The organism is Amycolatopsis sp. NPDC088138, from assembly GCF_044741685.1.
In the GTDB taxonomy this organism is placed as follows: domain Bacteria; phylum Actinomycetota; class Actinomycetes; order Mycobacteriales; family Pseudonocardiaceae; genus Amycolatopsis.
On record NZ_JBIUTB010000003.1, the window covers coordinates 1 to 57,124 of the forward strand.

47 protein-coding genes and 1 other RNA gene (1 of these 48 cut by a window edge) are annotated in these 57,124 nt (G+C 71.4%); 16 read left to right on the top strand and 32 right to left on the bottom strand.

The annotated features are described in order from the left end of the window. Positions 1-410: 410 nt before the first annotated feature. The 3 genes from ACIOD2_RS14915 to ACIOD2_RS14925 form a co-directional block, all read right to left on the bottom strand. Positions 411-1,970 carry an amidase gene (locus ACIOD2_RS14915; RefSeq protein ID WP_400538073.1) on the bottom strand — a complete coding sequence of 520 codons (1,560 nt, stop codon included), beginning with the start codon at positions 1,968-1,970 and terminating at the stop codon, positions 411-413. Then, the gene (glnA, locus tag ACIOD2_RS14920; protein ID WP_323334309.1) at positions 1,970-3,313 is read right to left on the bottom strand and encodes a type I glutamate--ammonia ligase; all 1,344 of its coding nucleotides are present in this window, start codon (positions 3,311-3,313) and stop codon (positions 1,970-1,972) included. Before glnA ends, ACIOD2_RS14915 begins: the two co-directional genes overlap by 1 nt. A 62-nt stretch (positions 3,314-3,375) precedes the next feature. Next, the gene (locus tag ACIOD2_RS14925) at positions 3,376-4,656 is read right to left on the bottom strand and encodes an MFS transporter (protein WP_400538076.1); all 1,281 of its coding nucleotides are present in this window, start codon (positions 4,654-4,656) and stop codon (positions 3,376-3,378) included. Positions 4,657-4,743: 87 nt separating this feature from the next. Between ACIOD2_RS14925 and ACIOD2_RS14930 the strand changes: the two genes are divergently transcribed. Beyond that, a complete protein-coding gene (locus ACIOD2_RS14930) occupies positions 4,744-5,373 on the top strand; it encodes an LppX_LprAFG lipoprotein (RefSeq protein ID WP_400538078.1) in 630 nt (209 codons plus the stop codon). Here the strand turns inward: ACIOD2_RS14930 and ACIOD2_RS14935 are convergent, their stop codons facing one another. Further along, positions 5,374-6,852 (bottom strand): alpha/beta hydrolase, encoded by a 1,479-nt coding sequence (locus ACIOD2_RS14935; RefSeq protein ID WP_400538080.1) that lies wholly within the window; start codon positions 6,850-6,852, stop codon positions 5,374-5,376. A gap of 11 nt (positions 6,853-6,863) precedes the next feature. Then, entirely contained in the window at positions 6,864-8,438 is a 1,575-nt protein-coding gene (locus tag ACIOD2_RS14940; protein ID WP_400540335.1) for an alpha/beta hydrolase, read from the bottom strand. Between the two features lie 143 nt (positions 8,439-8,581). Here ACIOD2_RS14940 and secA2 point away from each other — a divergent pair, with 143 nt between their 5' ends. From secA2 to ACIOD2_RS14955, 3 genes are all read left to right on the top strand, one after another. Further along, the gene (gene secA2 / locus ACIOD2_RS14945) at positions 8,582-10,924 is read left to right on the top strand and encodes an accessory Sec system translocase SecA2 (RefSeq protein WP_400538082.1); all 2,343 of its coding nucleotides are present in this window, start codon (positions 8,582-8,584) and stop codon (positions 10,922-10,924) included. 78 nt (positions 10,925-11,002) lie between these two features. Then, positions 11,003-11,554 (top strand): DUF5565 family protein, encoded by a 552-nt coding sequence (locus ACIOD2_RS14950; protein ID WP_400538084.1) that lies wholly within the window; start codon positions 11,003-11,005, stop codon positions 11,552-11,554. A gap of 59 nt (positions 11,555-11,613) precedes the next feature. Beyond that, positions 11,614-13,335 (top strand): NAD+ synthase, encoded by a 1,722-nt coding sequence (locus ACIOD2_RS14955; RefSeq protein ID WP_400538086.1) that lies wholly within the window; start codon positions 11,614-11,616, stop codon positions 13,333-13,335. On the opposite strand, the gene ACIOD2_RS14960 is transcribed toward ACIOD2_RS14955, so the two are convergent. Next, complete coding sequence (locus tag ACIOD2_RS14960) at positions 13,332-13,946, bottom strand: VOC family protein (RefSeq protein WP_400538088.1); 615 nt, start codon at positions 13,944-13,946, stop codon at positions 13,332-13,334. The two genes, ACIOD2_RS14955 and ACIOD2_RS14960, sit on opposite strands and share 4 nt — an antisense overlap. A gap of 62 nt (positions 13,947-14,008) precedes the next feature. Here ACIOD2_RS14960 and ACIOD2_RS14965 point away from each other — a divergent pair, with 62 nt between their 5' ends. After that, positions 14,009-14,542 (top strand): methylated-DNA--[protein]-cysteine S-methyltransferase, encoded by a 534-nt coding sequence (locus ACIOD2_RS14965; protein ID WP_400538090.1) that lies wholly within the window; start codon positions 14,009-14,011, stop codon positions 14,540-14,542. Positions 14,543-14,946: 404 nt separating this feature from the next. On the opposite strand, the gene ACIOD2_RS14970 is transcribed toward ACIOD2_RS14965, so the two are convergent. From ACIOD2_RS14970 to lysX, 3 genes are all read right to left on the bottom strand, one after another. Continuing rightward, positions 14,947-15,537: a DinB family protein gene (locus tag ACIOD2_RS14970; RefSeq protein ID WP_400538092.1), complete on the bottom strand. Its 591-nt coding sequence runs from the start codon at positions 15,535-15,537 to the stop codon at positions 14,947-14,949. A gap of 66 nt (positions 15,538-15,603) precedes the next feature. Continuing rightward, complete coding sequence (locus ACIOD2_RS14975; protein WP_400538094.1) at positions 15,604-16,173, bottom strand: hypothetical protein; 570 nt, start codon at positions 16,171-16,173, stop codon at positions 15,604-15,606. Between the two features lie 64 nt (positions 16,174-16,237). After that, positions 16,238-19,555 (bottom strand): bifunctional lysylphosphatidylglycerol synthetase/lysine--tRNA ligase LysX, encoded by a 3,318-nt coding sequence (lysX, locus tag ACIOD2_RS14980; RefSeq protein ID WP_400540337.1) that lies wholly within the window; start codon positions 19,553-19,555, stop codon positions 16,238-16,240. Positions 19,556-19,820: 265 nt separating this feature from the next. Here lysX and panB point away from each other — a divergent pair, with 265 nt between their 5' ends. Beyond that, positions 19,821-20,705 (top strand): 3-methyl-2-oxobutanoate hydroxymethyltransferase, encoded by an 885-nt coding sequence (panB, locus tag ACIOD2_RS14985; protein WP_400538096.1) that lies wholly within the window; start codon positions 19,821-19,823, stop codon positions 20,703-20,705. Here panB and ACIOD2_RS14990 read toward each other — a convergent pair. Next, positions 20,702-21,571 (bottom strand): cytochrome c oxidase assembly protein, encoded by an 870-nt coding sequence (locus ACIOD2_RS14990; protein WP_400538098.1) that lies wholly within the window; start codon positions 21,569-21,571, stop codon positions 20,702-20,704. The two genes, panB and ACIOD2_RS14990, sit on opposite strands and share 4 nt — an antisense overlap. Position 21,572: 1 nt before the next feature. Beyond that, positions 21,573-22,499, bottom strand: a complete 927-nt coding sequence (locus ACIOD2_RS14995; protein WP_400538100.1) for an undecaprenyl-diphosphate phosphatase — start codon at positions 22,497-22,499, stop codon at positions 21,573-21,575. Between the two features lie 433 nt (positions 22,500-22,932). On the opposite strand from ACIOD2_RS14995, the gene pip reads away from it, so the two are divergent. Next, entirely contained in the window at positions 22,933-23,871 is a 939-nt protein-coding gene (gene pip / locus ACIOD2_RS15000) for a prolyl aminopeptidase (RefSeq protein ID WP_400538102.1), read from the top strand. Between the two features lie 43 nt (positions 23,872-23,914). Beyond that, positions 23,915-24,445 (top strand): hypothetical protein, encoded by a 531-nt coding sequence (locus ACIOD2_RS15005; protein WP_400538104.1) that lies wholly within the window; start codon positions 23,915-23,917, stop codon positions 24,443-24,445. On the opposite strand, the gene ACIOD2_RS15010 is transcribed toward ACIOD2_RS15005, so the two are convergent. The 5 genes from ACIOD2_RS15010 to ACIOD2_RS15030 are packed head-to-tail and all read right to left on the bottom strand — an operon-like array spanning position 24,428 to position 29,813. Further along, positions 24,428-25,225: an ABC transporter permease gene (locus tag ACIOD2_RS15010; protein WP_400538106.1), complete on the bottom strand. Its 798-nt coding sequence runs from the start codon at positions 25,223-25,225 to the stop codon at positions 24,428-24,430. The two genes, ACIOD2_RS15005 and ACIOD2_RS15010, sit on opposite strands and share 18 nt — an antisense overlap. A gap of 8 nt (positions 25,226-25,233) precedes the next feature. Continuing rightward, entirely contained in the window at positions 25,234-26,073 is an 840-nt protein-coding gene (locus ACIOD2_RS15015) for an ABC transporter permease (protein WP_400538108.1), read from the bottom strand. 1 nt (position 26,074) lies between these two features. After that, positions 26,075-27,277 (bottom strand): ABC transporter substrate-binding protein, encoded by a 1,203-nt coding sequence (locus ACIOD2_RS15020; protein WP_400538110.1) that lies wholly within the window; start codon positions 27,275-27,277, stop codon positions 26,075-26,077. Further along, a complete protein-coding gene (locus tag ACIOD2_RS15025) occupies positions 27,274-28,356 on the bottom strand; it encodes an ABC transporter ATP-binding protein (protein ID WP_400538112.1) in 1,083 nt (360 codons plus the stop codon). Before ACIOD2_RS15025 ends, ACIOD2_RS15020 begins: the two co-directional genes overlap by 4 nt. Positions 28,357-28,364: 8 nt before the next feature. Beyond that, on the bottom strand, positions 28,365-29,813 hold the full coding sequence (locus ACIOD2_RS15030; protein WP_400538113.1) for a gamma-aminobutyraldehyde dehydrogenase: 1,449 nt from the start codon (positions 29,811-29,813) through the stop codon (positions 28,365-28,367). 111 nt (positions 29,814-29,924) lie between these two features. Here ACIOD2_RS15030 and ACIOD2_RS15035 point away from each other — a divergent pair, with 111 nt between their 5' ends. Further along, positions 29,925-30,653 (top strand): FadR/GntR family transcriptional regulator, encoded by a 729-nt coding sequence (locus tag ACIOD2_RS15035; RefSeq protein ID WP_400538114.1) that lies wholly within the window; start codon positions 29,925-29,927, stop codon positions 30,651-30,653. Positions 30,654-30,687: 34 nt separating this feature from the next. After that, on the top strand, positions 30,688-31,389 hold the full coding sequence (locus tag ACIOD2_RS15040; protein ID WP_400538116.1) for a cache domain-containing protein: 702 nt from the start codon (positions 30,688-30,690) through the stop codon (positions 31,387-31,389). 3 nt (positions 31,390-31,392) lie between these two features. On the opposite strand, the gene ACIOD2_RS15045 is transcribed toward ACIOD2_RS15040, so the two are convergent. Together ACIOD2_RS15045 and ACIOD2_RS15050 are read right to left on the bottom strand one after the other, a co-directional pair. Further along, positions 31,393-31,767 carry a hypothetical protein gene (locus tag ACIOD2_RS15045; RefSeq protein ID WP_400538118.1) on the bottom strand — a complete coding sequence of 125 codons (375 nt, stop codon included), beginning with the start codon at positions 31,765-31,767 and terminating at the stop codon, positions 31,393-31,395. Between the two features lie 58 nt (positions 31,768-31,825). Next, positions 31,826-33,286: a PucR family transcriptional regulator gene (locus ACIOD2_RS15050; RefSeq protein ID WP_400538120.1), complete on the bottom strand. Its 1,461-nt coding sequence runs from the start codon at positions 33,284-33,286 to the stop codon at positions 31,826-31,828. 103 nt (positions 33,287-33,389) lie between these two features. Between ACIOD2_RS15050 and gabT the strand changes: the two genes are divergently transcribed. After that, entirely contained in the window at positions 33,390-34,745 is a 1,356-nt protein-coding gene (gene gabT / locus ACIOD2_RS15055; RefSeq protein ID WP_400538122.1) for a 4-aminobutyrate--2-oxoglutarate transaminase, read from the top strand. Continuing rightward, positions 34,742-36,169, top strand: coding sequence for an aldehyde dehydrogenase family protein (locus tag ACIOD2_RS15060; RefSeq protein WP_400538124.1), 1,428 nt, complete (start codon positions 34,742-34,744; stop codon positions 36,167-36,169). The genes gabT and ACIOD2_RS15060 overlap by 4 nt, the downstream gene beginning before the upstream one ends. A gap of 53 nt (positions 36,170-36,222) precedes the next feature. On the opposite strand, the gene ACIOD2_RS15065 is transcribed toward ACIOD2_RS15060, so the two are convergent. Further along, positions 36,223-36,996, bottom strand: a complete 774-nt coding sequence (locus ACIOD2_RS15065) for a helical backbone metal receptor (RefSeq protein WP_400538126.1) — start codon at positions 36,994-36,996, stop codon at positions 36,223-36,225. After that, positions 36,993-38,399: an RNB domain-containing ribonuclease gene (locus tag ACIOD2_RS15070; protein ID WP_400538128.1), complete on the bottom strand. Its 1,407-nt coding sequence runs from the start codon at positions 38,397-38,399 to the stop codon at positions 36,993-36,995. Before ACIOD2_RS15070 ends, ACIOD2_RS15065 begins: the two co-directional genes overlap by 4 nt. Before the next feature lie 141 nt (positions 38,400-38,540). Here ACIOD2_RS15070 and ACIOD2_RS15075 point away from each other — a divergent pair, with 141 nt between their 5' ends. Then, on the top strand, positions 38,541-39,485 hold the full coding sequence (locus ACIOD2_RS15075; RefSeq protein ID WP_400538130.1) for an AAA family ATPase: 945 nt from the start codon (positions 38,541-38,543) through the stop codon (positions 39,483-39,485). On the opposite strand, the gene ACIOD2_RS15080 is transcribed toward ACIOD2_RS15075, so the two are convergent. The 12 genes from ACIOD2_RS15080 to ACIOD2_RS15135 all read right to left on the bottom strand — a co-directional run bounded on the left by ACIOD2_RS15080 (position 39,482) and on the right by ACIOD2_RS15135 (position 55,421). Then, entirely contained in the window at positions 39,482-39,664 is a 183-nt protein-coding gene (locus tag ACIOD2_RS15080) for a hypothetical protein (protein ID WP_400538132.1), read from the bottom strand. The two genes, ACIOD2_RS15075 and ACIOD2_RS15080, sit on opposite strands and share 4 nt — an antisense overlap. Positions 39,665-43,312: 3,648 nt before the next feature. After that, on the bottom strand, positions 43,313-44,314 hold the full coding sequence (locus tag ACIOD2_RS15085) for a C40 family peptidase (RefSeq protein ID WP_400538134.1): 1,002 nt from the start codon (positions 44,312-44,314) through the stop codon (positions 43,313-43,315). A gap of 2 nt (positions 44,315-44,316) precedes the next feature. Then, complete coding sequence (locus tag ACIOD2_RS15090) at positions 44,317-44,922, bottom strand: hypothetical protein (RefSeq protein ID WP_400538136.1); 606 nt, start codon at positions 44,920-44,922, stop codon at positions 44,317-44,319. Positions 44,923-44,925: 3 nt separating this feature from the next. Then, positions 44,926-47,010: a magnesium transporter gene (locus ACIOD2_RS15095; RefSeq protein ID WP_400538138.1), complete on the bottom strand. Its 2,085-nt coding sequence runs from the start codon at positions 47,008-47,010 to the stop codon at positions 44,926-44,928. Positions 47,011-47,095: 85 nt separating this feature from the next. Next, on the bottom strand, positions 47,096-50,086 hold the full coding sequence (locus ACIOD2_RS15100) for an ATP-binding protein (protein WP_400538140.1): 2,991 nt from the start codon (positions 50,084-50,086) through the stop codon (positions 47,096-47,098). A gap of 3 nt (positions 50,087-50,089) precedes the next feature. Next, complete coding sequence (locus ACIOD2_RS15105) at positions 50,090-50,566, bottom strand: hypothetical protein (protein WP_400538142.1); 477 nt, start codon at positions 50,564-50,566, stop codon at positions 50,090-50,092. Between the two features lie 12 nt (positions 50,567-50,578). Continuing rightward, positions 50,579-50,845, bottom strand: a complete 267-nt coding sequence (locus ACIOD2_RS15110) for a hypothetical protein (RefSeq protein ID WP_004562703.1) — start codon at positions 50,843-50,845, stop codon at positions 50,579-50,581. A gap of 455 nt (positions 50,846-51,300) precedes the next feature. Continuing rightward, positions 51,301-52,158, bottom strand: coding sequence for a hypothetical protein (locus ACIOD2_RS15115; RefSeq protein ID WP_400538145.1), 858 nt, complete (start codon positions 52,156-52,158; stop codon positions 51,301-51,303). A gap of 68 nt (positions 52,159-52,226) precedes the next feature. Beyond that, an RNA gene (rnpB, locus tag ACIOD2_RS15120) (RNase P RNA component class A) lies at positions 52,227-52,630 on the bottom strand. 30 nt (positions 52,631-52,660) lie between these two features. Further along, entirely contained in the window at positions 52,661-53,920 is a 1,260-nt protein-coding gene (locus ACIOD2_RS15125; RefSeq protein ID WP_400538147.1) for an NAD(P)/FAD-dependent oxidoreductase, read from the bottom strand. Then, positions 53,917-54,741 (bottom strand): 4Fe-4S domain-containing protein, encoded by an 825-nt coding sequence (locus ACIOD2_RS15130; RefSeq protein ID WP_400538149.1) that lies wholly within the window; start codon positions 54,739-54,741, stop codon positions 53,917-53,919. Before ACIOD2_RS15130 ends, ACIOD2_RS15125 begins: the two co-directional genes overlap by 4 nt. Before the next feature lie 8 nt (positions 54,742-54,749). After that, a complete protein-coding gene (locus ACIOD2_RS15135) occupies positions 54,750-55,421 on the bottom strand; it encodes a DUF4142 domain-containing protein (protein ID WP_400538151.1) in 672 nt (223 codons plus the stop codon). A gap of 247 nt (positions 55,422-55,668) precedes the next feature. On the opposite strand from ACIOD2_RS15135, the gene ACIOD2_RS15140 reads away from it, so the two are divergent. The 3 genes in view from ACIOD2_RS15140 to ACIOD2_RS15150 are tightly spaced (at most 31 nt apart) and all read left to right on the top strand, a layout consistent with a single transcriptional unit that may run on beyond the window. Then, positions 55,669-56,247 carry a sigma-70 family RNA polymerase sigma factor gene (locus ACIOD2_RS15140; protein WP_400538153.1) on the top strand — a complete coding sequence of 193 codons (579 nt, stop codon included), beginning with the start codon at positions 55,669-55,671 and terminating at the stop codon, positions 56,245-56,247. Beyond that, positions 56,244-56,663: a hypothetical protein gene (locus ACIOD2_RS15145; protein ID WP_323334374.1), complete on the top strand. Its 420-nt coding sequence runs from the start codon at positions 56,244-56,246 to the stop codon at positions 56,661-56,663. Before ACIOD2_RS15140 ends, ACIOD2_RS15145 begins: the two co-directional genes overlap by 4 nt. Positions 56,664-56,694: 31 nt before the next feature. Further along, a protein-coding gene (locus tag ACIOD2_RS15150) for an AAA family ATPase (protein ID WP_400538155.1) crosses the window boundary here: on the top strand, positions 56,695-57,124 show its beginning. It continues 2,423 nt past the right edge of the window; 430 of the gene's 2,853 nt are visible here — the first part of the coding sequence; it begins with the start codon at positions 56,695-56,697; its stop codon lies beyond the right edge, outside the window.

The following is a 57,124-nucleotide window of genomic DNA, read 5'->3' on the forward strand; positions in this document are numbered from 1 at the left end:
TTTAATGCTCTCAAAGGAACCTCATACGAGGTTTCAATACATAAGCTCTACTGGCTTAGTTCACTAGCACACTGTTGAGTTCTCAAGCAACACACTCTGGAATCACCCGCGTTATCGGCGGGCTCAACCTCGGCAGTTGTTCCAAGCGATATTCACAAACTTTTGGTCGAGCATGCCTCAGCCTACGAAGTTAGTCGTAGGGATTCGGCGGCCGCTCGTGGGCCGACGCTGAACATTACCCGGTCCGATTCGCGGTGTCAACCCGCTCGTCCCGCCCTGGTCTCTGGGGCTTGCGGCCCCGGTGTGACCCGGTGTTCCTGGCGACTTGGAGAACTTTACATGCCCCGAAACCGGTCCCGACAGGGGGGTCACTTAACGGTATCTCCGCAGGTCAGGGTGCTTACGGAGGGCTACGACGGCCAAGTCGGCAGATAGCGCGGCGGGACACGGGCCGGCGCGGCCCGCTCGAAGTCCGCCGCGAGCGCCAGCATCCGGCCGTCGGACCACCGCGCACCCATAAACGAGATACCCACCGGGAGCGGTCCGGTAAACCCCGCGGGCACGGTCACGTCCGGGTAGCCCGCGACGGCGGCCGGGGTCGAGGACGGGATCACGTCGTCGTCCCCCGTCGCGCAGTCGGTCTTCCACGCCGGCGGGTTGGTCGGCGAGGCGATCGCGTCCAGGTGGTACTTCGCCAGCGTCTCGTCCAGCGACCGGCGCGCGAGGTCCGACAGCTCGGCGCGCCCGGCGAGGTATCCCGGGTCGGTCGGCGGCGGCGCGGCCAGCGCCTGCTCGAACAGCTCCTGGCCGGCGAAGCAGGTCTGCTCCAGCGGGTCGGCGCGGTTGTAGGCGATCAGCTCGGCCAGGTTCCGCGGCCCCTTCGGGCGGGTCGCGAGGTAGGCGTCGATGTCGCGGTGGAACTCGGTGAGCAGCGCCGGGAACTCCAGCTCGCCGAGCCGGTCCTGGTACGGCGGAGTCACCTCGACGACCGTCGCACCGGCCTTGACCAGGGAATTCTTCGCGGACGTCATGACCGCGTCCGTCGAAGGGCCGAGCACCGGCAGCCGCCACAGGCCGATCCGGGCGCCGCGCAGCACGCCCGGCCGGAGCAGCTTCGCGTAGTCCGTGGGCTGGGTGCGCGGGTACTCCGCGGTCGCCGGGTCCGACGGGTCGCGCCCCTGGAGGGCCGACAGCGTGAGCGCGACGTCGACGACGTTGCGGGCGATCGGGCCGGCGGTGTCCTGCTCGGCGGAGATCGGCACCACGCCGGTGCGGCTGACCAGGCCGAGGCTCGGTTTGTGGCCGACCGTCGCCGTCATCCCGGCCGGGCAGACGATCGAGCCGTCGGTCTCGCTGCCGATCGCGACCTGGGCCAGCGACGCGGCGACGCCGGCGGCGGACCCGGCGGACGACCCGCACGGGTTGCGGTCCAGCACGTACGGGTTGTTCGTCTGGCCGCCGACGCCCGACCAGCCCGACGTCGGCTTCGCGGCGCGGAAGTTCGCCCACTCGGACAGGTTCGCCTTGCCGAGGATCACCGCGCCCGCGTTCCGCAGCCGGGTGATCAGCGTGGCGTCCTTCGCCGGGTAGCTGCGCAGGGCCCGCGACCCGGCCGTCGTGTGCTGGTCGCGCGTGTCGACGTTGTCCTTGACCAGCACCGGGATGCCGTCGAGCGGCCCGCGCAGGTGGTGCGCGCGGCGCCGGGCGTCACTCTCGAGGGCCTGCCCGAGCGCCCCGGGGTTCAGCGCGAGCACGGCGTTGACCTTGCCGTCGACCTGGTGGATCCGGTCGAGGTAGAGCCGGGTCAGGCCCGCCGCGCTGAGCCGGCCGGACGCCATCCGCGCCTGCAGCGCCGGGATGTCGGCCGAGTCCAGGTCGAACCTCGAAGAGGACGCCGAAGCGGCGGGTGCGGCGGGGACGAGGACGAGTGCGGCGGCCAGGATCGCGAGGAACACCGGCCGCCGCCCCATCAGAGCACCGGCAGCAGGGTGCGGAGTTCGTACGGGGTGACGGCGCTCCGGTAGTTGTCCCACTCGGAGCGCTTGTTCCGGAGGAAGAAGTCGTAGACGTGCTCGCCGAGTGCTTCCGGCAGGAGCTCGGACTTCTCCATCTCGGCCAGGGCTTCCCCCAGGTTCTGGGGCAACTGCGCGTAACCGGCGGCGCGCCGCTCGGAGTCCGACAGCTGCCAGATGTTGTCCTCGGCAGGTGGCGGCAGCTCGTACCCCTTCTCGATCCCCTTGAGCCCGGCGGCCAGGATGACCGAGTACGCGAGGTACGGGTTGCACGCGGAGTCCAGCGTACGGATTTCCACCCGTCGGGATGACGCCTTTCCGGGTGAATACATCGGCACCCGGACGAGCGCCGAGCGGTTCGCCCGGCCCCACGAAACCGTCGTCGGCGCCTCGCTTCCGCTGATCAGGCGCTTGTAGGAGTTCACCCACTGGTTCGTGACGGCGGAGATCTCCTTGGCGTGGTGCAGCAGCCCGGCGACGAACGCCTTGCCCGTCTCCGACAGCTCGTGCGGATCCTCGGCGTCGTAGAAGGCGTTGCGATCACCCTCGAAGAGGCTGATGTGGGTGTGCATCCCGGAGCCGGGCTGGTCCGTGAACGGCTTCGGCATGAACGTCGCGCGCACGCCCTGGGTCAGCGCGACCTCCTTGACGACGTAACGGAACGTCATCACGTTGTCGGCCATGGTCAGGGCGTCGGCGTAGCGGAGGTCGATCTCCTGCTGGCCGGGCGCGCCCTCGTGGTGGCTGAACTCGACCGAGATGCCCATCGCCTCGAGGGTCTCGATGGCGTGGCGCCGGAAGTGCGTCGCCGTGGCGTGGCTGGCCTGGTCGAAGTAGCCGCCGTTGTCCGCGGGCTCCGGCTCGCTGCCGTCGTCCGGCAGGTTCGCGAGGAGGAAGAACTCGATCTCCGGGTGCACGTAGCAGGTGAAACCCGCCTCGGCGGCCTTCGAGAGCTGGCGGCGCAGCACGTGGCGCGGGTCGGCCCACGACGGCGAGCCGTCCGGCATCGCGATGTCGCAGAACATCCGGGCCGAGTACGGGCTGCCGTCCGGGGTCTCCCAGGGCAGCACCTGGAAGGTGGCCGGGTCCGGCTTGGCGACCATGTCGGATTCGTAGACGCGCGCGAACCCTTCGATGGCCGAGCCGTCGAAGCCGATCCCCTCGGTGAAAGCGCCCTCGAGCTCGGCCGGCGCGACCGCGACGGACTTGAGGAACCCCAGCACATCGGTGAACCAGAGACGGACGAAACGGATGTCGCGCTCCTCGAGCGTGCGGAGCACGAATTCCTGCTGGCGATCCATGGCCGCACCCTAACGACAGCGTGTTAACGGGATGTTTCACGACGCGCCGAGGGTGACGAAGGTCAGTTCACCGGCACCGGAACGGGCTTCTTCGCGCGCTTGATGGCCACCGAAGCGACGGACGCGATCACCGCGAGCACGGCCGCGGAATACCAGGCCAGGGTGTAGTTCCCGAGCTGGTCGCGGACCAGGCCGGCGGCCGACGCGGCGAACGCGGCCCCCAGCTGGTGGCAGGCGAAAACCCAGCCGAACACGATCGGGCCGGCCTCCCCGAAGGCGCGGACACACAGCGCGACGGTCGGCGGGACCGTGGCCACCCAGTCGAGGCCGTAGAACAGGATGAACGCCCACATGCTCGGCTGCACGGAGTCGGTGAACAGCTGCGGCAGCATGGCGAGCGAGAGCCCGCGCAGCGCGTAGTAGACGCCGAGCAGGATCCGCGGGTCGACGCGGTCGGTGAGCCAGCCGGAGAAGATCGTGCCGACGACGTCGAAGACGCCGACCAGGGCCAGCAGGCCGGCCGCGGTCGTCTGCGGCATGCCGTGGTCGTGGGCGGCCGGGACGAAGTGGGTGCCGACCAGGCCGTTCGTCGTCGCGCCGCAGATCGCGAAGCCGATCGCGAGCAGCCAGAACGTCCGGGTGCGGGCCGCCGTCTTGAGGACGGACAGGGCGCGGCGGGCGGAGCCGGTCTTCGGGGCGGGGCGGGCGATCTCGGCGTCGGCGGGCGCGCCGAAGGCCGTGGTGCCGACGTCGGCGGGGTGGTCGCGGATGAGCAGCAGGACCACCGGGACGACGGCGAGCGCCGCGATCGCGATCACCAGTGACGCCGTGCGCCAGCCGGAGCCGACCGCCAGGTTGGCGATCAGCGGCAGGAAGATCAGCTGGCCGGTGGCGCCGGCCGCGGTCAGCACGCCGGTGACGACACCCCGGCTGCGGACGAACCACCGGGCCGCGACGGTCGCGGCGAAGCTCATCGCCATCGAGCCGGTGCCCGCGCCGATCAGCACGCCCCAGCAGAGGATCAGCTGCCAGCTCGCGGTCATGAAGACCGTGCCGGCCGCGCCGACGGCGATGACGAACAACGCCGTGGCCGAGACCCGGCGGATGCCGAACCGCTCCATCAGGGCGGCCGCGAAGGGCGCGAAGAGGCCGTAGAGCACGAGGTTGACCGAGACGGCCGAGCTGATCGTGGCCGTCGACCAGCCGAACTCCTGGTGCAGCGGGTCGATGAGGACACCGGGGGCCGACCGGAAGCCGGCGGAGGCGAGCAGCGCGACGAACGCGGCACCGGCGATCAGCCAGGCACGGTGCAGCTTCGGGGCAGGGCGGGTCTCGACAGTCACCCCAGCAGTCTCATCGCGCGCGCCTGGTCGCGGAAGTGGCCTGAAGGACATCCTCCGCAAGGATCAGGCCACCGCTAGGCTTGGTGAATGTCCCGCATCACCCTGCTGCTGGTGGTCCTCCTGACGGCCGGGTGCGCCGGTTCGCCCGACACACGAGGGCCGTTTCCCGCGGGCGCCGACCTGGTCCGCGACGCGGCGACGTCGTTCGCGTCGGTGCGCACCGTGCACTTCGCGGCCGGGGTCAACGGCGTGCTGCCGGACTTCCCGCTCCGGCAGATCGAAGGCGACGCGACCCTCGACGACGGCGGGTCCGCGACCGGCACGGCCGACATCCAGGAGGGTGACGGGCACGCCAAGGCCCCCTTCGACGTGCGGGGCGACCAGATCACGGGGCAGGGTGCGCTGCCCGAGGCGTACACGGTCGGCGCGTTACTCGGGCCGACATCCGGGCTCAAGCGGCTGCTCGACGGCGTCACCGACGCGAAGACCGAGGGCCAGGAGAACGTCGACGGCGTGGCCGCGCTGCGCGTCGGCGGCCGGGTGCCGGCGGCGATCGCGCACAGCGTGCTGCCGCAGGTCGCCGCCGACGTCATCGTCAAGGTGTGGGTCTCGGCCGACGGTCCCCGGCGGTTCGTCCGGCTGTGGACGCAGATCCCGCCGGCCGGCGACCACCTCAGCCCGGTGATGATCGAGCTGTCGCTGACGCCCCAGTCCTGATCACTGCCCCGTGCAGCGGGTGCCCTCCGCCGGGACCGTGCCGTCCACCAGGTACGCGACACCCGCGCGGTCGACGCAGGCGTTGCCGTCGAGGAACACCGTGTGCTGCACGCCTTCGTGGGTCAGCAGGACGCCGTCGAGGTCCTTCGCGAGGTCGACGCCCTGCTGGTACGGCGTCGCCGGGTCGTGGGTGGTCGAGACGACCAGCGTCTTCGGCAGGCCTTCGGGACGCGGCGCGTGCTCGGCCGAGGTCGGCGGGACCGGCCAGGTCGAGCAGATGTCCAGCTCGCTCGTGTCGGGCGTGCCGCCGGCGAGGAACGGCGCACCGGCGACCATCCGCTCGTGTGCGCGGGTGATTTCGGCTCGGTCGGTCAGCCGGGTGTGGTCGACGCAGCGGACGGCGAAGTACGCGTCGATCGCGCCGCTGTAACGGCCGTCGCGATCGCGCTGGTAGTAGTCGTCGGCGAAGGCCAGCAGCGTGCGGCCGTCGCGGGCGGCCAGCCGGGCGAGGGCGGCGTTGAGCGCGTCCCAGTCGCTGCGGGCGTACAGGCCGCCGAAAGTGCCGGTGACGGCGTCTTCGAACGACAGGGGACGGTTCCCGGCCGGCGCGGGCCGGGTGATCAGCGGACGCGCCAGCTTCTGGAAGGCCTCGGTCGTCCGGGCGGGGTCGCGGCCGAGCGCGCAGTCACTCCGGGCCGCGCACCACTTCCCGAACTCCGTCAGGGCGTCCTGGAAGCCCGCGGCCTGCTCGACCAGCGATTCCACCAGGCCCTGCGCGGGGTCGACCGCGCCGTCGAGCAGCAGCGCGCGGACGTTGCGCGGGTACGCCTCGGCGTAGGCCGCGCCGATCTGCGTCCCGTACGAGTAGCCGAGGTAGGTCAGCTTCTCGTCGCCGAGAGCCGCGCGAAGGACGTCGAGGTCGCGTACGACGTCTCGAGTGCCGACGTTCGCGAGGAACTCTTTGCCGTACTTCGTCGCTTCGACGCACTTCGCGCCGTACGCGGTCGTCTCGGCGAGCTGCTGCTTCACCCCTTCAGGCGACATGTCGCTTTCGACGTCGGACGCCCGGTCGGCGTCCTGCTCGGCGCCCGTGCGGCAGGTGATCCGCGGCTCGCTGGTGCCAACCCCACGCGGGTCGAAGCCGACCAGGTCGAACCGGTCGAGCAGGGGCGCGGCGGCGGGCGTCTTCACCAGCGACGCGGCCGTGGCCGTACCCCAGGCGCCGGGCCCGCCGGGGTCGACGACCAGCGACCCGATCCGCTGCTTCGCCGCCTTGTGGCGCAGGAGGCCGACGGTGACGGTCTTCCCGTCCGGCGCCGCGTAGTCCAGCGGCACGGTGAGGTGCGCGCAGTCCAGTGCCTCGCCGCACGCGCTCCACGCGAGCTGCTGAGTGGTGAACTTCCGCAGGTCGGGCGGCAGAGGAGCCGGCGACGGCGCGGGTGCCGGAGCACTCGTGCACGCCGCCAGCAGCACGGCCACGGCGGCCAGGCCTACTGCCCGGTGCAGCGGGTGCCCTCCGCCGGGACCGTGCCGTCCACCAGGTAGGCCGTGCCCGCCTGGTCCACGCAGGAAATGCCCTGCAGGAAGACCGTGTGCTGGGTGCCCTCGAAGGTGAGCAGCGCGCCCTTCAGGCCCTTCGCGAGGTTGACGCCGGCCTGGTACGGCGTGGCCGGGTCGTTCGTCGTCGAGATGACCAGCGTCTTCGCCAGGCCTTCGACGTTCGGCACGTGCGGCTGCGAGGTGTTCGGCACCGGCCAGAACGCGCAGGCGTCACGGGCCGCGCTCGCCGGGCGGCCGTCGTCGAGGAACGGCGCGACCTGCACGTACTCCTCCTGCGCCTTGAGGATGACGGCCGGGTCGGTGACGCGCGGGTCGTCGACGCAGCGGATCGCGGTGAAGGCGTCCTGCGTGGTGCCGTACTTGCCGCTGGAGTCGCGCTCGTTGTAGATGTCGGCGAGCTTCTCGAGCGTCGCGCCGCGCTGCTGCTTCAGCTCGTTGAGGCCGGTGTTCAGCGCGTCCCAGAGACTCTCCTGGTAGAGCGCCTGGATGACGCCGGTGGTTGCGTCCTCGTAGGAGAGCTTGCGGCCGTCGCCGACCGGGACCGGGAAGTCGATCAGCGGCCGGACGAGGTCCTGGAACACCTTGACCGCGGCGGCGGGGTCCTGGCCGAGGGCGCAGTCCTGCTGAGCGGTGCACGACTTGGCGAACTGCGTGAACGCACCGCCGAAGCCCTGGCCCTGGGCGACCAGCGACTCGACGGCGTCCTGCTCCGGGTCGACCGCGCCGTCGAGGATCATCGCGCGGACGTTCTTCGGGAACGCCTCGGCGTAGGTCGACCCGATCCGGGTGCCGTAGGAGTAGCCGAGGTAGGTCAGCTTCTCGTCGCCCAGGACCGAGCGCAGGACGTCGAGGTCCTTCACGACGTCGCGGGTGCCGACGTTGGCGAGCAGCCCGGTGCCGTCGTCGGTGCGCTGGGCGCACTTCGCGGCGAAGTCCTTTTCCTGCGCTTCCTGCTTGAGCACGCCCTGCGCCGAGCCGTCGGTCTCGCTGTCGTCGGCGCGGTCGGCGTCGCGCTCGGAGTCGGTCAGGCAGCGGATGATCGGCTGGCTCGCGCCGATCCCCCGCGGGTCGAAGCCGACCAGGTCGAAGCGCTTGCCGAGGTCCGTGTTCGCCGTCGGCTTGATCAGCCCGGCGGCGGCGACCATGCCCGAGGCGCCCGGTCCGCCCGGGTTGACCACCAGCGACCCGATCCGGTCACCGCCGTCGGTCGCCTTGTGCCGCAGCAGGCCGAGCGTGATGGTCGTTCCGTCCGGTTTGGTGTAGTCCAGTGGCACGGTCAGCCGCGCACACTGGATGTCCTTCGCCTGGAACGCCGACCTCGCGTCCTCCGACGTCGCGTAAGGTGCGCACTCGGCCCAGGTCAGGCTCTGGCCGTAGAACCGCTCCAGCCCCGCGGGCACCGGCCCGGACGGCGGGTGCGACTCGGTCGTCGGGGACGGCGGCGTGGTCTTGCCGGTGGACGTGCAGGCGGTCAGCGAGGCCGCGAGCAGCGCGGAAGCCGCGATCGCGGTGATCGTGCGACCACAGGACCTGGCGCTGGGATGAAGGAACACGGTTGGATCGTCCCATCCGGCCGCGGAACTCGAACGCACCACCGCCACGTTGGGTGGGGCAGGCCGGTCGAGCGAGAGAGAACGGGAGACCAGGGGTGGCAGCACTGATCAGCCGGGTGGGCAAACGGCTCCGCCGGATCATCCAGCGGCCGGGCAGCGTCGAGCTGACCCGCTACGAAGCACTGCTGCCCGCAGTCGAGAAGCTCGAACCCGAGCTCGAGAAGCTCTCCGACGAGGAGCTGACCGAGCGGGCCGGGAAGCTTCGCGAGACGCTGAAGGACACCGCGTTCGGCGACAATCACCTGATCGAGGTGTGCGCGCTCGGTCGTGAGGCCGCTCGGCGGGCACTGGGCGAGCGCGCGTTCGACGTCCAGATCCTCGGCACGATGGGCCTGCTCAGCAAGCACGTCGTGCAGATGGAGACCGGTGAGGGCAAGACGCTCGCCGGCGCCCTGGCCGCGGCCGGGTACGCGCTGCGCGGCAAGCGCGCGCACGTCGTCACGGTCAACGACTACCTGGCCCGGCGCGACGCCGAGTGGATGGGCCCGGTGTACGCGCTGCTCGGCGTGTCGGTCGGCTGGGTCGAACCGTCGCACTCCCAGGCGGAGCGCAAGGAGGCCTACGCCAAGGACGTCACGTACGGCGCCGTCGCCGAAATCGGCTTCGACGTGCTGCGCGACCGCCTGGTCACGAACGTCGACGACCTGGTCCAGCCGCCCCCCGAGGTCGCGATCGTCGACGAGGCGGACTCCGTGCTGGTCGACGAAGCCCGCGTCCCGCTGGTGATGGCCGGCTCGATCGACCACACCGACGCCGACGAAGAGGTCGCGAAGGTCGTCCGGCGGCTGCGGCTCAACCTGCACTACGAAACCGACAGCGAAGGCCGCAACGCCTGGCTGACCGACGCCGGCGCGTCCGTCGTCGCGAAGTCGCTCGGCCTGGAGGTCGACGACCTCTACGGCGAGACGGCTTCGGACCGGCTCCCCGCGGTGAACGTCGCGCTGCACGCGCACGCGCTGCTCACCCGGGACGTCGACTACCTGGTCCGCGACGGCAAGGTCCAGCTGATCAACGCCGCCCGCGGCCGCGTCGCCGAGCTGCAGCGCTGGCCGGACGGCCTCCAGGCCGCCGTCGAGGCGAAGGAGCAGGTCACCGCGACCGACCGCGGCGAGATCCTGGACTCGATCACCGTCCAGGCGCTGCTGGCGCGCTACCCCGAGGTCGCGGGCATGACCGGTACCGCGGTCGCGGTCGCCGAGCAGCTGCGCGAGTTCTACGAGCTCGAGGTCGCGGTCATCCCGCCGAACACCCCGAACGTCCGCGAGGACCAGGAGGACCGGGTCTTCGCGTCGCCGTCGCAGAAACTGCGGGCGATCGAGGAGGAGATCCGCACGGTCCACGAGACCGGGCGGCCGATCCTCGTCGGCACCCAGGACGTCGCCGAGTCGGAGGAGCTGGCCGAGAAGCTGGCGAAGGTCGACCTCGAGTGCGTCGTGCTCAACGCGCGCAACGACGCCGAAGAGGCGTCGATCATCGCCGAGGCCGGCAAGAAGGGCGCGGTCACCGTGTCCACGCAGATGGCCGGGCGCGGTACCGACATCCGGCTGGGCGGCACCGACGGCGCGACCCGCGAAGAGGTCGTCGAGCTGGGCGGGCTGCACGTGATCGGCACCGCGCGGTACCCGTCGAGCCGGCTCGACGGCCAGCTGCGCGGCCGCTCCGGCCGGCAGGGCGACCCGGGCAGCGCGATCTTCTTCGCGAGCTTGAACGACGAGCTCGTGCTGTCGAACGCGCCGGACGTGCCCGAGGGCATCACCGACGACGAAGAGACCGGCGAGATCACCGACAACGCGGCGCTGCGGCAGCTCAACCACGCCCAGCGCGTCGCCGAGGGCGTCGACCTGGAGATCCACCGCAACACCTGGCGCTACACGCGGCTGATCGAGCGGCAGCGGCGTGACCTGCTGACCCACCGCGACAAGGTGCTTCGCGAGGCGTACGCGGCGGAGAAGCTGGAGAAGGCGCACCCGGAGAAGTTCGCCGAGCTGAAGGAGAAACTGGGCGACGACCAGGAGAAGCTGGAGCAGCTGTGCCGCGAGGTGCTGCTGTTCCACGTCGACCAGCTCTGGTCGGACCACCTCGCGTACCTGACCGACGTCCGCGAGAGCATCCACCTGCGGGCGCTGGCGCGCGAAACGCCGCTCGACGAGTTCCACCGCGCGGCGATCCCGGAGTTCCACAAGATCATCGCCGAGGCGGACTCGCGCGCGGCGAAGACGCTCGAAGAGGCGGAGCTGACCGACGACGGCATCGACCTCGGCGACGCGGGCGTCCGGCGCGCGAACACGACGTGGACCTACCTGGTGCACGACAACCCGTTCGACTCCGACTTCGAGCAGACCATCAAGAAGGTCCGGAGCATGATCAAGCGGAAGTAGCCTTCTTCCCGGAAAACCCCCGCCCGGTTCGTCCGAGCGGGGGTTTTTTCGGTTGCCGTAAGCGGCAGAATCGGCGCCATGCGCAAGATCCCGACGCTGTTCCGGCGCGATCCCGAAGACCTTCGCCGTGTCACCCGCGAAGTGCACCCCGCGTGCCAGTGGGTGCTCGACGGCGAGGGCGTGCCCACCCGCAAGTACGACGGCACCTGCGTCCGGCTCGACGAGTCCGGCGCGTGGTGGGCGCGGCGCGAGGTGAAGGCGGGCAAGAGCGCGCCGGCCGGGTTCGAGGCCGTGCAGACCGACCCCGAGACGGGGAAGACCGTCGGCTGGGAACCGGTCGAGCAGTCGTCGTTCGCGACGTTCTTCGAGGAAGCGCACGAACGGCTTTTCGGTGCGGCGCCCGGCACCTACGAGCTGTGCGGCCCGAAGATCAACGGCGACCCGGAGAAGCTCGGCACGCACCGGCTGGTCCCGCACGCGACCGCGCAGGAGTTCGCCGGCGTCCCGCGCGACTTCGACGGGCTGATGGCGTGGCTGCTCGCGCACCCGGAGTTCGAGGGCGTCGTGTGGCACCGCCGGGACGGGCGGATGGCGAAGCTCAAGCACCGGGACGCCGTCGCGTCGACCTAGGGTGGCTTTTCGCCCACATTCGCTCGGCTGGGCGGGTGGCGGTGCGTCAGAATGGCGGTATGCCGCAACTGCGCATCGCGCTCGCCCAGGTCAACCCCACCGTCGGTGACCTCGACGGCAACGCCGACCTGCACGTCGCCTGGACCCGCCGGGCCGCCGAAGCCGGCGCCCACGTCGTCGTCTTCCCCGAGATGTCCCTGACCGGCTACCCGGTCGAGGACCTCTCCCTGCGCCGCACCTTCGCCGAGGCATCGCGGCTGGGCGTCGAGGCGCTGGCGCGCCGGCTGGACGACGCCGGCTGCGGCGAAGTGCTGACCTACATCGGGTACCTCGACCTCGACGAGGCCGGCCCGCGGGACGCGGCGGCGGCGCTCTACCGCGGCGAGGTCGTCGCGCGGCAGTTCAAGCACCACCTCCCGAACTACGGCGTGTTCGACGAGCACCGCTGGTTCAAGCCGGGCACCTCGCTCGACGTCGTCCGGTTCCACGGGCTCGACATCGGCATGGTCATCTGCGAGGACATCTGGCAGGACGGCGGGCCGATCTCGGCGCTGGGCCGCGCCGGGGTCGATCTCGTGGTGGCGCCGAACGCGTCGCCGTACGAGCGGTCCAAGGACGAGCAGCGGCTGCCGCTCGTCGCCCGCCGCGCCGCCGAAGCCGGCGCGCCGCTGGTCTACACCAACCAGGTCGGCGGCCAGGACGACCTCGTCTTCGACGGCGACTCGCTCGTCGTCGGCGCGGACGGCGCGGTGGTGGCGCGTGCGCCGCAGTTCGTCGAGCACCTGCTCGTGCTCGACATGGACCTCACCGCGGGCGGGCACGCCGGCGACGGTGACCTCGAAGGCCTGCACGTCCGGCGGCGGGTGCTGAGTTCCGAACCGCTGCCTTCCTACGAGCCGACGGCGTCACCGGTGATCAGTGAACCGCTCGCGGACGAGGCCGAGGTGTGGTCGGCGCTGGTCGTCGGGCTGCGGGACTACGTGCACAAGAACGGCTTCACGTCGGTGACGTTCGGTTTCTCCGGCGGCATCGACTCGGCGGTGTGCGCGTCGCTGGCGGCAGACGCGCTCGGCGGCGACAACGTCTACGGCGTCTCGATGCCGTCGAAGTACTCCTCGGGCCACTCGAAGGACGACGCCGAGGACCTCGCGCAGCGGATCGGTGCCCACTACCGGGTCGAGCCGGTCGAGGACATGGTCCGCGTCTACGTCGACCAGCTCTCCTTGACGGGCCTGGCCGAGGAGAACATCCAGGCGCGCACCCGCGGCATGCTCCTCATGGCACTGTCCAACTTGGACGGTCACTTGGTCCTCGCCACCGGCAACAAGACCGAGCTGGCCGTCGGGTACTCCACGATCTACGGCGACGCGGTCGGCGCGTTCGCCCCGATCAAGGACGTCTTCAAGACGCACGTCTGGCAGCTGGCGCGGTGGCGCAACGCGGAAGCCTTGAGGCGGGGCGAAACGCCGCCGATCCCGGAGAACTCGATCTCCAAGCCGCCGTCGGCCGAGCTGCGGCCGGGGCAGATGGACTCCGACTCGCTGCCGGACTACGCGCTGCTCGACGACATCCTCGACGACTACGTCGAGGGCGACCGCGGGTACGCCGACCTCGTCGAGGCCGGCTTCGCGCCGGAGACGATCGACCGCGTGGTGCGGATGGTCGACAAGGCCGAGTACAAGCGGCGCCAATACCCGCCGGGCACGAAGATCACGCTCAAGGCGTTCGGCCGCGACCGGCGGCTGCCGATGACCAACGCGTGGCGTGAGGGCAAGGCCTAACTCAACGCCACCTGCCGTCCTTCCGGCGTGCGGACAGCGGCGGTCAAGCCCGCGCGGTCGGCGCGCCGGATCAGGAGCTCCAGGCCCAGCGCGTCCGTCACCGCGAGGACCGAGTCCGGGTCGGGGTGGGTGCCCGTCACCATGAGCAGGGGCAGGGACGGCAGGCCGCGGGTCGTCGGGTGCGGGGTGCTGCCCCAGTCGATGAGGAACGGCGTGAGGGTGCCCGGGACGCTCGTCGGGGTCAGCCGCCAGCGCAGCAGCTCGCCTTGGGCGGTCTCGCGGGACATCTCGACGGCGTCACCCGGGTCGAAACCGTGGGCGCGGGCGTTCTTGATCGTGGCGTCGATGTCCGTGGTGCGCACCGCCCAGGCCACCAGGGCCGGCTCGGTCAGGTCGTCGATGCCGAACGGCCTCCGCTGCGCGGGCTCCGGCTGGGCCGGGTCCGGGCCGATCACCTCCAGGTAGGCACCGGCGCCGAGGTCGGCGAGGTGGTTGGCCGTGCCCACGCCGACGTGGCTGCCGCCGGGCGCGGGGGTGACCCCGGTGAGTTCCTTGACGCGCGCGACGGCCTCGGCGAGGTCCGGTCCGGCGTAGACGAGGTGGTCCAGCACCGGCCCATCATCCCGTGGCCGAGCCCGGGCCGACAGCCTCCCTTCGGTCGTAGGCTGGCCGCATGACACTGGGGTTCACGGTCTTCGACACGGCGATCGGGGCGTGCGGGCTCGCGTGGCGGGACGACGTCGTGATCGGGACGTCGCTGCCGGAGGGCAGTACGCCGCGCACCCGCGCGTGGCTGGCTCAGCGGTTCCCGGACGCCGTCGAAGGTCCGCCGCCCGCTTCAGTGCGGGAGGCGGTCGACGGGATCGTCGCGCTGCTGTCCGGCGAGCGCCGCGACCTGGCCGGGATCGAGCTGGACCTGGCCGCGGTACCCGACTTTAACCGGCGCGCGTACGAGATCGCGCGCACCATCCCGCCGGGCAAGACCCTGACCTACGGCGACATCGCGCACCGGCTCGGGATGCCCGGGTCGGCGCAGGCGGTCGGGCAGGCCATGGGGCACAACCCGTTCCCGATCGTGGTGCCGTGCCACCGGGTCCTGGCGGCCGGTGGTCGCGACGGCGGCTTCTCGGCGCGCGGCGGGGTCGCGACGAAACGACGGATGCTCGTGATCGAAGGCGCTCTGGCGGACGAGCCGACGTTGTTCTGACGCCTGCCCGCCGCGCCGCCGGTACGTGTGTGGTCCGCCGGCACACGTGATCGGGGAGCCGACACGCGTGATTGAGGAGCCGACACGCGTGATCAGAACGCCGACACGCGTGATTGCCGAGTCGACACGTGATTGAGGGGTCGACTCGCGTACTCCGCCGGACGACACGCGTACCCAGGCGGACGACTCGCGTACCTGGATGGACGACACACCTACCTGGACCGTCGGCTCGCGTACCTGGATGGACGACTCGCGTACCCAGGCGGACGACACACGTACCTGGATGGACGACACGAACCCCAGACCGTCGACTCTCGTACCTGGAGGGTCGGGTCGCGTGCCTGGAGGGTCGGGTCGCGTGCCTGGAACGGCGGGGCGCGTGCCTGGAGGGTCGGCTCGGGCGGTCAGGCTGGTTGGGGGGTGGGCTTCCAGGGTTTCATCCAGGGGGTTTCCGGCCAGTTTTCGGCCGCGGCCATCAGCGGGAAGGCGGTGGCGCCGTCGACGTGCTCGCGGATGATGTCCGCGTGGCCGACGTGGCGGGCCGTCTCCTCGATCAGGTGCAGCAGGACCCAGCGGATCGACCAGGCCGGGACGTCGTCGGGGTACCAGGGGACGCCCTTCGGCACCGGGACCGGGCGGCCGAGGTCGTCGATCCGGCCGATGACCTCCGCCGTGCGGGCGGCGACCTCGTCGTAGCGCTCCAGGACACTCTGCAGCGTCTCCTCCGGGCCCAGCCGGTACGCCTCTTCGTAATCCTGCCTCGCCTCGCCGAACGGCTTCTGGGGCAGCTGCAGGGCGATGTCGATCCAGCCGTCCTCGGTGCTGGCGACGTGCTTGATCAAGCCGCCCACCGACAGCGTGCTCTTCGTCGGCGCGTAGCGCGCCTGCTCGTCGGTCAGGCCGTGTGCGGCCAGCTTGAGCACGTAACGCTGTTGCTCGAGGTAGCGCAGCAGGCCTTCACGCTCGTCGGCCACCGGGGGCACGTTTCCCGCCATGTCGCTCTCTCCTCCGGGAGTCGGGAACCAGATACTCCCATCCGGCACCGACAATTTCGGAAGGTTCTAGACCCGGGGAGCGTGCCGGGGCGCCGGCTTGACGAACGCGTACACGCCGCCCGCGCCGAACAGCACCGCGCGGACCGCCAGCTGGAGCCGGCTGAACACGCCTTCGAACTCGCCCAGCTGCCGGGCGAGCACCACCGCCAGCCAGGTCGCCATCACCACCACGAGCCCGGCGACAGCGAGCCGGCGCCACCCCGGCGGCCACCACAGCACCAGGCTGACCACCCCGACCAGGAGCACCGTGCTCAGCAGCGACGAGATCGCGCCGCTGCTGTCCGGGTAGGCGGCCTGAACCAGGACGACGACCCCGAACACGCTCACCGAGATCGAGCTCAGCCGCGCCTGCCACTGGACCGGGCCGAGCCGGTGCAGCGGCGGCCCGGCGAGCAGGAACGCGACCCCCGAGATCGCGAGCAGGATCCGGAACACGGGCGGGCCGGCGAGCAGCGCGTCGGCCGGGTCCCGCACCGGAGACACCCCCGTCGGCACGAAGAACTCGAGCAGCCAACCCGAATAGGCGACCACGGCCATCCCCATGAGGAGAGCCGAGGCGATCCGAGCCGTGCGCACGTGGCACACATTAAGCGAATGCCTGCCATCGCGCGGGTCCGGCGTGACCAGGGCGACCCAGTCGTTATGCCTGCGGACGGACGAACGGGAACAGGACCGTCTGGCGGATCGACGCTCCCGTCAACATCATGAGCAGGCGGTCTACGCCCAGGCCGAGGCCACCGGTCGGCGGCATTCCGTGTTCCAGGGCCAGCAAAAAGTCCTCGTCCAGCTCCATCGCTTCGACGTCACCACTGGCCGCGCGCAAGGACTGCGCCTCCAGCCGGCGCCGCTGTTCGATCGGGTCCGTCAGCTCGGTGTAGGCCGTGCCGACCTCCGAACCGAACGCGATCAGGTCCCAGCGCTCGGCCAGCAACGGGTCGGTCCGGTGCTGGCGGGTGAGCGGCGAGACGTCGGTCGGGTAGTCCGTGTAGAACGTCGGCAGCACGGTCGAACCCTCGACGAGGTGCTCGTGGGCCTTCAGCACGAGATCGCCGTGGCTCGGGTCCTCCCCCACCGGCACGCCGGCCGCGAGGCAGAACCGGCGCAGGTCCGCCACGGACGTGCCCGAGTCGACGTGCTCCCCCAGCGCCGCCGAGACGGCTTCGTGGACCGGGATCACCGGCCAGTCACCGGAGATGTCGTACTCGACGAGCTTGCCGCCGGTGTCGGGCCGCCGCACGACCTGAGCGCCGTAGGCCGCTTCGGCCGCGTGCTGGATGAGGCCGGTCACCAGGTTCCGCATGGTGTCGTAGTCCGCGTACGCCTGGTACGCCTCGAGCATCGTGAACTCGGGGTTGTGGGTCGCGTCGACGCCTTCGTTGCGGAAGTTGCGGTTGAGCTCGAAGACGCGCTCGACGCCGGCGACGCACAGCCGCTTGAGGTACAGCTCGGGCGCGATCCGCAGGTACATCCGCATGTCGTAGGCGTTGATGTGGGTGACGAACGGCCGGGCGTTGGCGCCGCCGTGGACCGTCTGCAGCATCGGCGTCTCGACCTCGAGGTAGTCGGCCTGGTGCAGCCGCTCCCGCACCGCGCGGACCACTGTGGACCGCAGCCGGAGCATGTTCGTCGAGTCCGGGTTGACCGCCAGGTCGAGGTAGCGCTGCCGCACCCGTGTCTCCGGGTCGGTGAGGCCCTTCCGCTTGTCCGGCAGGGGGTGCAGGCACTTCGCGGTGACCGTCCACTCGTCGACGAGCACCGAGAGCTCACCGCGCTTCGACGTGACGACCTGGCCGCTGACGCCGACGTGGTCACCGAGGTCGACGCCGGTCCGCCAGCCCGTGAGGTCCAGCTCGCCCGCGTCCAGCATCAGCTGGATCTCGCCGCTGAAGTCCTTGACGCGCGCGAAGCACAGCCCGCCGAGGGTGCGCATCGCCAGCACGCGCCCGGCGATCCGGACCCGGTGCCCGGTGGCGCTGTCCGGTTCGAGCGCGCCGAACTTCGCCACGACGTCGCCGATGTGGTCGTCCCGGCGGAAGCCGACCGGGTACGGGTCGATCCCGGCTTCGCGCAGCTTGCCGAGCTTCGCGACGCGGACGCGCACCTGTTCGGGCCGCCGCACGACCTTCGTCGCCGGCACGGCGGCCGACTCCTCGATCTCCCTGACGCGGGCGACAAAACCGTCGGTGACCGTCTCCAGCCGCAGCGAGCGCGACCGTCCGGTCGGGACGAACCCTTCGAGCGCGCCCGCGACGATGCCGACCCGCGGCAGCCGCCGGGCCGAGGAGTAGCAGAGGAACCGCGGTTCCCACTCCGGGCCGTACTTGGCGTTGGAGCGGTACAGCGACTCCAGCTGGAAGAACCGCGACGCCACGCTCAGGATCCCGCGCCAGGCCCGCAGCACCGGGCCCGCGCCGATCCGCTCCCCCTCGGAGAAGACCGCGCGGAACATGGCGAAGTTGAGCGAGATCCGCTGCGCCCCCAGGACCTGCCCGGCCGCGACGACCTCGGCGATCATGTACTCGTTGAGGCCGTTCTCGGCGTCGCGGTCGCGGCGCATGAGATCCAGCGACAGCCCTCGGCGCCCCCAAGGGACGAACGACAGCAGCCCGCGCAGCTCACCGGCGGCGTCGTAGGCCTCGACCATCACGCTGCGGCCGTCACTCGGGTCGCCGAGACGCCCCAGCGCCATCGAGAACCCGCGTTCGGTCTCGGCGCCGCGCCAGGCCTGCGCCCGGGCCAGCAGCTCGGCCATCTCGCTGTCGGGGATTTCGCCGTGGCGGCGCACGCGCGAGGTGTAGCCGGCGCGCTCGATGCGCTTGACGGCCTGGCGGACCGACCGCCGCTCCGGCCCGGCGAGGCTGAACTCGCGGACGTCGAGCACCGCCTCGTCGCCGATCTCCAGCGCCCGCATGCCCGCGCCGGTGTACGCCTTCGCGCCGCGTTCGCTCGCCCCGAGCACGCCCGGCGTCCAGCCGTAGGTGCGCGTCTCGTCGAGCCACGCGCGCACCGCGTCCGGCCACGCCTCGGGGTCGCCGATCGGGTCCGCGCTGGCGACGCTGGTGCCGCCGAGCACTCGGTAGGTCACCGCGGCCCGGCCGTTCGGCGCGAAGACGACGCTCTTGTCGCGACGGGTGGCGAAGTAGCCGAGGGAGTCGTCCTCGCCGTGTTCGGCGAGCAGCTCCCGCACACGCAGTTCCTCCTGGTCGGTCCGCAGCCGGCGGCTGCGCACCCCGCGGAAGAGCATGTACAGCGCGGCCGTGGCGACGAGCGTCGCGCTCAGGTCGAGGAAGACGTCCAGCCAGACCGGCCCCTCGCCGACGCCGATCTTGCGCAGCTGCAGGTTCTCACCGGTGGCGTGGTTGACGACCCACGCGAAGCGCTCCCACGAGTCGCCGAGGTGGCCGGGGAACGCCTCGGTCAGCAGCCAGCCGACCAGGATGACCACGGCGAACCCGCCGAACAGCATGGTCAGGCCGTCGCGCCAGGCACTCGGCGCGAGCCGGGCCGGGAAGGCCGGGCGCAACGCGAGCAGGAACACGATCAGCCCGATCGAGAGCACGTCGGCCGCGGTGAGGACCCACAGCTGCGCCGGGATGTGCCGGATCTGCTTCGGCCCGAGCGTCAGCAGATCGGGTGACCAGAGCAGGGTCGCCTGCAGGGCCAGGGTGAGCAGCAGCCCGCCGACCTGGAACAGCACGAGCGTGTCGAGCGCCGCCTTCTTGCGGCGGCGCAGCGCCCCGCCCAGCACGACCAGCAGCAGCACCATCACCAGGCTCGCGCTGGTGGGCACGCTCAGGGCCGAGAAGCCCATGTCGAGGCCGTTCATGAGCGGCCCGCGCGGGCCGCCGGTCAGCAGCAGGACCACCGAGAACACCGCGGCCAGCTGCACCACGGTGGCGACGATGCCGCCGCTCTTCGCCTTCCAGGCGGGGATGCGCGTGCGCGCGGTGGTGCCCATCGTCGCGGTTGTCGCCTTTCGCGGCCGTTCGGTCGCCATGCCCTTCATGACCTCTTCTTGACGTCAGTGAACACAGGTTGGTTGTCCCCCGACATCAACCTGAAGGCTGACGCCGTCTGGTCCCGCCGCACGACGGTGTGAAGCTGGTCGCACGGAGTCGAGGTCGGTGCGGGTGCGTGTCACGCTTTGAGACGCCTGTTGAGACGCATCTGCTCCACGACCCGGGGACCTTACCCAGGCCCCGAGGGAAGGACGGTCGACGACGATGTCAGCCACCGAGAAAGCCTCCTCCGACGAGGTCGCCGCCCCGTACGGCACCGGATCCGCCGCACCCGCGGCGCCCAGTCCGGGCCGGAAGGTCCGCGTGCACCACCTGCGTGAGCTCAAGGAACGCGGCGAGCCGTGGCCCATGCTCACCGCCTACGACATGTACACCGCCGCGCTGTTCGACGAGGCCGGGATCCCGGTGCTGCTCGTCGGCGACTCCGCGGCCAACAACGTCTTCGGCTACGACACCTCGCTGCCGGTGACCGTCGACGAGCTGCTGCCGCTGGTGCGGGCGGTGACGAGGTCGGTCAAGCGCGCCCTCGTGGTCGCCGACCTGCCGTTCGGCTCCTACCAGCTCTCGCCGCAGCAGGCGCTGGAAACGTCGGTGCGGTTCATGAAGGAGGGCCGCGCGCACGCCGTCAAGCTGGAGGGCGGGCGCCGGTTCGCCGCGCACGTCGAGGCGCTGACGTCGGCGGGGGTGCCGGTCATGGGTCACATCGGGTTCACCCCGCAGAGTGAACACAACCTCGGTGGCTACCGGGTGCAGGGGCGCGGCGAAGCAGCGGACGTGCTGCTCGCCGACGCGCTGGCGCTGCAGGAGGCCGGGGCGTTCGCGGTGGTGATGGAGATGGTGCCCGCCGAAGCCGCCAAGCGCGTCACCGCGGAGCTGCAGATACCGACCGTCGGAATCGGCGCCGGCCCGGACTGCGACGCGCAGGTGCTCGTCTGGCAGGACATGGCCGGGCTGCGGCGTGGCAAGGCACCGCGGTTCGTCAAGCGCTACGCCGACGTCGCGACGGTGCTGCAGGACGCGGCGACGGCGTTCGCCGAGGACGTCCGCCGCGGTGAGTTCCCGGCGCCCGAGCACGAGTTCCACGACTAACCCCGGCTCCTGAACCGCTCGGCCAGCGCCGGGTCGTTCTCCCACCACAGCCCCGACGTCGATGCGGCGCCCGCGGCGGCTTCCTCGTCCAGCTGGACGTCGATCTGCTTCGCGCGCCGCTCGTCGTCGCGGGCCCAGCGGACGAACAGCGCGATGACGAACGGCAGTCCGGCGACGTCACCGCCGATCCACAGCACGCCGGCACCGACGATCTGGTCGGTGCGCGGGTCCGGGCCCCTGCCCGGGTGCGCGGCCGCGTAGTGCGCGGGCGCGAGCAGCGGGCCGAGCCACAGCATCAGGCCCAGCGCGCCGTCGAAGACGACCTCGGTGAAGGCGATCCACACCGACACCAGGTGCGGGTCCGTGCGCGGGGTCGGGTCGAGGGCCAGGCGCGTCCAGAAGTAGACGAAACCGGACAGCACGAGCATCACCCGGGCCAGTCCGTCGACCACCGGTTCCCGGAGGGTGAGGTCGTAGAGCGGGGTCAGGTAGAGCGCCAGGACCGGCACGACCAGGGCGAGCGTGATCACCGGGGGGAAGGTCAGCGCACGGGCCACCGGGCCGCGGCCGTGCCGTCGCAGCCAGCGGGCCGGGGTGACGTCGAGCAGCAGCCGGATCGGTGCGCCCAAGGCCAGCAGCAGCGGCGTGATCATCAGCAGCGTGACGGTCTGGACCGCGCGAACCCAGAAGAACGTCCGGTCGTAGAAGGCCAGCGGCGAGCAGGTGACGACGAGGACGGTCGCGAGGCCGGTGAGGAACGCCGTCGTGCGGCCGGGTGGCCACTGGCGGTGGCGCGTCGCTCGGAGGTAGAGCCCGCCCAGGATGAGCACCACGAGCACCGCGGGAACGTCCAAGGTGAGGGGCATGTCAGACCGCGAAGAAGATCAGGCTGGCGATTCCGGCGACCACGCAGTAAATCGCGAACGGGGTCAGCGTGCGCGTTTCGAAGTAGCCCGTGAGGAAACGGACAGAAATATACGAAGCGACCCCGGCGATGACGCTGCCGACCAGTGCCGGGCCGAGTGAAGCGTGGTTCTCCGGAGTGAACAGCGTCGGCATCTTCAGCACGCCGGCGGCCAGGATCACCGGCGTGGCAAGGAGGAACGCGAACCGCGCGGCGTCCTCGTGACCCAGTCCGCGGCGCAGGCCGGCGACCATCGTGATGCCGGAGCGGCTGATGCCGGGCAGCAGGGCGAAGATCTGCGCCGCGCCGATCAGGACGGCCTCGCCGACCCCCAGTTTCGCCAGCCGGACGTCGGTCGCTTCCTCGACGGTGACGGCCCGCATCACGAGCGTTTCCTCGGCCGAGAAGTCCACTGTGTCGTCGTTCTCTTCGGGACGCCGGTGCGAGAACTTCTCGGCGGCGTAGAGGACACCGCCGTTGAGCGCCAGGAAGATCGCGGCCGGCACCGGCTTGCCGAGGACGTCACGCAGCAGCCCTTCGAAGAGCAGGCCGGCCAGCCCGACCGGGATCGTGGCGAGCACGAGCAGCCACGCGAGCCGCTGGTCCGGGGTGCGGACCTCGCGGTCGCGAACCGACGTCCAGAGGCCGCGGATGATCCGCACCCAGTCCTTGCGGAAGAACAGGACCAGCGCGATCGCGGTCGCCACGTGCATGGCCACGAGCACCGCGAGGTAGGGCGAATCCTTGCCGATGCTCAGGTCTCGCTGCCACTGGCCGCCGAGCCAGGCCGGCAACAGGATGCTGTGGCCGAGACTGGACACCGGAAACAATTCCGACACCCCTTGCAAGGCGCCGACGACAATCGCCTCGACATAGGTCACCGCGGACATTCCGTGCCTTTCCGTACAGCGTTTCCCGACCCCGACACCGGAACGTACCGGCGCTTTCGTTAACGGCGGGCAAGGGGACCCCTAGCGCTCAGCGTGCTCTCAGCGCGTGTTCACGTACATGAACATCAATCATGTCCTTGACCGGTGTTCGGGTCGTGGCTTACCGTTTAGCCCGTCGCCGCCACGACAGAGTTCGAACCCTCGACGAGGAGGATGGGAATGCGTGAGCGGGTACTGACCTTCACGGCCGCATCGACGGCCCTCATTCGCCGCCCTCCGGGATTCGTGTCAGCGACAAAGCTGACGCGTCACTGACTGGGGGCCCGCTCAGCCCGGCGGCGGGGGCGGGCCCCCACTTTTCTTGGTCGCTGTCCCGATCCTGGCGGCGGGGTACCGGGACAGCGGCCAGGTTCCGTCCGGCACAGTGTCGGGCATGGACGAGCTGTACCCGCCGCTCCCCGCGCGGGCCGAAGGATTCCTCGACGTCGGCGACGGCCACCGGATCCGGTGCCAGGAGGCCGGCAACCCGGACGGGAAGCCGGTCGTGGTCCTCCACGGCGGGCCGGGCAGCGGGATCGCGCCGATGGCGCGGCGGCACTTCGACCCCGATGCCTACCGGATCATCCTGTTCGACCAGCGCGGTGCCGGGCAGTCCACGCCGGGCGCCGTCGACCTCAGCGCCAACACGTTGTGGCACCTGGTTTCCGACATGGAGGCCCTGCGCGAACGGCTCGGCATCGACCGGTGGCAGCTCTTCGGCGGCTCGTGGGGCGCGACGCTGGCCCTCGCCTACGCCGAGACACATCCTTCGCGGGTCAGCGAAATCATCCTGCGCGGCGTCTTCACCGTGCGGCAGAGCGAGCTGGACTGGATCTACCGCGGTGGCGCGGCCAACCTGTTCCCCCGCGAGTGGGAGGCCTTCCTGGCCCCCATCCCCGAGGACCGCCGTGACGACCCGCTCACGGCGTACGGCGACCTGCTCGCCGACGCCCGGGTCCGCGAGCAGGCGGCGATCGCGTGGAGCAGGTGGGAAGGCGCGACGGTGTCCCTGTACCCGCAGGAATCGTTCGTGCAGCAGTACGCCGAACCGGCGTTCGCCCTGACCTTCGCCCGGCTCGCGGTGCACTACTTCACCCACGGCGCCTGGCTGGAGGACGGCCAGCTGATCCGCGACGCGGGCAAGCTGGCCGGGATCCCGGGCGTGATCGTGCAGGGCCGCTACGACGCGGTGTGCCCGCCGACGACGGCGTACGAGCTGTACCGAGCGTGGCCGGGGTCGGAGCTGAAGCTGATCGAGGGCGCGGGGCACGCGGTGACCGATCCGGGCATCCTGGCCGCGCTGCGGACCGCGACGGACGCGTTCCGGCCCTGAACCCGGGGACCGGTCCCCGGGCGCAGGCCGGATCATCCCGGAGATGCGAACGGTGCGGCTCCTCCTGGCGACCCTCGGGGTGATCGGCCTGCTCGCCCTGATCGTCGTCGGCGGCACCGGCGTCGTGCTCGGGATCATCGAACAGGGGGAAGCGGGCGACGTCTACGAGGTCGGCTTCGCCAAGGACGGCGACAGCTGTTCCGGCAGCGGCGTCTACTTCGCCGAGTTCGACGGCGCGCCGCTGGAGTGCGGGCCCGCCGCCGGGCGGCCGCTGTCCGCGCACCCGGCGTTCCCGGGCTTCAGCCCCGAACAGAACACGGCCGTCGAGGACCTCGCGCACGACCTCGGCCGGGACGGCTCGGGCCTGACCGGCGACGACGAGCAGCGGATCCAGGACGAGGTCGACCGGCTCGCCGCGGCCCTGCCCGAGGCGCGTCGTCCCCGGCACGGCGAAGTCCTCTTCGACTCGTGGTGGGGCGTCGACCTCGCCTGGAGCGCGGGCGTCGTCGGGCTGGCGGCGGGAGCCGGGTTCTTCCTGGTCATCCGCCGGCTGCCGCTAGAGCCGCCCGCCTGAGGCGGTGTCGCCCGACAGGCGCTGCGCCAGGTACACCGGCACCGTGGACGCCACGATCAGGACCGCCGCCACCACGTTGACGATCGGCGCCTGGTTGGGCCGGAACAGGTTGTTGTAGATCCAGATCGGCAGCGTCTCCATGCCCGTGCCCAGGGTGAACGTCGTCACGATGATCTCGTCGAACGACAGCGCGAACGCCAGCAGGCCGCCCGCCAGCAGTGCCGAGCGCAGCATCGGGAACGTGACCAGGCGGAACGTCGTGAAGCCCGTCGCGCCGAGGTCCATCGACGCTTCCTCGAGGTTGCCGCCCATCCGCCGCAGGCGCGCGACGACGTTGTTGAACACCACCACGATGCAGAACGTCGCGTGCGCGATGATCGCCGTCAGCAGGCCCAGGTCGATGCCGAGGATCGTCCGGAACGCGTTGTTCAGCGCGATGCCCGTGACGATCCCCGGCAGCGCGATCGGCAGGATGATCAGCAGCGACACGGGGTTCCGGCCGAAGAACCGGTAGCGCTGCAACGCGAACGCCGCCATCGTGCCGAGCACCAGTGCGATCGCCGTCGCCGCCAGACCCGCCTCGACGCTCGTCCACAGCGCGTTCAACGCACCTTCGTTCGACGACGCGCGGCTCCACCATTCGAGGGTGAAACTCGACGGCGGCCAGCCGAACGTCGTGTCCGCGTTGAACGAGTTCAGCAGCACCACCAGCAGCGGGAAGTAGATCACCGCCAAGCCCAGGCCCAACGCCGTCCACAAGAGCACCCGAGACGTCCGCACGAAGGCTCCTAGAGGTTGTCCAGCGCGCCGGTGCGGCGCACCGCGGCCAGGTAGACGAGCATGATCACCACGGGCACGGTCGCCACCGTCGCCGCGAACGGCAGGTTGTTGGCCGCGCCGATGTTGTCGTAGACGACGTTGCCGAGCATCTGCGACGTGCCGCCGACGATCTTCACCGTGATGTAGTCGCCCAGCGACAGCGAGAACGTGAAGATCGAGCCCGCCACGATCGCCGGGAACGTCAGCGGCAGGATCACCGACCGGAACGTCCGGAACGAGCGAGCGCCGAGGTCGCCCGAAGCGTCCACCAGGGAGTCCGGCAGCCGCTCGAGACCCGCGTAGATCGGCAGGATCATGTACGGCAGCCACAGGTACGACAGCGTGATGATCGTCGCCGTGACGCCGTAACCGGGCGAAAGCCAGTTCAGGGCGCCGTTGCCGGACAGCATCGACCGCCACGCGTACGCCTTCACCAGGTAGCTCGCCCACAGCGGCGTCATCACCGCGATCACCAGGATCCGCTGCGTGCGCGGCGACGCCAGCTTGGCCATCGCGAACGCCATCGGGAACGCGATGACGGCGTCGATCACGGTCACGAGCGCCGCGATCCCGACCGTGCGGAAGGTGATCGTGCGGTACACCGCGTCGCTGAACAGTGTCTTGAAGTTGTCCAGCGACCACTCGATGACGACCTGGCCGGTGAACGCGTCGGTGTGCCAGAACGCCGTCACGAACAACGCGGCGAGCGCGCCCAGGTAGGCCAGGCCCAGCCAGAGCAGCGGGGCCGAGAGCAGGAAACCCAAGCGCAGCTTGGGCTTCCGGTAGAAGAAGGCCGATACGGCGGTCATGTCAGCCCTTGATCTCGGTCCAGGCCTTGGTCCACTCGCCGTAGTCCTTGCACTTGACGTCCGTGCGGCCGTCGAGGCACTGCGGGATCGGCGTGGTCCAGTACGCGATCTTCGAGGCGTACGTCGAATCGCTGGCGTGGTAGGTGTCGCAGAGCGTCTTGTCCGTCATCTCCGCGCACGCCTTCGTGTTCGCCGGCGCCTCGCCGAAGTACTCGGCGACCTGGGCGTTCACCTTCGGGCTGACGATGTAGTCGAGCCACTTGTAGGCACACGTCTTGTGCGGCGACTTCGCCGCGACCATCCAGGTGTCCGACCAGCCCGTCGCGCCTTCGCTCGGCACGGCCGACTCCAGCGGCGCGCCCTCGCCCTTGGTCAGGTTGACCGTGACCTGCCAGGCCGTGCCGACGACGGCGTCGCCGTTCTTCAGGGCCTGCGACTCCTTGAGGTAGTCCGACCAGTACTCCGACACCAGCGGACGCTGCTGCTTGAGCAGGTCGACCGCGGCGGTGAACTGCTTGTCGTCCAGCGCGTACGGGTTCTTGATGCCCAGATCCGGCTGGTGCGCCATCAGGTACAGCGCGGCGTCGGCGATGTAGATCGGCGAGTCGTAGGCGATGACCTTGCCCTTGTACGGCGAGTTCGCGTCGAACATCACCGACCACGAATTCGGCGCCGGCGTCACCTTGTCGGTGCGCCAGGTCAGCAGGTTCGCGCCCCAGCCGTGCGGGATGCCGTAGGCGACGCCGCCGACGCTGTTCCAGGACTTGTCCTTGAGGAACGGCTGGACGTCGGCGTAGTTCGGCACGAGCGCGGTGTTCACCGGCTCGACGTCACCCGAGGCCACCAGCCGCAGCGACGCGTCGCCGGAGGCCGAGATCACGTCGTACTGGCCGGTCTTCATCAGCGTGACGGCCTCGTCGGACGTCCCGAACGGCTTGACGTTGACCTTGCACCCGGTCTGCTGCTCGAACGGCGTGACCCAGTTGACCTTCGGGTCGTTCGAGCCGTTCTCGGCGTACCCGGGCCAGGCCAGCACGTTCAGCTGACCTTCCGGCTGCCCGAGCGCCTTCAGCGCCTCCAGCTTCGGCGGGGTGAACCCCTGCGCACCGGGCGGCGCGGACGAACTCGTGCCCGACGTGCCACATGCAGCGACCAGCAGGCTGACGCCGATGATTCCGGCGAGCCGCGTCTTCCTGTTCTTCATGGCGTTCCTTCCGGGGTACTGACCGGGAAACTGTGTTCGTGGCGCCAGCTGAGCCGGACGCGGCCGTCCGCCAGGGCGCCGTCGGTGTTCTGCCGGACGACCGAAAGCTGGCCGCCGGCGTCGAGGGCGACGGAGTAGCGCACGGTCGCGCCCGCGTAGACGACGTCGGTGACCGTGCCGGTCGCGCTGGTCTCCCCCGCGGCGGCGGGCTCGGACAGCTCGTCGTCGATGCGGATCTTCTCCGGCCGGATGCTGAACAGGCCGGGCCGGCCGATCACCGACTCGGCACCGCGGCCGCCCAGCAGGTTCGACGTCCCGACGAACCCCGCGACGAACGCGCTCGCCGGCCGTTCGTAGACCTCTTCGGGCGGGCCGACCTGCTCGATCTTGCCGTTGTTGAACACCGCGATCCGGTCGCTCATGGTGAGCGCCTCGTCCTGGTCGTGGGTGACGAAGACGAACGTGATGCCGACGTCGCGCTGGATCTGCTTGAGCTCCAGCTGCATCGCCTGCCGCAGCTTGAGGTCGAGCGCGCCGAGCGGCTCGTCGAGCAGCAGCACCTTGGGCCGGTTGACCAGCGCGCGGGCGAGCGCGACGCGCTGGCGTTGCCCACCGGAGAGCTGCGACGGCTTGCGGGCGCCGTAGTCCTCCAGCCGGACGGTCTTGAGGGCTTCGACAGCGCGCTCACGACGTTGCTGCTTCGGGACGCGCTTCACGCGGAGGCCATATTCGACGTTCTGCTGGACGCTCATGTGCGGGAACAGCGCGTAGTCCTGGAACACCGTGTTGACGTCGCGCTCGAACGGCGGGAACCGGCTCACGTCGCGGCCGTCCAGCTCGATCGTGCCCTCGGTGGGCAGCTCGAACCCGGCGATCATCCGCAGCACGGTCGTCTTGCCGGAGCCGGACGGGCCGAGCATCGAGAAGAACTCGCCGGGCGGGATGTCGAGGTCGACGCCGTCGACCGCGTGGACGTCGCCGAAGTGCTTGCGCAGCCCGGAAAGCCGGACGGCGGGCTGGCCGGTCTCGCCCGGCGGCTCAGGTTCCACGCGGGTTTCGGAGGGGGCTTGGTTGGGCATCGCCAGCCTCACAGAGCGCTCATGACGTGCTTGATCCGGGTGTAGTCCTCGAGGCCGTACAGCGAGAGGTCCTTGCCGTAGCCGGACTTCTTGAAGCCGCCGTGCGGCATCTCGGCGACCAGCGGGATGTGCGTGTTGATCCAGACGCAGCCGAAGTCGAGCTTCGCGGCCAGGCGCATCGCGCGCTGGTGGTCGCGGGTCCAGACCGACGACGCGAGCGCGTACTGGACGCCGTTCGCGGCCTTCAGCGCCTCGGCCTCGTCGCCGAACCGCTGGACGGTGATGACCGGGCCGAAGATCTCGTTCTGGCTGATCTCGTCGTCCTGCTTGACGCCGGAGACGACCGTCGCCTCGTAGAAGTAGCCCTCGTCGCCGACCCTTCGTCCGCCACAGTGGACGGTCGCGTGCCCGGGCAGGCGGTCGATGAACCCGGCCACCTTCTCCAGCTGGGCCGCGTTGTTGAGCGGCCCGTACGCGACGTCTTCGTCGTCCGGCTTGCCGGTCTTCGTGGCCTCGGCCTGCCGGGCCAGCGCGCCGACGAACTCGTCGTGCACCTCGTCGGCGACCAGGACGCGGGTGGCGGCCGTGCAGTCCTGGCCGGCGTTGAAGTAGCCCGCGACGGCGATGGCTTCGGCGGCGGCTTCGAGGTCGGCGTCACCGAAGACGATGACCGGCGCCTTGCCGCCCAGCTCCAGGTGCACGCGCTTGACGTCGACGGCCGCGGACTTCGCGACCTCGATGCCCGCGCGGACCGAGCCGGTGATCGACACCATGGCCGGGATGTCGTGCTCGACCAGCGCGCGGCCGGTGTCGCGGTCACCGCACACGACGTTGAACACACCCGGTGGCAGGAACTCCCCGGCGATCTCGGCGAGCAGCAGCGTCGAGGCCGGAGTGGTGTCGGACGGCTTGAGCACCACCGTGTTGCCCGCGGCCAGCGCCGGCGCGATCTTCCAGATCGCCATCAGCAGCGGGTAGTTCCACGGCGTGACCTGGGCGCAGACGCCGACGGGCTCGCGCCGGACGAACGACGTGTGGCCTTCCATGTACTCGCCGGCCGAGCGCCCCTCGAGCACGCGCGCGGCCCCGGCGAAGAACCGGACCTGGTCGAGCAGCATCGGGATCTCTTCGGCCATGGTCAGCGCGATCGGCTTGCCGGTGTTCGCGGACTCGACGCGCACGACCTCGTCGGCGCGGGCTTCGAGCGCGTCGGCGATCTTCAGCAGCGCGAGCTGGCGCTGGGCGGGGGTCGTCGCGCGCCAGGTCTCGAACGCGGCGGCCGCGACCTGCAGCGCGTTGTCGACGTCCTCGGGCCCGGCGATCGGCGCGGTGCAGTAGGCGCGCCCGGTGACCGGGTCGGTGATCTCCGCCGTCCGGCCCGACTTGGACTCGACGTACGCGCCGCCGACGTAGTGCTTCAGCTCTTGCGGCGGGGCGGGTGGGCTGGAAGACGACACGGTGACTCCTTCGGAGGCTCGCGGAGCTAAAACATATAAGTCCATATGTAATAGGACAAGTGGATCAGGCAAGATTGGTGCGAACGGGTTCTCCGACGGCGAAGGGTCACGATGCGCAAGGGCATGTCGCACAGCGCGCGGTCCGCCATGTTCGCCCCGCTCGGCCAGGTCGGGCGGGCGGAAGCGGTGGCGGCGCGGCTCGTCGACGCCATCACCCTCGGCCTGCTCGCCGACGAGGAGCAGCTGCCCAGCGAGGCCGACCTGGCCGCGCAGTTCGGCGTCTCGACCGTGACGGTCCGGGAGGCGCTCGTGGCGCTGCGGCAGCAGGGCCTCGTCGAGACGCGGCGGGGGCGCAGCGGCGGCAGCTTCGTCCGCACGCCGGCCAACCCGCCCTCGGACCTCTGGCGCGAGCGGCTGCAGGAGGTGTCGCTGTCCGACCTGCGCGACGTCGGCGACCACTACCTCGCGATCGCCGGGGCCGCCGCCAAGCTCGCCGCCGAGCGCAGCTCCCCCGAGGACGTCGAACGGCTGCGGCTGGCCACCGAGGACCTCCGCACGGCGCACGGCATCGACTTCACGCGGGCGGAGCGGCAGTTCCACCTGGAGATCGCGGCGGCCGCCCAGTCACCGCGGCTGACGCACGAAGAGGTCCACCTGCAGGCCGAGCTGGGCGGCCTGCTGTGGCTGCCGCTCGGGACCCATTCGCACGAGGAGCACACGGCGATCACCGCGGCGATCGCGTCCGCGGACGGCGACCTGGCCCGCAAGCTCACCGAGGAGCACCTGCTGGGCGCGCTCGACCGGCTCGCGGACGTGCACCTGGACCTGCTCAGCCCGTAAGCTCCGTCCCAACCCGCGCATCGAGGTGAGCACCGTGAACGACACCCGCACGCTGGCCGGCGACGAGGTCGTCGAGCAGGTTTCCGCTTTGGTGGAAGGGGTTTTCGACCGGCTGAAGCCGTTGCTCGCGGCCGCCGAGTCGGTGCTGGCCGACGCCCCGGCCGCCGCGGCGCTGCACCGGATCCGCCCGGCCGTCACCGAGGCCCTCGGCGGGCTGATCGTCGGCGCGGGGTTCGTCAGCGCGCCGCGGGTGCTCGAGGATTCGGAGTTCGGCTTCGAGTGGTGGACGGCCGGTTCGCCGCCGTCCCAGCTGTTCATCAGCCTCGACCCGGGCAGCGAGAACTTTCTCGATTACACGCGCCAGTCGTGGTTCACGGTCCCGCGCGACACCGGGCGGCGGCACATCAACGGCCCGTACGTCGATTACCTGTGCACCGACGAGTACACGCTGACGTTCACGATCCCGGTGGTTTCGGCCGGCGCGTTCGCGGGGGTGGTGGGAGCGGACGTGTACGTGCGCGAGTTCGAGCGCGCGGTGCGGCCGCGGCTGCGCGCGCTCGGGCGGGGTGCGGCGCTGCTGAACGCGCAGGGTCGGGTGATCGTGTCCAACAGCGTCCGGCAGGCGACGGGGTCCCTGGTGCGCGAGGTGGACGTCCCGGCTTGGTGGTCGTCGGGCGCGGAGCCGGGGCCGGTGCTGCGCCGGTGCGGGGACTCGCCGATCGTGCTGGTTCGTTAGCGGTCAGGGACCACCCATCAGCGCATAGCCCACGTAGCAGTCCGAACCGGCTCGCACGAGAACCACCGTCGGGGTCCCGTCCGGCACCGGCTTGGTGGTGAACACGACGTGCGACGCGCCGAACAACGTGACCACCTCGTCGACCGGGGTCAACGAAGCCGCGGTGCCACCGAAGTGCACCAGCGGCACGCAGTACGGATCGGCCGATCCACACCAGCCGGCACCGGCGCACGTCAAGTAGCTCCGGTAGTCCCGGCCGGCGTGGTGGATGCGGTACGGCAGCCCGCGATCGCCCGGCAGCGCGTAACCGAAGTGGTTGGCCGTCCAGGGCAGGAACGCGAGCCCGCCCGCCGCCAGCAGCACAACCACCGAAGCCACCAGTGCCACCCGCTTGTAGGCCATGCGAAGGAGACGTCCGACCCGGCACCTGTGTTGCTCAGGCCTGGAGAGCCACCCAGAGTTCGGCGCGCACGCCCGGTGAGTCGAGGTCGCGGCCGAGCAGTTCCTCGGCCTTCCGGATCCGGTTGCGCAGCGTGTGGCGGTGGACGCCGAGGCGGGCGGCCGCGGTGTCCCAGTGGCCGTGGTGCTCCAGCCAGCAGCGCAGTGAGCCGACGAGGTCGCCACGGCCCGTTTCGTCGTGCGACCGCAGCGGAGCCAGCGCGTTTTCGGCGTAGATCCGCGCCACCACGGGGTCGATGAGGGACAGCAGGCCGCGGGCGGAGTGCTCGGCGAAGGTCACCAGGGGCTTGCCGTCGGCCTCCGCCGCTCGCGCCGCCAGGTCGGCCTGCTCCGCGCCCACCTCGAAGTCCTCCAGCCGCACCGGGTCCGCCAGGCCGGCGTACATCGGCGGGACGGTCGCCGCCGCGGCCAGGGCCCGGTCCAGCACGTCGCCGCCCGAGCGGCCCACCACCAGCATCGCCGATCCCCACTCCGCGAAGAAGAGGGAGCTGTCACCGTCGAGCGCATCACCCACGCGGCGACGCTGCGCGGGTGCGCCGACCAGCGCGACCATCGCCCACGGCGGCTCGGGCGGGTCGCCCCACACCGTCGTGATCAGTCCGAACGCCAGCTCGTACTGCCCCGCCGCCAGCAGGTCGGCCGCACCTTTCCGCAGGTCCCACCACGCGTGCGCGAGGGTCAGATCCTGTTCCAGGGCAAGGGAAAGCAGCGACACCGCGGCGTTGACGACGTGCCGGCCGGCGGTGTCGAGCGGCTCGGGCGTCCCGACGGCGAGGATCCGGCGCGCACGGGTGTGCAGGGTCTGCAGCACGACCTCCTCCCCGTCGAGCGCGAAGGCCCGCGTTCCGGAGCGAAGGTGCTTCGCTTCTTCGCGGACCGAGCCGGCGTGCGCGTGTGCGCTCGTGGGCGCGGCCTCGGCACTCGTGTGGTCGAAGAGCAGGACCCAGCCGTCGATCAGCTTGGCCAGTTTGCGCAGCACCCCCGCCGGGCCGCCCTTGCCGACCGCCGTGCGCGTCAGTTCCTGCTGGGCCTTACCGATGCGGACCGTCATCGCGTACTCATCGGCCGCGACCGCCCGCGACACCGCCCGGGTGATCGCGATGAACGGCGTCTCGCGCCGCACCTCCAGCAGCGGCAGCCCGACCTCGGCGGCCGTCTCGACCAGCGTGGCCGGCACCTCGTCGTGACTCAGCCCGACGCCGAACCCGAGCCCCGCCACCCCGGCGTCCACCAGGCGGCGCACATAAGCCGGGGACGTCTCCTCGTCCAGGGCCAGACCGGTCGTGAGCAGCAGCTCACCGCCCTCGAGGAAGGCCTGCGGGTCGGTCAGCTCTGTCGGGTGCACCCAGCCGATCGGGCGGTCCAGCGCGGCGTCACCGGTCAGCACGCGCAGGCCGAGCGGGCGGTCGGCGGCCAGTCCTCGCAGCGTGAGTGCCATAACGGCCAATTCTACGCCCCGAATTGGCCAGTCCGGCCAGCTGACGTCCGCCCCGGCCGCAGCTCATCCTGAGGACGTCCACCCCCGTCCTCAGGAGCACGCCGTGACCGCAAGCACCACCGCCGAGCCGCAGGCCCCGGCACCCCGGCAGCGCCGGCTGCGCACCGAGATCCCCGGCCCCGTCTCGCGGGAGCTGCAGGAGCGGCGTCTCAACGCGGTCGCCGCCGGGGTCAGCTCGGTGCTGCCCGTCTACGTCACCTCCGCCAGCGGCGGCCTGCTCACCGACGCCGACGGCAACGTCCTGATCGACTTCGGCTCCGGCATCGCGGTGACCAGCGTCGGGCACTCCGCGCCGGCCGTCGTCGACCGCGTCCGCGCGCAGGCCGAGCTGTTCACCCACACCTGTTTCATGGTCACGCCGTACGAGGGTTACGTCGAGGTGTGCGAGGCCCTGGCCGAGCTGACGCCGGGTGACCACGCGAAGAAGTCGGTGCTGTTCAACTCCGGCGCGGAAGCCGTCGAGAACGCCGTGAAGATCGCGCGCGTCGCGACCGGGCGCCAGGCCGTCGTCGTGTTCGACCACGCCTACCACGGCCGCACCAACCTGACCATGGGCATGACCGCGAAGTCGGTGCCCTACAAGCACGGCTTCGGCCCGTTCGCCCCCGAGGTCTACCGCGTGCCGGGGTCGTACCCGTTCCGCGACGGGCTTTCCGGCTCCGAGGCAGCAGCTCTGGCGATCGACCGAATCGAGAAGCAGATCGGCGGCGACCAGGTCGCGGCCGTGGTGCTCGAGCCGATCCAGGGCGAGGGCGGCTTCATCGAGCCCGCGCGCGGCTTCCTGCCCGCGCTTGCGGCCTGGTGCCGCGAAAACGGCGTCGTGTTCGTCGCCGACGAGGTGCAGACCGGCTTCTGCCGCACCGGTTCCTGGTTCGCGTCGAGCGACGAGGACGTCGTCCCGGACCTGGTCGCGACGGCCAAGGGCATCGCGGGCGGCCTGCCGCTGGCCGCGGTCACCGGCCGCGCCGAGCTGCTCGACGCCGTCCCGCCCGGCGGCCTCGGCGGCACCTACGGCGGCAACCCGATCGCCTGCGCCGCCGCGCTCGGCTCGATCGAGACGATGAAGGCCGAGAACCTGGCGGCGTCGGCGAAGCGCATCGAAGGGGTTGTCCTGCCGCGGCTGCGCGCCCTGGCCGACGAGACCGGCGTGATCGGTGACGTCCGCGGCCGCGGCGCGATGCTGGCCGCGGAGTTCGTGCGACCGGGCACGACCGAACCGGACGCCGACCTGACCAAGCGCGTCGCGGCGGCCTGTCACCGGGCCGGCGTCATCGTGCTGACCTGCGGCACCTACGGCAACGTCGTCCGCCTGCTGCCGCCGCTGTCCCTGTCCAACGACCTGCTCGACGAGGGCCTCTCGGTCCTCGAGCACGCTGTCCGCACGGAGGCTCGCTCGTGACTTTCCCCTTCTGGGTCGCCGGAAAGCCGGTGACCGGCGGCGCTTCTGCTGACGTCCGCCACTCCTTCGACGGCTCACTCGCCGGTTCGCACTTCGTACCGTCCACTTCGGACGTCGAGGCCGCGGTCCAGGCCGCGCACGACGTTCGCGACGAGTTCGCGACGCTGCCCGCGCACGTCCGCGCCGGCGCGCTGGACCACGTGTCCCGGGCTCTGGGTGAGCGGTCCGAGGAGATCGCGTCTTTGATCACCGCCGAGTCCGGCAAGCCGCTGAAGTGGGCACGCGGCGAGGTCGGGCGCGCGGTGTCGACGTTCCGCTGGGCCGCCGAGGAGGCCCGCCGCTTCTCGGGTGAGCTGCAGCGCCTCGACACCGACCCGGGCGGCACCGGCCGCTTGGCGCTGGTCCGGCGTGTGCCCCGCGGTCCGGTGCTGGGCATCACGCCGTTCAACTTCCCGCTGAACCTGGTGGCGCACAAGGTGGCCCCGGCGATCGCGGTCGGCGCGCCGATCGTGCTGAAGCCCGCGCCCGCGACGCCGCTGACCGCGTTGCTGCTCGGCGAGATCCTGGCCGCCACCGATCTTCCGGCGGGCTCGTGGTCGATCCTGCCGGTGGACAACGAGACGTCGTCGCGGCTGGTCCAGGACCCGCGGCTGCCGGTGGTCTCGTTCACCGGCTCGGTCCCGGTCGGCTGGAGCATCCGCGACAGCGTGCCGCGCAAGCACGTCGCGCTGGAACTCGGCGGCAACGGCGCGGTCCTCATCTGTCCCGATTGGACGGACCTCGACTTCGCGGCGCAGCGCATCGCGACGTTCGCCATGTACCAGGCCGGCCAATCGTGCATCTCGGTGCAGCGGGTGTACGCGCACGCCGCGGTTTACGACGCTTTGGTCGAAAAGGTCCTTTCGCAGGTCAGCGCTCTGCGCACGGGCGACCCGCGCGCGGAGGGCGTGGACGTCGGCCCGATGATCAATGACGACGCGGCTTCCCGGGTTTCCTCGTGGGTTTCTTCCGCTGTCGCCGCGGGCGGTCGTTTGCTGGCCGGTGGTTCGCGCTCTGGTGCGACCTTCGAGCCGACGGTGCTGGCGGACGTCCCGGAGGACGCGTCGGTGATGGCCGACGAGGTCTTCGGCCCGGTGGTCTCGCTGATCCGCGTCGACTCGGTCGAGGAGGGGGTGGCGCGGATCAACGCGTCGCGCTTCGGCTTGCAGGCGGGCGTGTTCACGCGCGACCTCCCGACGGCGTTCTCAGTGTCTTCTGCGCTCCAGGTCGGCGGGGTTCTGGTGGGCGACGTCCCGAGCTTCCGCGCCGACCAGATGCCGTACGGCGGGGTCAAGGACTCGGGCGTGGGCCGCGAGGGGCCGGCTTCGGCGATGGCGGACTTCACCGAGGAGCGGGTAACGGTCCTGACCGGCCTGACGCTGTAGCCGAAAAGCCGTGAGGGGCACCTTCAGGGACATAGAGTCCCTGAAGGTGCCCTTCACGGCTTTGGCAGGGCCTCCAGCAGAGCGGCGTGCGCGTCCACCAAGGACGGGCCGTACCAGGTGAGATGACGGCCCGAGACCAGGACGTACCGCTCGTCCGGGAAGTGGTCCGGGCCGTCGTCCTCGGTGAACAGGTACGGCTCGTCCGGCAGCACCAGCAGGTCCGCGTCCGCCGCGAAGTGGGCCCGCAGCTCCTCGACGTCCGGGCGCGGGTAGCGCTCCTCGGCGCCCGCGTAGACGTTCGCGACGCCGACCCGGCGCAGGACGTCACCCGCGAACGTCTCGCGGCCCAGGACGATCCACGGCTTGCGCCACACCGGGACCACCGCGTGGAACCGCACCGGCCGGACCTCGCGCCAGATCTCCTCGGCCTCGACCAGCCAGTCCGGCTCCGCCAGCTCGTACGCCTGGGTCAGGATCCGCCGCAGCGAACCCAGCGCGGCCGGGACCGAGGCCGACGCCTCCATCACCCACACCGGGATCCCGTTGGCGCGCAACCGTTCCACGTCCTCCGGGCGGTTCTCCTCCGAGTTGGCCAGCACCAGGTCCGGCGCCAGCTCCAGGATCCGGTCCACCTTCGGGTACTTCGAGCCACCGACCCGCGGGACGTCCAAAGTGGACGGATGGGTGCAGTAGTCGGTCGCGCCGGCGAGCCGGCCGGGCGCACTGACCTCGACGGCTTCGGTCAGCGACGGCACCAGCGACACGACGCGCGACACCGAGCCGCCGAGCGGGACCGGCTCACCGAGATCGTCGACGAGGTGCGTCATGCGCGTTCGAACGACACCTTCCGCTTCTCGACGTCCACCGCGGTCAGCCGGACGCCGATCCGCTCCCCCGCGGTGAGCTTCTCCCCCGAGCACTTCGCCATCACCGTCGGGTCCTCGACCAGGATCTCCGCCTTGTTCTCGTCCGCGCGCAGCACCACCGCACTGAACTCGCCGCCGACGTGCTCGGCCAGCACCCACGCCTCGACCTGGTCGATGCACGCCCGCTCGACCTTCGCCGCGAGGGTGTCCGACGCCGTCATCCGCTCCGGGACGTCCGCCAGCGCCGCCCGCACCCACCCCGGGACGTCGCGATCGGCCGACACCGCGAGGCAGATCTCCGTCGCGAACCGGTCGACCAGCCGCCGGATCGGCGCCGTCACGTGCGCGTACGCGCCGCCGATGCCCGCGTGCGTGGTGAGCGCCGGCAGGCCGCCGTCGAACGCCGTGTAGCCGGCGCCGCGCAGCAAGCGTGTCGTGTCCGCGTAGATCGCCATCGCCGCGGGCTGCCGGGGATCCAGCCGGGACAGGAACTCCGAGACGGTGTCGGCAGCCGGCCAGGCGATGCCGACCGCTTCGGCGGAGCGGCGCAGCCAGTCGACGGCCTCGGGCTCCGGGTCGGGCAGCGTGCGCAGGACGCCGATCTTCGCGTCGATCATGATCTGCGCCGCGGCCATCCCGGTGAGCAGCGAGATCTCGGCGTTCCAGGCGTCGACGGCGGTGCGCGGACGCCGCGCCAGCACCCAGCCGCCGTCCGGGTCGCCGCTGATCTCCTGCTCGGGCAGCTGCAGCTCGACGGCACCGCGGCGGACGGCCAGCTCGCGCCGCCGCCGTCCCAGCTCGGGCAACGCGGCCACCGAAGGGTGCGGGTCACCGGCTTCGAGGGCGGCCTGGACCGTCTCGTAGTCGAACTGCTCGGTGGACCGGACCAGCGCGCGGCGCACGCGGGTCGCCGTCGGCTCGCCCGCTTCGTCGGTCTCGATGGTCCAGAGCACCGCGGGCCGGATCTCGCCGGGCAGCAGGCTCGCCGCGCCCTCGGACAGCACCGGCGGGTGCAGCGGGACGTTGCCGTCGGGCAGGTAGAGCGTCTGCCCGCGGCGGCGGGACTCGCGGTCGAGCGCGCCGTCGGGCGGGACGAACGCGGCCAGGTCGGCGATCGCGTAGTGCACCCGGAAGCCGTGTGCGGTCCGCTCGACGACCATCGCCTGGTCGAGGTCCTTCGACCCGGGCGGGTCGATCGTGACGAACGGCAGGTCCGTCGCGTCCTCCCGGGTCCCGGCGCTCGCCAGCGGATCCAGGACCGCGGCTTCCGCCTCGGCGAGCACCTCGGGCCCGAAGGACTCCGGCAGCGAAAACTCGGCACGCAGGGGGCCGAAGTCCCCGCCCGCCGAATGTGTCCTGATCACGAGGGGAGGCACCCCCCAACCCTAACCCGCGAACGGCCCGGGAAACGCCACTGTGATCGCCCGATCGGGCTCGGGCCGGTCGGGTGTACGTTGACTCCGCAATAATGAAAACCGTCTTCATTCCCAAGAAGGGGTCCGATCGTGAAGATCGCGTTCGTCGGCAAGGGCGGCAGCGGCAAGACCACGCTGTCGTCGCTGTTCGTCGCGTACCTCGCCGGCGCCGGCCGGCCGGTACTGGCCATCGACGCCGACATCAACCAGCACCTCGCGGTGGCGCTCGGCGCGACCGAAGAGGAAGCGCTCGCCTGGCCGACGCTCGGCGACAACATGGCCCTGATCAAGGACCACCTGCGCGGCGACAACCCGCGGATCCCGGACGCGGCGTCGATGATCAAGACGACCCCGCCGGGCCGGGGTTCGCGGCTGGTCCGGCCGTTCGAGGACAACCCGATCTTCGCCGCGTGCTTCCGGCAGCTGGGCGGGGTCCGGCTGGGCGTCACCGGCCAGTTCGACGAGGACGACCTCGGCGTCAAGTGCTACCACTCGAAGGTCGGTGCGGCGGAGCTGCTGCTGAACCACATGGTCGACGTCGACGGCGAGTACGTCGTGATGGACATGACCGCGGGCGCCGACGCGTTCGCGTCGGGGCTGTTCACGCGGTTCGACGTGACGTTCCTGGTGTGCGAGCCGACGGTGCGCAGCGTGGGCGTGTACCGGCAGTACGCGGACTACGCACGCGACTTCGGCGTGCGGCTCGTGGTCGTCGGCAACAAGGTCACCGACGACGAGGACGTCGAATTCCTGCGCGAGCAGGTCGGCGACGCGTTGCTGGGGTGGATGTCGGCGTCACGGCACGTGCGCGCGGCCGAGCGCGGCGCGGCCCGGCCGATCAGCGAGCTGGAGCCGGCCAACCTCTCGACGCTGCGAGCGATGCACGCGGCGGTCGACGCCGAGCAGCGCGAATGGGCGCGCTACCAGCGTCAAGCCGTCGAGTTTCACCTGCGCAACGCCAAGGCGTGGGCCGGCGCCGAGCTGGCCTCACAGGTGGACCCGGAGTTCGTGCTGGGTCCGCAGGTGGTGGTCTAGTCGTCTTCGGCGTCCGCTCGCCGGGTTCGTTCCTTGGCGATGTCGAGGGCCTGCCGCGCCGTGGCCTCGTCGGGGTACGGCCCGAGCAGATCGATGCCGCGGCCGCGCTCGAGGTGCTCGACCTGGTTGGTGCGGGTGTTGTAGTACCACCCCGGGTCCGGGTTCGCGTCTTTCGCCATACCCCAAGCCTTGCATCCCCGGGCGAGTCTGTCAGCGCTTGTACCGGTAGGGGATCTCGGTCGGCTGCCCGGTGGGCCCGAACTCCTGCGGCTCCTCGGGTTCGGCGGGCTGATCGGTGAACTCGTCGAACCACCCGCGGGAGGGCATGGCGGTCCCGCGGGGCGGGGTATCGGCGTCCGAACCGGCCGGGTTCGAGGGCTGCGGGAGAGCTTCCCGGCCGGGGAAAACGGGCGGCGCGGCCGGGTTCGGCGGCTGCGGTGCGGAGTTCGGCCCGGGGAAAACGGGCCGGACGGGCGCGGCGTGCCTGGTCGGGAAGGACTGGGGGGTCGATTCCGGGCCTGGGAAGACGGGTTTCGGGGGTTGGGTGCGGACTGGGCCGTTGGTGGGGCTGCCGGCTGGGTTGTTGGCGGGGGCCCAGTGCTGGGGGGCTTGCGGCTGACCCGGCTGACCGGGATGGCCTGGCTGGCTCGGCTGACCTGGCTGCGGCGGGGTTGGGCCGGTCTGCTGACCGGGTTGTGGCGTGGCTGAGCCGGGCTGCGGCGAGGCTGGGCCGCTCTGCTGACCGGACTGCGGCGAGGTCGGGCCGCTCTGCTGACCAGGCTGCGGCGACGTTGGGCCGGTCTGCTGACCGGACTGCGGCGAGGTCGGGCCGCTCTGCTGACCGGGTTGCGGCGTGACTGAGCCGGGCTGCGGCGAGGCTGAGCCGGGCTGCTGACCGGGCTGCAGCGTGACTGAACCGAGTTGCGGCGAGATCGGGCCGCTCTGCTGGCCGGGCTGCGGCGTGGCTGAGCTGGGCTGCGGCGAGGTCGGGCCAGGCTGCGGCGACATTGAGCCGGGCTGCTGGCCGGGCTCCGGTGCTGCCGCGCCGGGCTGCTGCCCGGATTGCGGCGGGGCTGAGCCGGGCTGCAGGGCTGCCGCGGGCTGCTGCCCGAACTGCGGCGCAGCCGGGCCGGACTGCGGTGTGATCGCGCCGGGCTGCTGGCCGACCTGCGTGCCTGAGCTTTGCTGCGGCGCAGCCGAGCCTGGCAACTGCCCGAACTGCGGCGCAGTTGGACCGGACTGCTGGCTGGGCTGCGGCGGAACTGAACCTGGTTGCGGTGTGATCGGACCAGGCTGCTGGTCGGCCTGCGGTGTGACTGAGCCTGGCTGCGACGTGGTTGGGTCTGCCTGCGGTGCAGCCGAACCAGGCTGCTGCCCGAACTGCGGTGCAGCCGCGCCTGGCTGCTGGCCTGACTGTGGCGCAGCCGGGCCCGGCTGCGGCGCGATCGGGCCTGGTTGCCCGCCGAACTGCGGTGCGGCTGGGGCTGGCTGGTCGCCGGGCTGTGGCGTGGTCAGGTTTGGCTGCTGCCCGACCTGCGATCCAGGCTGCGCCACAGGTGGGCCGGACTGACCGGCCCCCGACGGCGGCGCGACCGGGCCTGGCTGGTTTAACTGCGGCTGGGGTTGATCAGCCGACGGTCCCGAAGGCGGCGCGACCGGGCCCGGCTGCGCAAGAGGCTGGCCGGGCTGAGATGGCAGCCCAGACGATGCCGCGACGGGCGGCACGGGGTTCTGACCAGACGGCACCGAGGGCTCCCCGGCGGGCGGCCCGTCCGGCGATATGGCGGGCTGCCAGGTCTGCGAAGCAGGCGGCGGCGTGGGCCGATCGGACGGTGAGGCAGACGGCGCACCGGAGTGCGAGGCGTCCTCTTCCACGGACTCGACGTCCGCCGGCTCGTGGGAGGGCAAACCATCCTCGCCGGCAGGTATCGGCTCGTCCGACTCGCTGATGGGCGATTCAACCGAACCGTCTTCCGCGGCGGGCACCGGTCCGGCCGACTCGTCCGAGTGCGGCGCAGGCGCCGACCCGCCCGTCGGCGAACCGTCTTCGGCGACAGGCACCGGCCCGTCGGACTCGCCGGAAGGCGAGGCAGGCGCTGGCTCAGCCGATTCGCCGGAGTGCGACACAGGCGAGCCGCCCTCCGCGGTAGGCCGTGCCTCGTCGTCCCTGTCAGGCGCCGGCTCGGCAAAATCGTCGGAGTGCGGGGCAGGCGAGCCGCTCGCTGCGAGCTCGCTGGGGTTCTGTGACTCGGACGGCTCGTCGGCTTGCGGGGGCACGGAACCGTCGTGCTGCGGTGCCGACTCACCCAGGTCCGCGGTGGACGTGTCGGACTGATCGAGCGGCGAATCGGCAGCAGACTGCGGGTCGGACCACTCCGCCGAGAGCGGCGACTCCACGACGGCCGCCGCCGGAGGTGCGTGTCGCGGGGGGCTTGCCGATGCCTCGGCTACGGGGTCCGTCGTCTCCGGCGCCGCGTGGCGGGCCGTCTGCTCTGGTGCCTTGACCGGGCCTGGGAGGTCCGCCTCGGCGGCCACCGACCACTCCGGCTCCGGGGCGCGGTGTTCCCAGCTGGGCGGCGGTTCCGGACGGTGCTGGTTCGGCGCCGCCTCCTCCGGGCGGCTCCAGGCCAGGCCGCCGGCGGGCGCTCCCGGCCGCGCATCGACGGCCGCCGTGGGCGGCTCGGCCTCAGCAGGAGAACTGGGCACCCCAGGACGCGAATCGACAAATCCGCCCGGCGGCTCTCCCCCGGACCTCGGGTCGACGAACCCACCAGACGGTTCGACCTCAGGCCGCGACTCCGCGAACCCAACCGGTGACTCGACCCCGGGCCGCGCACCAGCAAATCCACCAGCAGGCTCAGTCCCAGGCCGCGGCTCGACAAACCCACCAGCAGCCTCAACCCCAGGCCGCGACTCAACAGTCCCACCAGCAGGCTCAGCCACAGGCCGCGCTTCGACAAACCCACCACCAGGCTCAGCCACAGGCCGCGACTCAACAAACCCACCAGCAGACTCAACCCCGCCCGAAGCCCCAGACGAAGCCCCCGGCGAGGCGCCAGACGAAGCCCCAGCCGAAGCCCCAGGCGAGACCCCAGACGATGGAGGCCCCTGCTCCCGCCCGCCCTGAACCGGGCCAGGCGGATGAGGCATCGTCCGCCACACCGGCGCCGGGCCGATGTTCATCGGGGCCGGGGCCTGGCTCGGCGGTGGGGGCGCCCCGGGAGGCGGAGCCTGCGGGCGCGCCGCCGGCTTCGGGATCGGGTCGAGGCTGGACACCAGGACCGTCGTGTTGGCCGGGTCGTCGACCTTGCGGCCGCTGCGCTCGCGGTAGACCATCTCGCCGTCGGCGTCCATCTCCACCAGGTAGCCCGCCTCCGCGAGCTGCTCCTCGTCGAGATCCTCCAGGCGCTCGTAGCGCGACGGCACCACGCGGTAGATCGGCCACGTCAGCCGGGCGTTTTCGGCGTGGAACTGGGCCAGCAGCGCCGCCATCTGCTGCTGCCACGGCAGGGACATCCCCTCGGCCAGCGACCTGGGCAACACCACGTAACCGGCGTCGACGCCGGGGTAACCGACACTCAGCTGGTCGGCCAGGGGCGTGCTGGACGCGGGGCGAGCCGACTGCCTCGGGGGCTGGGGCGCGCCGAACAGCGCCGCCGGATCCTGGGGACCGCCGGGCTTGCCTCGCTTGCCGAATTTCCGTCCCACGTGCTCATCCTCTGCCAGTACGCGGCCGCCTGCTCGTGGAAGCGCCGCGACGTCGGGTGAATCGGTTCCGTTGTCGGCCAATCCGCCGGCCCGCTCGTGTCAAGGGGCTTTAACCCATGCTAAACGCCGGGCCGGACCGCCTGCGGCACCACTTCGGCCTCATCGAACGAGAACGCCCGTGTGTGCACCGGAACACCGGTCTGCTGCGCCTCGACGACCTTTCCGTCCCCCAGGTACATCATCACGTGGTGGATGGTCTCCGGGTTCGACGGGTCGGTGGCGAGGAACAGCAGGTCACCGGGCTGCGCCTCACGCACCGGCAGCATCGCGCCCGCGTGGTACTGGTCCTGTGAGACGCGCGGCAGGATGATCCCGGCCGATTCGTAGGCACGCAGCATCAGACCCGAGCAGTCGTAGGCGTTCGGGCCTGTGGCGCCCCACACATACGGCTTCCCCTGCTCGCCCAGCGCGAAACTGATCGCCTTCGCGGCGGCCTGGCTCGGCGGCAGCAGCTGGCCCAGCCCGGCGCCGCAGGCGACGACGTCGACGACCTGGCCGACGTTCTCCACCAGCGTCGCCGCCATCGGCTCCCACTTGTGGTACCGGTCCGGGAAGCCGGAGCGCTCGACGGCCTGTGCGGCGTCACCCGGGCGCTTGTTCTCCCAGTCCGGCACGGCCAGCAGGACGTCGTAGAACTTGTTGACCTCGTACGTCGGGTCGGTGACCTGCTCGTACGTGCCCCAGCCCATCGACGGGCGCATCTGGAAGATGCCGAGGGAGTCGCGGTCGCCGTAGGTCAGGTTGTGCAGCCCCGACTCGGTCATGCCGGCCTGGATCGCGACCTGCCAGGCGCGCGGCGCGAGCGTCCGCTGCTTGCCAATCGAGATGATCAGCGCGACGATCCCCTTCTGCTCGTCGTCCAGCTTCGACGCGTCGACCGTGCCGCGCTCGCCCTCACCGGGCTGGGTCGGCCCGACCGAGGCGTCGCAGCTCATCAGGGACACGCCGCGGGCCTGCGCCTGCTGGTTGTCGACGACGACCTTGGCGGCGATGGCGGTGATGATCAGGGCGCCGATCGCGACGAACACGATCAGCCCCAGCCACAACCCCAGCCGCCGCACGCTCAGCTCGCCTGGTCGTAGTCGGCGACCCGCCAGCCGGCGTTGGTGCTCACCACCGTGATGCTGAGCTTCGGGCCGTCGGTGGGGATCGTCAGCTGCACCGAGCTGGTGTAGGACGTGCCGACCGTCGGCTCACCGGTCACCTTCGTGGCGGGAACGTTCGCCGGGTCGACCGACGACATCACCGGCAGGTACTCCTCCGTCGTGTACGGCTTCAGCTTCTCCAGCCACTGCGCGGACGTGATGCCCTGCGGGTGGTCCACCCAGGCCGCGGCCCACTCCTTCGCGACGCGGACGGCGTCACCGTTCGGCGCCGCCGTCGTCGGGGTGGCCAGCGGCGTGGACAGCCGGGTCGGCAGGTTCGACGTCGGCACCGGCGCGGCGACCCCGGACGGCGTCGGCGCGGTGACCGATGTCGTCGTGGTCCCGGTCGTCGGCGACGCCTTCGCCTGCTGCTTGCCCATCACCTTCGGCAGGACGATGCCGAGCGCGGTGACCAGGATGGCCAGGAACACCAGCGTCCCGACCAGGTGGCGGGGTGAGCGCAGCGGCCAGCCCCACAGGCGGCGGTAGACCGCGGCGCGGCCTCGGTTGGTCCGGATCGGCATCGGTCACCGCCCCATGACGCTGTCGGTGTCCCGCGGTTCCTCGCGGACTTCGATGCCCCGTGACGGCCGGTACAGCACGAAGACCGGCTTGCCGGCGACGACTTCGGGGTCGACGCGGCGCGGCTGCGCCCGCACGCCCGGCGTCCTCGGCGTGTCCTGCGGGGCGTAGTCGCTGAACCCGGACTCCGGCGAGCGGAGGTCCGACGGCACGACGACCGGTTCGGGCTCGTCGTTCCAGCGCCGGTCGGCCACCGGGGAGGTGTCGACGCGCCGGCTCTCCTGGCCCCGCACCGTCGGATGACCGCCGGCGCCGACGACGACGTACTCGCCGGGGTCACCGCCGGCCGGGTTGTACTGGCCGAACACGGGAGCGCCGGGACGTCCGCCCGCGGGCAGCGCGCCGGCCCGGCCGCCGTTGACGGCCCCCGGCCAGGCGCCGGACCACGCGGCGGCCGGACGGGACGCGCCCGAGCCGTTGTCGAGGCGCTGGGCGTTGGCGAAGATCGTCGCCTCCGGCCGGAACCGGCCGCCGCCGACGGTCGCGCCCATCGGGCCGCGCTGCTCGCCGTCGACGACGTCGTCGGTGTCGCGCACGTTCTGCCAGAACTCGTCCTGCGGGGTCGGGCCGCTGCGGTTGCGCCGGAAGCGGGAGAAGACCCCGCCGCCGGGCGAGGGCACCGCGGCGCCGACCATGCTGACCGACATCTCGACCATCTGCCACAGCCGCCGCACCGGACGCCCGACCATGAACAGCAGCACGGTGATCAGCCCGGCGAGCACCATCTGCGTGAGCATGTTGAGCGAGTTCGAGGCGTCGAAGATCGCCTGCAGCAGCAGCGCGTGCACGCCGGCGAGCACCGAGAGCACCACCAGGTTGAACGCGACCCCGCCGGCGACCTTCAGCACGCGGCGCAGGATGTCCTGGTGCAGCAGCGCGACGAGCCCGATCAGCGGCGCGGTGAGCGCGAAGAGCCGGATCAGGACCTGCGCTAGCAGCACGGACGCCTTGGCGAGCAGCTGGAAGAGCGAGTAGACGATGGCCTGGCCGAGGGACAGGAACCCGGCGCCGGTGCGGCCGCCGGCCTCGCCGGTGAAGTACCCGGTGGCGGGACCGAGCTTGGTGGAGATGTCCTTGTAGGAGTTCTTCTTGCCGTCGATGACACCCTGGTTGCCGTCGTCGCCGTTCACCAGCTGGTTGCGGGTGAACGCCTGGGCGTCGAGCAGCGGCTTGCCGTACTGCTCGGCCTGCGGCGCCGTCGGCGTGCCGAACTCCCCGCGCAGCCAGTTGTTGTAGACGATCTGCGTGTGGAGCTGGGTCGGCAGGATGTCGCGGATGATCCGGTCGCCGCTCTCGTCGACGAACCCGGCCTGGATGTTCGTCGTGGTCTGGACGATCGCCTTGTCGATGGGGTCGAAGTACCGCAGCATCGCCAAGGAGGAGGCCGCCAGCCAGATGCCCGCGAGCGCGTAGAGCGCCCGTTTGCTGACCGCGGCCAGGTCACCGCGCCAGATGTTGCGGAACATCATGATCGACAGGATCAGCGCGACCAGGCCGAACAGCTGGGCGTAGATGTTGTTGTAGACCTTTTCGGCGCCCGACTTCACCGCGTTGTAGATCGGGTTCAGCAAGCCGCCTTCGAGCACGGTGTAGTGCAGGGAGTTGGTGGCACCGACGATGTTCTTGCCCAGGTTGAACAGCTGGTTACCGCCCCAGGTGTCCAAAGTGGACCCCGCGGGCGTCAGGCTCAGCCCCGAGCAGTTGGTCTCGAAGGTGTTCCAGACCATGCCGGCGTAGCTGTAGTCGATGTAGGCGCTGTTCGGTTCGCCGTGGCCCTCCGGCGGATCGATCGCGCCGACCATGCCGGCCCCCGGGCGCTCCGGGTTCGGCGCCTCACCACAGGCCGCCGCGCTCGCCGCCGGGGCGGTCGCGATCGCCTGGAGACCCAGCACCAGCATGACGGCGAACATCGTCGCGCGGCGGCTCGGCGTGCGCCTGCCGGGTCGCGGGCCTTCCTTGATCCGCCGCTTGAGCGCGTGCCAGCCGGCGGCCAGCAACAGCACCACCGCCAGTGTCAGCACTGTGTTCATGCGACACGCTCCACGGTCGCCCGGGCGGGCACGCAGGCGGCGAAAGCGCCCTCACCGGCGCCGGTACTTCGACTCCGGGCGGCGTTCATGCGGCGTCCCGGCCGGTGCCGCCCTTCCCGCCCGTGCGGGCGTGCTGCTGCCCGCCGTGGCCGTTCTGGCCGTTTCCGTTCGGGGGTTGCTGGACGTCGCCTTGGACCTCGCCCGTTTCCGACGCCAGCGGGTCCGGGGCGCCCAGGAGGTTTTCGTCGGCCAGGCCGACCTCCAGCTCCGCCGCCAGCTCGAAGTCCTGCTCCAGCTCGATGTCGTCCTCCGGCGGGGATGCGACGAACGGCTTCTCCTCCGAAGGGTTCTTCGGCAGGGCCAGCTCCGTGCCCGGGCGCGGCTTGGCCGCGTCCTTCGAGCCCGGGGTCGTGTCCATCACGCGGCGCAGGTGGTCCAGGTGCGGGCCCGAGAAGTCGACGCGGATGCGCTCCACGCCGCCGGCACCGTCGCCGAAGATGAACTGGCGGGGCTCGATGTCGCGTTCCAGGCCGCGTTGCGCGGCGCCCGGGCGGCGGCCCAGTGCCGCGACCACCTGCTCGTAGCCGACGCCCACCGGCACCTTCAGCAGGCGCAGGGCGTCGGCCTGGGCGTCGTCGTCGTCGAGGCGGCCGACGAACACCGAGTCCAGCAGGGTCACGAAACCCTGGATCTTCAGGAAGTCCGCCGGGATCTGGGAGGACAGCAGCACACGGACGTTCCACTTGCGCGAGTCACGCGCGAAGCGGTTCATCAGCACGCGCCCGGTCGGCACCTCGGACAGGAAGAACGCCTCGTCGATCCAGACGCCCTTGCGCATCTCCTTGGGCTTCTCGTAGACCGACCGCTGGGTCAGCCACGCCGCCAGGTTCAGCATCTCGACGCCGAGGGACTCCGCGTCCGTCCAGTACTCGCGCGGGACGCCGTCCTTCGGCAGGGTCAGCCCGGCCATCGTCAGCACGGTCAGCCGGTCGTCACGGGTCTCGGCGTACGGGTCGGCGTCGGACTCCGGGATGAGCAGCGCCATCCGCTCGCGCATCTCGTCGAGGAAGTCCGCGACGACGCCCGCGTGCTCGTGGTGCTCGCTGGAGTCGCGCCGCAGGGCGTCGATCACCTGGCCGGGGTCGGCGTCGAACCGGCCGCCGACGGTCCGGACCGCGCGCAGCAGCACGATCCGGGTCTGCGCCATCCGCGACACCTCGTACGGCAGGACGCCGGTGAGGACGTCCAGCACGAGACGCCGTCGCGTCGCGCCGGCCAAGGCCTTCTCCCGGCGCCAGGAGCGCTCGGGGTCGTCCTCGTCCATGAAGTGCTCGATCAGCGGCTCGGCGACCACCCGGTACGGGTTGAGGATGCCGGGCTGGGCGTTGAGCAGGTTGATCGGCCGCGCGTACGGGCGCAGCTCCGGCAGGTCGCACAGGCGTGACAGCGGGCCCGACGGGTCCAGCAGCGTCCAGCTCGCCCCGGCCCGCAGCGTCTTGTAGACGATGCCGCCGCCGAGGAACGACTTGCCGGCACCCAGGCCGGCGACCATCGCGGTCAGGCCCGAGCCGTCGCGGATCTCCTGGGCCATCCACGGGTCCCAGGCCACCGGGCGCCGGGTCGCCGTGCAGGTCTCGCCGAGCAGGATGCCGCGCCGGTCGCCGACCTCCGCGGTCGCCGTCGGCACCGCCGAGGCACCCCAGACGACCGAGCCGCGGCGCATGTAGGCCGCCGACGCCAGCGGCTCACCCGGGATGAACTCCCGCGCGAGCGCGTACTGGGCCTCCGGGTGCTCGATGGCGATCTTCGGCTTGTACAGGTCGAGCAGCTGCTGGGCCAGGCGCAGCGCGTCGCGCTCGGTCGGGCCGGACACCGCCAGCCGCCACCAGCTGCGCACGCGGGTGGCGAGCGCGGTGAAGCCCGACGTCATCTCGTCGTCGATCTCCAGCACCCGCCCGGCCTGCCGCGACAGGGACTGCGGCGGCTCCAGCTCGTGCTCGTCGGTGTAGTGCTTGACCTGCGAACGCACCTTGTTCATCTGGCGCTGCAGCTCGCTGGCGACCTCTTCGGGACGCCGGACGTAGATCCGCGCGGACACCTCGACGGCCGCGGGCAGCCGGTCGGCGTGCTGGATCCACGGGTCGTCGACCTCGGGGATCTGCAGGCCGTGCATCTGCCCGACGGTGAGGATCGCCAGGTGCCGCGAGACGCCGGCGTTGGAGCCGGTGCGGCCGCGGACGGTCACGGTCGGCGCGTACGGGTCGGCGTAGTAGTCGGCGGCGTCGGTGAAGCTGGCCAGGTCCTCGGGCTCCCAGGCCGCGCCGGGCACCGCGGGCATGTTCCGCGGCGCGGGCAGGCCGAGCGAGCACGAGCGGTGCATCAGCCAGGACATCTCCTCGGCGTGCACCGGACGGCCTTCGAGCCCGGCGCTGCCGATGACCTGGTCGAGGTGCTCGACCTCGGAGTCCAGCGCGGCCAGCTCGGCGTCGACGGCCTCGGGCAGGATCTTGCGCAGCACCGGCGCGGCCCGCTCGACCGCGCGGTCGACCATCCGGCGGGTCTGCACCTGGACACCCAGGTAGACCTCTTTTTCGGCCATCGAGCGGCCCATCAGCTGCTGCTGCTCGCCGATCAGGTAGTCGTCGAAGGACAGCGCGCCCGGGACGTCGTTGGGGCGGCCGTGGGCGTTGTAGACGTGCGCCTCGGCCCACATCCGGATCGGGTACGGCCGGTTCGTCACGCGCAGGTGCAGCCAGCGGCCCTGCAGCTCGGCGTACTGGCCGGCGATGGCCGCGACGAGGTCGCGGCGCTGCGAGTCGGAGCGGAACGACCAGCGCTGCGGCGCCAGCCGGTACCAGGCGTAGACCTCGTACCCGGTGCGGACCAGGTGCCCGTCGATGCTGCGCACCGCGATCGACGGGGTGTACGCGGGGATCGCCTGCTCACCGGGCAGGCGACGGCCCTTGGTGCTGCCACCGCCCGAACCGTTCCGCGCCGCGCGGACCTGCTCGGGCGGTTGCCACGCGCCCGAGTGTGCGTCCCGACCTTTACCTCGGCTACCGCCGCGACCGAACAACGACTACCTCCCGGCCCGAACCGCGCTGCGGCTCCGGCGCGCTCGTGTGGCTCCCTGGACGACGGCACCCGGCTGTGTGCCGTGGTGCCGGTACTGCCGTCTCCGACGGTGCTTCGGCAACGGGCGCTCCGCCCGCACCCGGACGCGGCTGGCGCTGACGGCGCCGCCCGTGCCCGTGGTCTGCTCCCGCGGCGTGTTGAGCTCGCGCCCGGCCATCGAGACCACGGTGCCGAGCGGCCGCTCGTGGCTGATCTTGGCCGTCAGCAGCCGGGTCACCACGATGGTCGCGATGAACGCCCACGCCGTCGAGAAGAAACCGAAGCTCCACCCGGCCCAGCGTTCGACGCCGAGCACCAGGAAGAACACCGGGATGCCGATGAGCCACGCGACGTAGCGGGCCCTCCAGGGGAAAGTCGCTTTCGGCGGGCCGAGCCACACGGCGTCGACCCGGTAGACCTCGTCATCAGTCCTGATCCGCACGTGGACCCCGTCTCAGCCGGTGAACAGGCCGGCGATCCACTGGCCCACGTTGACGCCGGCGCCGCTGACCGCGAGCCCGATGATCGCGAGCGCGATGACCACGCCCGCCAGCCGGCGCATGACGCCGGCGTTGTCGCCCTTGCCGCCACCGAGCCACAGGAGCAGGAGTGCGACGGCCAGCAGCACCAGGGGGATGACGTTGTCGAGCAGCCACTGGCGCACGTTTCCGGTGCCCAGCTCGCCGGCGGCCAGCGTGTCGAGGGTGGTCAAGGTCATCATCGCGTTACTCCCGGTGCGCGGTGGGGGCCGCGCGGTTCTGGCTCAGGCAGTGCTTCGAACAACATCATGGCGGCTACGAGGGGTAGCGGTCAAAGCGCGCTGAGTAGGTACCGGCTCGCTGCTCAACCGGGACGGCGCGCTTGTTACCCGAAATCTCCACGCTCACCATCATCGCGGCAAGGGTCCTCCGGTCAAAGCCCGGCCGCCCATCGTTTTCGTCGCAGTGCCGAACTCACTCTCTTGGCAGAGAATTGCTCACTTTGCGTACCCGGCTTGTGACCATCGCCGGGCCGGAAACAGTGTGACACGACCCGAACGGCGGCCTTGCGGGAGTCCACACTGTGACGCCCAGTGGACCGTTCGGCCGAGTTCCCGATCTTCACGACCGCAAAGGTCCGTCACTAGGTGTTCAAGACCTCACACAAGTTTCACTACATAGCGTGATCTTGCTCCATTCAGCGGCGCTGCCGGGCGAACACCCCGTCCGGGAAGGCACCGGCTGCGACGGCCTGGCGGGTGAGGTCGCGGCACAGCTGTTCGAGCCGGGACGTCCGCTCCGGCCCGAGGTGGTCCCACGGGCCGGTCGCGGCGGCCTCCGTGGCGACCTCGACCCGGTCGCGCAGAGCGACGCCCGCCTCGGTCAGCGCACCCTCGGCGTCGAGAATCCCGCGGTCGGTCAGGCCGGCCTCGGCGGCGGCCCACTGCTCGTCGCTCCAGCCGCGGGTGAGCTTGGCCGCGTCGGTCGTGAAGCCGTGCCCGGTGGCGACGTGCGTGACGACGGCTTCGACGCCGCTGAGGCCGTTGAGCACGAGCGCGGCGACGTGGCCGTCCCCGCGGTACTCGCGCACCAGCGTGAGGGCGTGCCAGAGGGCCAGGTGCGGCGGCTCGGGCCAGGGCAGCGCGGTGTGCGCGGCGTAGAGCGCGCGGCCTTCACCGGTGCACCCGGCGGAGGCCTCGCGGGCCAGTTCGGCGGCTTCGGCGACCTCTTCGCCCTTGAGCGTGTCGTCGCCGAGGAGCCGGGTGAGCACCTTGTCGACGCCGTCGAGGCGGGCTTCGAGGACCTGCTCGGGGGTGGCCAGCGTCCAGGCCCGCGGGATCACCCGCGCGACGACCTCGGGGTTGAAGTTGTAGAAGGTCGCCGCGACGACCTCGGGGCCGACCGGGCCCATGGCGGCGGAGCGGCCGGCGAAGTAGGGCATCCGCCCTGGTCGCAGCCCGATCCCGGTGAGGGCGGCGTCGACTTCGGGGGCGAAGTAAGCCAGCGCGTGCAAGGAGTCGAAAGCCGACTTGAACTGCTTCTCGTTTCCCGCCATGCGGGCACCCTACCCCCGAGTAACCACGCCGCGGAACCGCTTCGCGGGTACCCGGACGGGAGTGGGTGCGGACGAGCTGGCGTGTAAGCCGGATCCTGTTCCCCGGTCGCCTTGCGGCTTCCGGGGCGGCGGTCATCCATCTCGGCCTGCCGTCGCCGGCAGGCTCCAGCGGCCTACCCGCAGACTCGGACGGGCCGTCCTCGAGCGCCTGCGCAGGAGCCGAAGCTCCCTCTTGGCCTTGCTCCGGGTGGGGTTTACCTAGCCGTCCCGGTCGCCCGGGACGCTGGTGGTCTCTTACACCACCGTTTCACCCTTACCCCTGGTCCGAATGAAGCACAGACCGGGGCGGTCTCTTCTCTGTGGCACTTTCCCGCGAGTCACCCCGGGTTGCCGTTAGCAACCACCCAGCCCTGTGGAGTCCGGACTTTCCTCGAACCGGGTCGCCCCGGCCCGCGACCGCCCTGCCAGCTCGTCCGCGCGGAGAAGCGTACCCGCGCGGTTCTCACCACCCCGCGACGGCACTGCGGTGGTCCTGGGCACCACCGTGACGCGGGCGGACGATCTCGGGCGCGGGCCGGGGTTCGGCCCCGTACTCCCGCTGCCGGGCGAGCTCGGCCGTCCAGTGCAGGACGGCGGCGGGGCTGTCGAGGCCGATCAGCCCGACGAGCTCGCCGCCCCGGACGAACCCGGTGATCGGGCGGGTGCCGGGGGCCGGGGACTCCAGCAGCACGGTGTCGGTGCCGAGCATCGGGCGGCCAGCGACCTGGATGCGGACGCCGTGCTGCTCGGACCAGTAGCGCGGCACCGGGGTGAACGCCGGCGAGCCCTGCGGCCCGGCGAGCAGGTTCGCGGCGGCCGCGCGGCTCATTTCGACCGCGTTGAGCCAGTGCTGGTCGCGCTGCGGCACCGGGCCGAAGCGCAGGTTCGGCCAGCGGGCGACGTCCCCGGCGGCGACGATCGTGCTCGAGCCGACGACGTGGCACGTCGGCCCGCAGACGACGCCGTCGTCGAGCGGGAGCTTGGCGCCGCGCAGCCAGGACACCGCCGGGACGCTGCCGACGGCGACCACGACGCAGGCGACGTCGATGGCCCGGCCGTCGGCGAACTCGAGGCCGACGCCGGCGGGTGCGGGACGCCAGCGCCGGATCGTCGTGCCGAGCTCGAGGCGGACGCCGCGGGCGGTGTGCAGCGCGGTGAGCCACTCGCCGATGTCGGGGCCGAGGACGTCGGCCAGCAGCGCGCGGGGCCGTCCGAACAGGACGACGTCGCGGCCCATCTCCCGCAGGCTGGACGCGACCTCGCAGCCGATGAGGCCGTCGCCGACGACGGCGACCGGGCCCGGGCTGGTCAGCAGCGCGCGCTGCAGCGCGATCGTGTCGGACAGGGTCCGGACGACGACGACCCGCGGGTGGCCGTGCGGTGCGCCCGGCAGGCGGCGGGGTTCGACGCCGGTGGCGATGATCAGCCCGTCGTAGCGGAGCTCCTCGTCGGCGAGGTGGACGACCTGGCGGTTCGGCGACAGGCCCGTGACGGCGGTGGCGAACCGCCACTCGGCGTCCACCTCCAGCGGGTCGGCCAGCAGCGTGTCGGCGCGGCTGACGGCGCCGGTGAGCAGGCTCTTGGACAGCGCCGGGCGGTGGTAGGCGATGTCGGGCTCGGCGCCGATGACGACGACCTCGCCGTCGAACCCGAGTTCGCGCACCCGCTCCGCGGCACGCAGGCCGGCGAGGCCGGCTCCGGCGATGACGATCCGTTCGGTCATCGGGTGGCTCCCAACAGGTGGATGGCTCGCATCGGACAGGCGCGTGCGGCGGCCCGGACGTGGGGTGTCAGCCGGGCCTCCGGCCGTTTCTCGTACTCCAGCTGCCCGTCGTGGCCGAGCCGGAAGACCTGGGGTGCCTCCGACTGGCAGACGCCGTAGGAGTGGCAGCGATGGCTGTCGACGCTGATCCGCAGCGCGGACGAGCCGTCTTCGAGGACGGGAGCGGGGGCGATCAGCCCGGCGCGGACGAGCGCCGCCGCGGGCAGCAGGCGCAGCACCGACAGCACGACCGGCGGGACGCCCGCGGTGATCCCCGCGAGCCAGACGACCGCGAGGTGCCCGCTGGAGATCGCGCCGAGCCAGGCGTGCACCGCGAGCAGGCCGATCGCCAGGTAGCCGAACTGGTGGAAGCGCAGCCACCGGCCTTCGCGCGCGCCGCGGCGCAGCCCGGCCGTCACCGAAACCGCGACGACCAGCTCGAAGCCGGCGATGCCGAGCGCGTGCCGCGTGGTGCCGTCGTAGAACGGCAGGAGCAGGTCGGCGAAGCCGAACGCGCCATCGTCGACGAAGTCGTCGAGCAAGAGGAACGTCAGCCCGTGCAGGGCGCCGGTGGCGAGGGTGAACGCGGCGAGCACGACGTGGCCGGAGCGCACGGCGTCCTGCCCGCTGAACCGGCGTACCCAGCCCGCGGCGGCCAGGACGCCCCAGCACAGGGTGAGGCACATGCAGACGTAGGTGAGACGGCCGGACAACGCGGCGGCCTCGGCGATCCCGGCGTCGTGCGGTGACGACGCGGTGCTCAGCGCGGCTGACAAGGACATGGAACGGCTTACCTCCGGGTGCGCGGCGGCGGGGTCGTGGCGGGGGTTCCGAGCAGTCGGATCAGGCAGAAGGTGGCCACGGTGGCGAGGGCGACGAGCACCGCGCCGAGCGCGAGGTCGCCGCCGTCGAGCGTGTCGTCCTCGGTGGCCGGGACGAGCAGGGACGTCGTCTCGGCGAGCCCGGTGCTCTCCAGCAGCGTCAGGTGCCCGAGCGTGGTGTCGACGGCGGTCTGGGCGAACGCGCGGACGTCGTCGTCGCGGGTGCCGGCGCGGACGTCGGAGGCGAGGGCGAAGAGGTCGCCGTACTCGGCGCGCAGGCGGTTGACGTAGACGCGGTCGAACTCGTCACCGGAGTCCGCGGCGATCTCGTCGGCCCACGCGCGCTCTTGGTCCGTCGGCTCGGACGGCAGGGCCACGGCGACCCGGTCGGCGGCCGCGCGCAGGGCGACGTCGAGGCGGGCCTGCTCGTCGGCGAGGCGGCCGGCGACGTCGCGCACGCGGCGGTTGGTGGCGCGCTCGGCCGCCAGCGTGCTGGCCGGCCCGGCCCACAGCGAGTGCTGCTTGAGCCGGGTCATCAGGGTGCGGTCGGTCTGCTGCAGCTCCCCGGCGGCGGCCGGCAGAGCGGCGCCGAGCGCCAGCGCGGCCGTGGCCGCGAACAGCGCCACGAATCGGAGCGGCATTCCGTGTCCCTTCGCGAAGAGGTCCTTACCGGGAGCTACGCGCGAAAGGCGTTGCGTGGTTCTCGATGTCACCTTTTAGAGACTGTGACGTGCATCACAAGACAGTTTTTGAACCGGTCGCGAGCACTCGCCGTAGCGACCGGGATCCAATTAGCCGGGGAAACTGATGCATATGGCCTATTAAGTGCTTGTGCGCTACGCTCTGCTGGCGCATAAGTCCGCCAGTCAGGTGAGGTTGCGAAGATTTATGGAAGCACTGGGCAGAACAAGTCTCGGCCACGCCGGCCACCCCTCGTCGGGCGTCGCGGTCGACTTCGCCGCGAACCCGACGGAAGACTTGATCCCGTTGCTGTACAAGAACTTCCGCACCACCCTGTTCAGCCAGGTGTTGTCCCTCACCAACTACGACCGGCAGTGGACCGAAGATGTGGTGCAGGAGACCATGATCCGCGCCTGGCAGCACTCCGACACCCTCGAACGCGAGCCCGGAATGCTGCGAGGCTGGCTGCTCACGGTGGCCCGCCGGATCGTCATCGACGGCTGGCGAAATCGCCGGGTCCGCCCGCAGGAGGTCGCTCTGGAGATCCCCGACAACGCCGAAACCGCCGACCGCACCGACAGTTCGTTAGCCGCACTAACGATTTCACGGGCAATGTCGGAACTCGACGAGAAATATCGGTCGGTGATCTCCGAGACGTACCTCGCCGGAAACACCGTTCGGCAGGCCGCGACAATTCTCGGAATTCCGGAGGGAACCGTGAAATCGCGGTTGTACACGGCGATGCGGCAATTGCGGAAGGCGCTCGGGGAAGTGACGGTGCAATGAAAGAAGGAAACGAGCTGCACGAGGACGCCGCGGCCTACGGGCTCGGCGTCCTCGACGATCCGGGGGAGTTCGAAGCGCACCTGAGCGGCTGTGCCCGCTGCCGGGTCCGCGTCGCCGAGTTCCGCTCGGTGACCGGCGCGCTGGCGCAGGCGGTCCGGCTCGGCTACCTGCCGCCGGGCGACGGCACGGCCCCGCGCCGGAAGTCGTGCCTGTTCGGCGGGCGGCGGCCCGGTTCGGCGACCGGCACGCTACTGCTCGTGGCGCTGGCCATCGGCGTGACGGCCCTGTGCGCGCCGGGCCCGGCCTGCGGGAAGGACCGGTCCGCAACCGCTGCGTCCATGGTCTCCCCTGCTCAGGTCGTGGCCGGCACCGGCGCCCACCTGCGGGATCTCCCGAGGTCGGCCGGTTTCCAGTAGTCTGCCCGAACCCAACATGAAAGTCCTTACGGTGGATACCGAAGTAAATCCCGAGAACCCCGTCAGCGGGGCTTCGGTACCGAAGCGTCCCGCTCCGCGGCTCCCCGGCCGCGAGCCCGAGCTCAGCCGCCTGACCAGGCTTTTCCCGGTCGCCCTCGGCGGCACGGCGGCCAGCGCGGTGCTGGTCGGCGAGTTCGGCATGGGCAAGAGCGCCACGCTCCGCACCACCGCGGCCCTGGCCGCGGACGCCGGCTTCGCCGTCGCGATCGCCACCGGGTCGCGGCTCGAGAGCCACTTGGCCGGCGGCGTGGCCCGGCAGCTGGCCGACGCCCTGGACGACATCACCGCCGACCCGGCCTCACCCCGCCCGCGGTCCGCGCACCCCACGGAGCTGTGCGGACCGGCCGGCGAGAGCGAAGCCCTCGAGCGCTTCTTCCACCTCGTGCGCCGCGCGGCCGAGC

Excerpts from the sequence above, each read along its gene's own strand:
- ACIOD2_RS14995 (WP_400538100.1), bottom strand. The coding sequence starts at position 22,499 with ATGTCCGCGGTGACCTATGTCGAGGCGATTGTCGTCGGCGCCTTGCAA.
- ACIOD2_RS14930 (WP_400538078.1), top strand. The coding sequence starts at position 4,744 with ATGTCCCGCATCACCCTGCTGCTGGTGGTCCTCCTGACGGCCGGGTGC.
- ACIOD2_RS15020 (WP_400538110.1), bottom strand. The coding sequence starts at position 27,277 with ATGAAGAACAGGAAGACGCGGCTCGCCGGAATCATCGGCGTCAGCCTG.
- ACIOD2_RS15080 (WP_400538132.1), bottom strand. The coding sequence starts at position 39,664 with ATGGCGAAAGACGCGAACCCGGACCCGGGGTGGTACTACAACACCCGC.
- ACIOD2_RS15115 (WP_400538145.1), bottom strand. The coding sequence starts at position 52,158 with ATGGCGGGAAACGAGAAGCAGTTCAAGTCGGCTTTCGACTCCTTGCAC.
- ACIOD2_RS15090 (WP_400538136.1), bottom strand. The coding sequence starts at position 44,922 with ATGCCGATCCGGACCAACCGAGGCCGCGCCGCGGTCTACCGCCGCCTG.
- ACIOD2_RS15035 (WP_400538114.1), top strand. The coding sequence starts at position 29,925 with ATGCGCAAGGGCATGTCGCACAGCGCGCGGTCCGCCATGTTCGCCCCG.
- ACIOD2_RS15110 (WP_004562703.1), bottom strand. The coding sequence starts at position 50,845 with ATGATGACCTTGACCACCCTCGACACGCTGGCCGCCGGCGAGCTGGGC.
- ACIOD2_RS15125 (WP_400538147.1), bottom strand. The coding sequence starts at position 53,920 with ATGACCGAACGGATCGTCATCGCCGGAGCCGGCCTCGCCGGCCTGCGT.
- ACIOD2_RS15130 (WP_400538149.1), bottom strand. The coding sequence starts at position 54,741 with ATGTCCTTGTCAGCCGCGCTGAGCACCGCGTCGTCACCGCACGACGCC.
- ACIOD2_RS15145 (WP_323334374.1), top strand. The coding sequence starts at position 56,244 with ATGAAAGAAGGAAACGAGCTGCACGAGGACGCCGCGGCCTACGGGCTC.
- panB (WP_400538096.1), top strand. The coding sequence starts at position 19,821 with ATGTCAGCCACCGAGAAAGCCTCCTCCGACGAGGTCGCCGCCCCGTAC.
- ACIOD2_RS15140 (WP_400538153.1), top strand. The coding sequence starts at position 55,669 with ATGGAAGCACTGGGCAGAACAAGTCTCGGCCACGCCGGCCACCCCTCG.
- ACIOD2_RS14990 (WP_400538098.1), bottom strand. The coding sequence starts at position 21,571 with ATGCCCCTCACCTTGGACGTTCCCGCGGTGCTCGTGGTGCTCATCCTG.
- ACIOD2_RS15095 (WP_400538138.1), bottom strand. The coding sequence starts at position 47,010 with ATGAACACAGTGCTGACACTGGCGGTGGTGCTGTTGCTGGCCGCCGGC.
- ACIOD2_RS15025 (WP_400538112.1), bottom strand. The coding sequence starts at position 28,356 with ATGCCCAACCAAGCCCCCTCCGAAACCCGCGTGGAACCTGAGCCGCCG.
- pip (WP_400538102.1), top strand. The coding sequence starts at position 22,933 with ATGGACGAGCTGTACCCGCCGCTCCCCGCGCGGGCCGAAGGATTCCTC.
- lysX (WP_400540337.1), bottom strand. The coding sequence starts at position 19,555 with ATGGGCACCACCGCGCGCACGCGCATCCCCGCCTGGAAGGCGAAGAGC.
- ACIOD2_RS14915 (WP_400538073.1), bottom strand. The coding sequence starts at position 1,970 with ATGGGGCGGCGGCCGGTGTTCCTCGCGATCCTGGCCGCCGCACTCGTC.
- ACIOD2_RS15005 (WP_400538104.1), top strand. The coding sequence starts at position 23,915 with ATGCGAACGGTGCGGCTCCTCCTGGCGACCCTCGGGGTGATCGGCCTG.
- glnA (WP_323334309.1), bottom strand. The coding sequence starts at position 3,313 with ATGGATCGCCAGCAGGAATTCGTGCTCCGCACGCTCGAGGAGCGCGAC.
- ACIOD2_RS14970 (WP_400538092.1), bottom strand. The coding sequence starts at position 15,537 with ATGGCGGGAAACGTGCCCCCGGTGGCCGACGAGCGTGAAGGCCTGCTG.
- ACIOD2_RS14965 (WP_400538090.1), top strand. The coding sequence starts at position 14,009 with ATGACACTGGGGTTCACGGTCTTCGACACGGCGATCGGGGCGTGCGGG.
- ACIOD2_RS15065 (WP_400538126.1), bottom strand. The coding sequence starts at position 36,996 with ATGACGCACCTCGTCGACGATCTCGGTGAGCCGGTCCCGCTCGGCGGC.
- ACIOD2_RS14950 (WP_400538084.1), top strand. The coding sequence starts at position 11,003 with ATGCGCAAGATCCCGACGCTGTTCCGGCGCGATCCCGAAGACCTTCGC.
- ACIOD2_RS15135 (WP_400538151.1), bottom strand. The coding sequence starts at position 55,421 with ATGCCGCTCCGATTCGTGGCGCTGTTCGCGGCCACGGCCGCGCTGGCG.
- ACIOD2_RS15015 (WP_400538108.1), bottom strand. The coding sequence starts at position 26,073 with ATGACCGCCGTATCGGCCTTCTTCTACCGGAAGCCCAAGCTGCGCTTG.
- ACIOD2_RS14955 (WP_400538086.1), top strand. The coding sequence starts at position 11,614 with ATGCCGCAACTGCGCATCGCGCTCGCCCAGGTCAACCCCACCGTCGGT.
- ACIOD2_RS15050 (WP_400538120.1), bottom strand. The coding sequence starts at position 33,286 with ATGGCACTCACGCTGCGAGGACTGGCCGCCGACCGCCCGCTCGGCCTG.